The organism is Citrobacter sp. Cf116 (genome assembly GCF_030336505.1).
Taxonomy (GTDB): domain Bacteria; phylum Pseudomonadota; class Gammaproteobacteria; order Enterobacterales; family Enterobacteriaceae; genus Citrobacter; species Citrobacter freundii.
The window spans coordinates 57672-115342 of record NZ_JAOWEQ010000033.1; the positions used below are offsets into that span (position 1 = coordinate 57672).

57 protein-coding genes (2 of these 57 cut by a window edge) are annotated in these 57671 nt (G+C 52.3%); 31 read left to right on the forward strand and 26 right to left on the reverse strand.

All coding sequences use genetic code 11. The features are described 5' to 3' along the window. The 3 genes from sbp to fieF form a co-directional block, all read right to left on the reverse strand. Positions 1-709, reverse strand: the 5' portion of a protein-coding gene (sbp, locus tag OGV74_RS05260) for a sulfate/thiosulfate ABC transporter substrate-binding protein Sbp (protein WP_003028779.1). It extends 281 nt beyond the left edge of the window; only the first 709 of its 990 coding nucleotides appear in the window; it begins with the start codon at positions 707-709; its stop codon lies beyond the left edge, outside the window. Between the two features lie 203 nt (positions 710-912). Then, the gene (gene pfkA, locus OGV74_RS05265) at positions 913-1875 is read right to left on the reverse strand and encodes a 6-phosphofructokinase (protein ID WP_003028778.1); all 963 of its coding nucleotides are present in this window, start codon (positions 1873-1875) and stop codon (positions 913-915) included. A 183-nt stretch (positions 1876-2058) separates the two neighbouring features. Continuing rightward, the gene (gene fieF, locus OGV74_RS05270) at positions 2059-2961 is read right to left on the reverse strand and encodes a CDF family cation-efflux transporter FieF (RefSeq protein WP_003028775.1); all 903 of its coding nucleotides are present in this window, start codon (positions 2959-2961) and stop codon (positions 2059-2061) included. Between the two features lie 327 nt (positions 2962-3288). Here fieF and OGV74_RS05275 point away from each other — a divergent pair, with 327 nt between their 5' ends. Beyond that, positions 3289-3852, forward strand: coding sequence for a type IV secretion protein Rhs (locus tag OGV74_RS05275; protein WP_086504734.1), 564 nt, complete (start codon positions 3289-3291; stop codon positions 3850-3852). Then, positions 3849-4208 carry a putative T6SS immunity periplasmic lipoprotein gene (locus OGV74_RS05280; RefSeq protein ID WP_032950704.1) on the forward strand — a complete coding sequence of 120 codons (360 nt, stop codon included), beginning with the start codon at positions 3849-3851 and terminating at the stop codon, positions 4206-4208. The genes OGV74_RS05275 and OGV74_RS05280 overlap by 4 nt, the downstream gene beginning before the upstream one ends. Positions 4209-4414: 206 nt before the next feature. On the opposite strand, the gene cpxP is transcribed toward OGV74_RS05280, so the two are convergent. Beyond that, complete coding sequence (gene cpxP / locus OGV74_RS05285; RefSeq protein ID WP_008787022.1) at positions 4415-4915, reverse strand: cell-envelope stress modulator CpxP; 501 nt, start codon at positions 4913-4915, stop codon at positions 4415-4417. 150 nt (positions 4916-5065) lie between these two features. On the opposite strand from cpxP, the gene cpxR reads away from it, so the two are divergent. Together cpxR and cpxA are read left to right on the forward strand one after the other, a co-directional pair. Continuing rightward, a complete protein-coding gene (gene cpxR, locus OGV74_RS05290) occupies positions 5066-5764 on the forward strand; it encodes an envelope stress response regulator transcription factor CpxR (protein ID WP_003028763.1) in 699 nt (232 codons plus the stop codon). Further along, on the forward strand, positions 5761-7134 hold the full coding sequence (gene cpxA / locus OGV74_RS05295) for an envelope stress sensor histidine kinase CpxA (protein ID WP_003840485.1): 1374 nt from the start codon (positions 5761-5763) through the stop codon (positions 7132-7134). Before cpxR ends, cpxA begins: the two co-directional genes overlap by 4 nt. A gap of 41 nt (positions 7135-7175) precedes the next feature. Here the strand turns inward: cpxA and OGV74_RS05300 are convergent, their stop codons facing one another. The 4 genes from OGV74_RS05300 to yiiM form a co-directional block, all read right to left on the reverse strand. Continuing rightward, entirely contained in the window at positions 7176-8426 is a 1251-nt protein-coding gene (locus OGV74_RS05300; protein WP_086504980.1) for an MFS transporter, read from the reverse strand. Between the two features lie 117 nt (positions 8427-8543). Next, entirely contained in the window at positions 8544-9500 is a 957-nt protein-coding gene (locus OGV74_RS05305) for a sugar phosphate isomerase/epimerase family protein (RefSeq protein WP_286520448.1), read from the reverse strand. 8 nt (positions 9501-9508) lie between these two features. Then, complete coding sequence (locus OGV74_RS05310) at positions 9509-10213, reverse strand: GntR family transcriptional regulator (RefSeq protein WP_057063175.1); 705 nt, start codon at positions 10211-10213, stop codon at positions 9509-9511. 228 nt (positions 10214-10441) lie between these two features. Beyond that, positions 10442-11116 carry a 6-hydroxyaminopurine reductase gene (yiiM, locus tag OGV74_RS05315; protein WP_046671344.1) on the reverse strand — a complete coding sequence of 225 codons (675 nt, stop codon included), beginning with the start codon at positions 11114-11116 and terminating at the stop codon, positions 10442-10444. 152 nt (positions 11117-11268) lie between these two features. Between yiiM and OGV74_RS05320 the strand changes: the two genes are divergently transcribed. Further along, entirely contained in the window at positions 11269-12165 is an 897-nt protein-coding gene (locus OGV74_RS05320; protein WP_071697859.1) for a dihydrodipicolinate synthase family protein, read from the forward strand. 41 nt (positions 12166-12206) lie between these two features. Here the strand turns inward: OGV74_RS05320 and kdgT are convergent, their stop codons facing one another. After that, positions 12207-13190: a 2-keto-3-deoxygluconate transporter gene (gene kdgT, locus OGV74_RS05325; RefSeq protein ID WP_003028743.1), complete on the reverse strand. Its 984-nt coding sequence runs from the start codon at positions 13188-13190 to the stop codon at positions 12207-12209. A gap of 233 nt (positions 13191-13423) precedes the next feature. Further along, positions 13424-14044, reverse strand: coding sequence for a superoxide dismutase [Mn] (gene sodA, locus OGV74_RS05330; RefSeq protein WP_003840480.1), 621 nt, complete (start codon positions 14042-14044; stop codon positions 13424-13426). A gap of 255 nt (positions 14045-14299) precedes the next feature. On the opposite strand from sodA, the gene OGV74_RS05335 reads away from it, so the two are divergent. After that, the gene (locus OGV74_RS05335) at positions 14300-15721 is read left to right on the forward strand and encodes an L-fucose/L-arabinose isomerase family protein (protein ID WP_086504732.1); all 1422 of its coding nucleotides are present in this window, start codon (positions 14300-14302) and stop codon (positions 15719-15721) included. Positions 15722-15922: 201 nt separating this feature from the next. Beyond that, positions 15923-16957: an L-rhamnose/proton symporter RhaT gene (gene rhaT / locus OGV74_RS05340; protein ID WP_286520452.1), complete on the forward strand. Its 1035-nt coding sequence runs from the start codon at positions 15923-15925 to the stop codon at positions 16955-16957. Here rhaT and rhaR read toward each other — a convergent pair. Both rhaR and rhaS read right to left on the reverse strand, forming a co-directional pair. Then, complete coding sequence (rhaR, locus tag OGV74_RS05345; RefSeq protein ID WP_086504731.1) at positions 16954-17802, reverse strand: HTH-type transcriptional activator RhaR; 849 nt, start codon at positions 17800-17802, stop codon at positions 16954-16956. The genes rhaT and rhaR overlap by 4 nt on opposite strands. Before the next feature lie 131 nt (positions 17803-17933). Next, entirely contained in the window at positions 17934-18782 is an 849-nt protein-coding gene (gene rhaS / locus OGV74_RS05350; protein ID WP_003840473.1) for an HTH-type transcriptional activator RhaS, read from the reverse strand. 303 nt (positions 18783-19085) lie between these two features. Between rhaS and rhaB the strand changes: the two genes are divergently transcribed. The 5 genes from rhaB (at position 19086) to rhaM (ending at position 24250) form a co-directional block, all read left to right on the forward strand. Then, positions 19086-20555 carry a rhamnulokinase gene (rhaB, locus tag OGV74_RS05355; protein ID WP_086504730.1) on the forward strand — a complete coding sequence of 490 codons (1470 nt, stop codon included), beginning with the start codon at positions 19086-19088 and terminating at the stop codon, positions 20553-20555. Further along, complete coding sequence (gene rhaA / locus OGV74_RS05360) at positions 20552-21811, forward strand: L-rhamnose isomerase (RefSeq protein ID WP_003028731.1); 1260 nt, start codon at positions 20552-20554, stop codon at positions 21809-21811. Before rhaB ends, rhaA begins: the two co-directional genes overlap by 4 nt. Before the next feature lie 143 nt (positions 21812-21954). After that, complete coding sequence (rhaD, locus tag OGV74_RS05365) at positions 21955-22779, forward strand: rhamnulose-1-phosphate aldolase (protein WP_046671346.1); 825 nt, start codon at positions 21955-21957, stop codon at positions 22777-22779. A gap of 11 nt (positions 22780-22790) precedes the next feature. Beyond that, complete coding sequence (fucO, locus tag OGV74_RS05370; RefSeq protein ID WP_032950685.1) at positions 22791-23939, forward strand: lactaldehyde reductase; 1149 nt, start codon at positions 22791-22793, stop codon at positions 23937-23939. Then, positions 23936-24250 carry an L-rhamnose mutarotase gene (gene rhaM / locus OGV74_RS05375; protein WP_061548031.1) on the forward strand — a complete coding sequence of 105 codons (315 nt, stop codon included), beginning with the start codon at positions 23936-23938 and terminating at the stop codon, positions 24248-24250. The genes fucO and rhaM overlap by 4 nt, the downstream gene beginning before the upstream one ends. 57 nt (positions 24251-24307) lie before the next feature. On the opposite strand, the gene OGV74_RS05380 is transcribed toward rhaM, so the two are convergent. Beyond that, on the reverse strand, positions 24308-24856 hold the full coding sequence (locus tag OGV74_RS05380; protein WP_003028726.1) for a helix-turn-helix domain-containing protein: 549 nt from the start codon (positions 24854-24856) through the stop codon (positions 24308-24310). A gap of 101 nt (positions 24857-24957) precedes the next feature. On the opposite strand from OGV74_RS05380, the gene OGV74_RS05385 reads away from it, so the two are divergent. Beyond that, positions 24958-25617: an AzlC family ABC transporter permease gene (locus OGV74_RS05385; protein WP_048220089.1), complete on the forward strand. Its 660-nt coding sequence runs from the start codon at positions 24958-24960 to the stop codon at positions 25615-25617. After that, positions 25617-25940 carry an AzlD domain-containing protein gene (locus OGV74_RS05390; RefSeq protein WP_003028717.1) on the forward strand — a complete coding sequence of 108 codons (324 nt, stop codon included), beginning with the start codon at positions 25617-25619 and terminating at the stop codon, positions 25938-25940. The genes OGV74_RS05385 and OGV74_RS05390 overlap by 1 nt, the downstream gene beginning before the upstream one ends. A 42-nt stretch (positions 25941-25982) precedes the next feature. On the opposite strand, the gene OGV74_RS05395 is transcribed toward OGV74_RS05390, so the two are convergent. Continuing rightward, the gene (locus OGV74_RS05395; RefSeq protein WP_003825262.1) at positions 25983-26195 is read right to left on the reverse strand and encodes a YdgH/BhsA/McbA family protein; all 213 of its coding nucleotides are present in this window, start codon (positions 26193-26195) and stop codon (positions 25983-25985) included. 128 nt (positions 26196-26323) lie between these two features. Further along, positions 26324-27160: a formate dehydrogenase accessory sulfurtransferase FdhD gene (gene fdhD, locus OGV74_RS05400; protein WP_003028711.1), complete on the reverse strand. Its 837-nt coding sequence runs from the start codon at positions 27158-27160 to the stop codon at positions 26324-26326. A 192-nt stretch (positions 27161-27352) separates the two neighbouring features. Between fdhD and fdnG the strand changes: the two genes are divergently transcribed. From fdnG to fdhE, 4 genes are read left to right on the forward strand one after another with little or no spacing between them, the layout of a single operon-like run. After that, positions 27353-30403: a formate dehydrogenase-N subunit alpha gene (gene fdnG / locus OGV74_RS05405; protein WP_086504729.1), complete on the forward strand. Its 3051-nt coding sequence runs from the start codon at positions 27353-27355 to the stop codon at positions 30401-30403. A gap of 12 nt (positions 30404-30415) precedes the next feature. After that, on the forward strand, positions 30416-31318 hold the full coding sequence (gene fdoH, locus OGV74_RS05410; RefSeq protein ID WP_003028691.1) for a formate dehydrogenase O subunit beta: 903 nt from the start codon (positions 30416-30418) through the stop codon (positions 31316-31318). Beyond that, positions 31315-31950, forward strand: coding sequence for a formate dehydrogenase cytochrome b556 subunit (fdoI, locus tag OGV74_RS05415; protein WP_003028686.1), 636 nt, complete (start codon positions 31315-31317; stop codon positions 31948-31950). The genes fdoH and fdoI overlap by 4 nt, the downstream gene beginning before the upstream one ends. After that, positions 31947-32876 (forward strand): formate dehydrogenase accessory protein FdhE, encoded by a 930-nt coding sequence (fdhE, locus tag OGV74_RS05420; RefSeq protein ID WP_086504728.1) that lies wholly within the window; start codon positions 31947-31949, stop codon positions 32874-32876. The genes fdoI and fdhE overlap by 4 nt, the downstream gene beginning before the upstream one ends. A 36-nt stretch (positions 32877-32912) precedes the next feature. Here fdhE and OGV74_RS05425 read toward each other — a convergent pair whose 3' ends face one another. Then, complete coding sequence (locus OGV74_RS05425; protein WP_003028682.1) at positions 32913-33287, reverse strand: type II toxin-antitoxin system VapC family toxin; 375 nt, start codon at positions 33285-33287, stop codon at positions 32913-32915. Then, positions 33287-33529: a ribbon-helix-helix domain-containing protein gene (locus tag OGV74_RS05430; protein WP_043018956.1), complete on the reverse strand. Its 243-nt coding sequence runs from the start codon at positions 33527-33529 to the stop codon at positions 33287-33289. The genes OGV74_RS05425 and OGV74_RS05430 overlap by 1 nt, the downstream gene beginning before the upstream one ends. A gap of 205 nt (positions 33530-33734) precedes the next feature. Here OGV74_RS05430 and OGV74_RS05435 point away from each other — a divergent pair, with 205 nt between their 5' ends. After that, entirely contained in the window at positions 33735-34643 is a 909-nt protein-coding gene (locus OGV74_RS05435; RefSeq protein ID WP_171859177.1) for an alpha/beta hydrolase, read from the forward strand. A gap of 150 nt (positions 34644-34793) precedes the next feature. Here OGV74_RS05435 and fabY read toward each other — a convergent pair whose 3' ends face one another. The 6 genes from fabY to OGV74_RS05465 form a co-directional block, all read right to left on the reverse strand. Then, positions 34794-35735 (reverse strand): fatty acid biosynthesis protein FabY, encoded by a 942-nt coding sequence (fabY, locus tag OGV74_RS05440; protein WP_003825286.1) that lies wholly within the window; start codon positions 35733-35735, stop codon positions 34794-34796. 44 nt (positions 35736-35779) lie between these two features. Beyond that, the gene (dtd, locus tag OGV74_RS05445) at positions 35780-36217 is read right to left on the reverse strand and encodes a D-aminoacyl-tRNA deacylase (protein WP_003028671.1); all 438 of its coding nucleotides are present in this window, start codon (positions 36215-36217) and stop codon (positions 35780-35782) included. After that, positions 36214-37086, reverse strand: a complete 873-nt coding sequence (locus OGV74_RS05450; protein WP_003028669.1) for a virulence factor BrkB family protein — start codon at positions 37084-37086, stop codon at positions 36214-36216. Before OGV74_RS05450 ends, dtd begins: the two co-directional genes overlap by 4 nt. Next, the gene (yihX, locus tag OGV74_RS05455; protein ID WP_003028663.1) at positions 37080-37679 is read right to left on the reverse strand and encodes a glucose-1-phosphatase; all 600 of its coding nucleotides are present in this window, start codon (positions 37677-37679) and stop codon (positions 37080-37082) included. The genes OGV74_RS05450 and yihX overlap by 7 nt, the downstream gene beginning before the upstream one ends. Before the next feature lie 105 nt (positions 37680-37784). After that, on the reverse strand, positions 37785-38588 hold the full coding sequence (locus OGV74_RS05460) for a DeoR/GlpR family DNA-binding transcription regulator (protein WP_003028661.1): 804 nt from the start codon (positions 38586-38588) through the stop codon (positions 37785-37787). Positions 38589-38621: 33 nt separating this feature from the next. Continuing rightward, positions 38622-39518 (reverse strand): sugar kinase, encoded by an 897-nt coding sequence (locus OGV74_RS05465; RefSeq protein WP_003028660.1) that lies wholly within the window; start codon positions 39516-39518, stop codon positions 38622-38624. A 166-nt stretch (positions 39519-39684) separates the two neighbouring features. Here OGV74_RS05465 and yihU point away from each other — a divergent pair, with 166 nt between their 5' ends. The 8 genes from yihU (at position 39685) to ompL (ending at position 49324) form a co-directional block, all read left to right on the forward strand. Further along, positions 39685-40581, forward strand: coding sequence for a sulfolactaldehyde 3-reductase (yihU, locus tag OGV74_RS05470; RefSeq protein WP_008323155.1), 897 nt, complete (start codon positions 39685-39687; stop codon positions 40579-40581). A 10-nt stretch (positions 40582-40591) separates the two neighbouring features. Beyond that, on the forward strand, positions 40592-41467 hold the full coding sequence (yihT, locus tag OGV74_RS05475) for a sulfofructosephosphate aldolase (protein ID WP_086504724.1): 876 nt from the start codon (positions 40592-40594) through the stop codon (positions 41465-41467). 14 nt (positions 41468-41481) lie between these two features. Further along, positions 41482-42723: a sulfoquinovose isomerase gene (gene yihS / locus OGV74_RS05480; protein WP_048220080.1), complete on the forward strand. Its 1242-nt coding sequence runs from the start codon at positions 41482-41484 to the stop codon at positions 42721-42723. Between the two features lie 18 nt (positions 42724-42741). Beyond that, on the forward strand, positions 42742-43584 hold the full coding sequence (locus tag OGV74_RS05485; protein ID WP_086504723.1) for an aldose-1-epimerase: 843 nt from the start codon (positions 42742-42744) through the stop codon (positions 43582-43584). Positions 43585-43632: 48 nt separating this feature from the next. Beyond that, positions 43633-45669 carry an alpha-glucosidase gene (locus tag OGV74_RS05490; protein WP_086504722.1) on the forward strand — a complete coding sequence of 679 codons (2037 nt, stop codon included), beginning with the start codon at positions 43633-43635 and terminating at the stop codon, positions 45667-45669. A 45-nt stretch (positions 45670-45714) separates the two neighbouring features. Further along, on the forward strand, positions 45715-47097 hold the full coding sequence (locus OGV74_RS05495; protein ID WP_003028647.1) for an MFS transporter: 1383 nt from the start codon (positions 45715-45717) through the stop codon (positions 47095-47097). A gap of 46 nt (positions 47098-47143) precedes the next feature. Continuing rightward, positions 47144-48565, forward strand: a complete 1422-nt coding sequence (locus OGV74_RS05500) for an MFS transporter (protein ID WP_086504721.1) — start codon at positions 47144-47146, stop codon at positions 48563-48565. A gap of 66 nt (positions 48566-48631) precedes the next feature. Further along, a complete protein-coding gene (ompL, locus tag OGV74_RS05505; RefSeq protein ID WP_057064278.1) occupies positions 48632-49324 on the forward strand; it encodes a porin OmpL in 693 nt (230 codons plus the stop codon). Positions 49325-49394: 70 nt separating this feature from the next. Here ompL and typA read toward each other — a convergent pair whose 3' ends face one another. Continuing rightward, the gene (gene typA / locus OGV74_RS05510; RefSeq protein WP_003028641.1) at positions 49395-51218 is read right to left on the reverse strand and encodes a ribosome-dependent GTPase TypA; all 1824 of its coding nucleotides are present in this window, start codon (positions 51216-51218) and stop codon (positions 49395-49397) included. Positions 51219-51598: 380 nt separating this feature from the next. Here typA and glnA point away from each other — a divergent pair, with 380 nt between their 5' ends. From glnA to OGV74_RS05530, 4 genes are all read left to right on the forward strand, one after another. Next, complete coding sequence (gene glnA, locus OGV74_RS05515; RefSeq protein ID WP_003028638.1) at positions 51599-53008, forward strand: glutamate--ammonia ligase; 1410 nt, start codon at positions 51599-51601, stop codon at positions 53006-53008. 281 nt (positions 53009-53289) lie between these two features. Continuing rightward, positions 53290-54339 carry a nitrogen regulation protein NR(II) gene (gene glnL / locus OGV74_RS05520; RefSeq protein ID WP_003028636.1) on the forward strand — a complete coding sequence of 350 codons (1050 nt, stop codon included), beginning with the start codon at positions 53290-53292 and terminating at the stop codon, positions 54337-54339. Between the two features lie 10 nt (positions 54340-54349). Then, positions 54350-55759: a nitrogen regulation protein NR(I) gene (gene glnG, locus OGV74_RS05525; RefSeq protein ID WP_003028633.1), complete on the forward strand. Its 1410-nt coding sequence runs from the start codon at positions 54350-54352 to the stop codon at positions 55757-55759. A gap of 111 nt (positions 55760-55870) precedes the next feature. After that, positions 55871-55981, forward strand: coding sequence for a YshB family small membrane protein (locus OGV74_RS05530; protein ID WP_003028631.1), 111 nt, complete (start codon positions 55871-55873; stop codon positions 55979-55981). A 38-nt stretch (positions 55982-56019) separates the two neighbouring features. Here OGV74_RS05530 and hemN read toward each other — a convergent pair whose 3' ends face one another. Both hemN and yihI read right to left on the reverse strand, forming a co-directional pair. Then, positions 56020-57393 carry an oxygen-independent coproporphyrinogen III oxidase gene (hemN, locus tag OGV74_RS05535; RefSeq protein ID WP_057064277.1) on the reverse strand — a complete coding sequence of 458 codons (1374 nt, stop codon included), beginning with the start codon at positions 57391-57393 and terminating at the stop codon, positions 56020-56022. Positions 57394-57581: 188 nt separating this feature from the next. Then, on the reverse strand, positions 57582-57671 hold the 3' end of the coding sequence (gene yihI / locus OGV74_RS05540) for a Der GTPase-activating protein YihI (protein WP_191229400.1). It continues 420 nt past the right edge of the window; 90 of the gene's 510 nt are visible here — the last part of the coding sequence; its start codon lies beyond the right edge, outside the window; it ends in the stop codon at positions 57582-57584.

Genomic DNA, 57671 nt, shown 5'->3' on the forward strand with positions numbered 1-57671 from the left:
GAATAGATTCACTCGGCGTCACTATCTCGAATTTGTCTTTACCCAGCTCGTTCGTTGCCAGCAGCGCTTCGTTTTCCCAGGCGATCAGCACATCACCGATACCACGCTCAACGAAGGTATTGGTTGAACCACGCGCACCGGAATCCAGCACTTCAACGTTTTTAAACAGAGCCTTGACGAAGTCCTGCGCTTTGGCCTGATCGTTGTTGTTGTGGTGCAGGGCATAGCCCCATGCCGCCAGATAGTTCCAGCGTGCGCCGCCTGAGCTTTTCGGGTTTGGTGTAATCACTGACACGCCCGGTTTGATCAAATCGTTCCAGTCATGAATTTGTTTGGGGTTGCCTTTGCGGACCAGGAACACGATGGTGGAGGTGTAAGGCGCAGAGTTATCCGGCAAGCGCTTAATCCAGTTTTTATCAATTCGACCACGTTCAGCAATGGCATCCACGTCGTACGCCAGTGCCAACGTCACGACATCGGCTTCAATACCGTTGATGACAGAGGTCGCCTGTTTACCAGAGCCGCCGTGTGACTGGCGGATCACGACGTTATCGCCCGTTTCCTGCTTCCAGTGCGCGCTGAAGGCTTTATTGTACTGCTCGTACAGTTCACGTGTTGGATCGTACGATACGTTAAGTAACTGAATATCCTTTGCCAGAACGCTGGTCGATGCCAGCAATAATGTTAACCCTACGCCCCATTTGTTCATCGCCCAGCTCTCTTATGTGATGTTGTGATGAGCAAAGCGTGCCAGAAAGGCATCCAAACATTAAAGAATAAAAAAAGATTTGCTATAACTTCGGGGAATAAATGAGGCAGGTTGTGCCGGATGACGGCTTACGCCTTATCCGGCCTACAAGAGTACACGCTGTAGGCCCGGTAAGCGAAGCGCCACCGGGCAACAAAAAACAATCAGTACAGTTTTTTCGCGCAGTCCAGCCAGTCACCTTTGAACGGACGCTTCATGTTCTCGATAGCATCGATGATATCGTGGTGAACCAGTTGCTCGTTCTGAATACCGACACAGCGACCGCCATGACCTGCCAGCAGCAGTTCAATAGCATATGCGCCCATACGGGATGCCAGGATACGATCGTAAGGAACCGGGGAACCACCACGCTGAATGTGACCTAGTACGGTCGAACGCGTTTCGCGGCCCGTTTCCTTCTCGATGTAATGCGCCAGTTCGTCAACGTCACACATGTGTTCAGTGATCGCTACAATTGCGTGTTTTTTACCTTTCGCGATGCCCGCTTTGATTTCAGCAACCAAATCGTCGCGACTGAATTCCACTTCCGGAACCACTACGAACTCACAACCACCGGCAATTGCAGCCGCCAGGGTCAGATCGCCACAGTAGCGGCCCATCACTTCAACGATGGAAATACGCTGGTGAGAAGAAGAGGTATCACGCAGACGGTCAATCGCTTCTACTACAGTACCCAGAGCGGTGAAGTAACCGATGGTGTAGTCGGTACCCTTGATATCGTTGTCGATAGTGCCCGGCAGACCGATGCATGGGAAGCCCATTTCAGTCAGGCGTTTCGCACCCATGTAAGAACCGTCACCGCCGATAACAACCAGCGCATCAATGCCACGCTTTTTCAGGTTTTCGATAGCCACCGCACGCACGTTTTCGTCGCGGAATTCCGGGAAGCGAGCTGAACCGAGGAAAGTACCGCCACGGTTGATCATGTCGGATACGCTGTAGCGGTCAAGCTGGACCATACGGTCTTCATACAAACCCAGGTAGCCATCATGGATCCCCATGACTTCCAGCCCTTCCGTCAACGCTGCACGTACAACACCACGGATTGCTGCGTTCATGCCCGGCGCATCACCGCCGCTTGTCAACACACCGATTTTCTTAATCATGACTACCTCTGAACTTTGGAATGCAAAATGAAATCTGCTGCCGGAAGTCGATTCCGCATATCGAAACGATCCAACGAATATGCAGATAGTATAACAATCACTTCCTGCTGAATTGATTCAGGTCAGGCCAAATGGTGGTAATTTATACACAAAATGCTGGCCCGGTTCACTTTTTACAACGAATTATGAAAGCTCAAACACCTTGCCTTCCTTGGGTACGACTGAACAGGGATCCTGATGAATGATGACATCTGATCCCGGGAAACGCCGTAAAATTGCCTGCTCAACCTGTTCAGCCACTAAATGCGCCTGAACGAGCGGCAGATTATCTTCCATTTCCAAATGAATCTGAATAAAGCGGGTCGGCCCTGACTGCCGCGTGCGAAGATCGTGAGCGCCGCTGACCCCAGGCCATGACGTCACGATATCAATAATTTCCTGACGTTCCTCATCGGGTAAAGCGCGATCCAGCAAAGATTGCACTGCCTCATACCCCATGCGTAGTGCGCTATATAAAATATAGATGCCAATCCCGAGCGCAAACAAGGCATCCGCACGATGCCAGCCGTACCATGCCAGCCCGAGCGCAATGAGAATCGCACCGTTCATCATAACATCAGACTGATAATGAAGCATATCTGCCCGAACGGCCTGACTTTGCGTACGCTTCACTACCCAGCGCTGAAACGAGACCAGAATGATTGTACACACTAACGCAATGATGGTGACAACCACCCCAACGCCGGGATCTTTCATCGGCGTCGGTTGGATGAGATGCTGAATCCCGGTCAGGAATAAAAACAGCGCCGAACCGGAAATAAACATGCTTTGCGCCAGCGCCGCCAGTGATTCCGCTTTTCCGTGTCCGAACGTATGTTCATCATCGGCCGGTTGCAGCGAATAGCGCACCACCAACAGGTTGGTTAACGACGCCGCGATGTCCACCAGAGAATCCACCAGTGCAGCCAGAATACTGACCGATCCGGTGTACCACCACGCGAAAATTTTGATCAAAAGTAACAGCGATGCCATCACGGTCGCCGCGATTGCCGCCCGGCTCACCAGCCGCCCATAGGTATGATTCATAAACACTCCAGCCAGAATATGCCGCTAGTATAACGGATGAAGTAAAACAGTCAGGCAATAACCGAGTGACAAATTTTGGCCCCCCCTCACATCATGTGAGGGAAGACAGGGATGGAATGTTGTAGCAATACATAGCAACACTTAAATTAAAAATTTATTCTAATAAAAAATCTACATTACGGCCTATCTTACAGCCGGATCAGCATGACCATACGTCAGCTGAATACGTTTTATTCTGAGTTTTTAAGACCTCTCTATAACTCTTCCAATGCTGATTTACTTTAGGTGTACGATAAACACTCAATCAACATATCTTGAGGGATTAAGATGACGTATTACCCTAATTCTATTGACTGGAAACCGATCCAAGAAGGAGGGCTGCGTAGGTTAAGGCTTGGCGAGATAAATCTTGCAAACTCGCTCTTTGGCTTCAGCATTCTTTACCATCAAGTTTGGGTTCATCTGGAAAGTTATCTTCCTTTTGATAGTCAAAACCCCGGCCAGGCGATGACGCCCAACGGCGAAATGTGGTTTAGAAAAATAAAATACGAAGATGATTTCTCGATGCCAACAAAACAGCAAACTCCAAATGCTCAGCATCATTTTTTACATGAAATGATGCATGTTTGGCAGCACCAATATGGAATGTGGGTACGAACACGCGGGGCGTTCTCATGGGCAGCTGATTATACATACAGTCTAAATGAAAAAAACTTACTTGATTACGGGCTGGAGCAGCAAGCATCATTAGTCAGCGATTACTGGTTGTTAAAGCATTATGGGTTTGATGGACATAGCGATCTGTATGTTTACCGTGATTATGACCCAGAAGAACCTGAGCTGGAGTTAATACAGAAATATGAAAAGGTATTAGGGGATTTTCCGATATGAAGAAGTCGATCTTTTTTCTTCCTATACTTTTATTTCTGGCCGGATGCCCAGGGAAAGGTAGAGAGGGTGCAGAGTCCGGCGAACGACGGGCGATCTACGTAGATGGCAGTCGCGTTTGCTTTACCATAGATAAAAATGATGTATTAACCCGCTATATTCTATCAACTAATGGTAGAGAATATAAAAAATTATTAGTCGGCGATTTTAAGTATCTCACCTACCCAAGTACCTGCTTTACGGTAAATTTAGAAAAAGGGTTAGTGTATGGCGCAAGCTATACCTTAAATGGAAAAAACCACTACTACACCTTTATCATTACCAATGATGGTACTGTGTTGGATTTAGGAAAAAGCTAAGCATTATTATCAGATTACACGGCTCTACATAAAGGCAGTCAGTTACATTGAGGTCAATCACGCATAACAAAAGCGTTTATAAGCTCCAAATATCTTCTGTAAGTAGCTGCTTATCTTTGGTAATCCGATTTAATTTGGGCAAAAAAAACCCCCACATCATGTGGGGGAAGACAGGGATGGTGTCTATGGCAAGGAAAACAGGGTTACTACTGGGAACGTGAGTTGCTACTACTCAATAAATTCAACGATGAGCTTTTTTTCCAGTGCGCTACGTCGCGCAGTTGCTCCATTCGTTGTTCATGTTTCTCATTTAAAACCGCTTGCTGCTCGGGCGTTAACAGGCGATACATCTGGTTGCGGATCCTGGCTATTTCAACCTGGCGGGCAACCTGTTCTTGCGCCATTCTTTCTGCCTGAGCGCGCACTGCGCTTTCATCAAATTTCTCTGCGGTGACAAGGCGATGCATTGTCTCCATTTCGCTAACATTAACAGGAGGCTGTTCGTGTCTTGCCTGCTGCATTAAATCTCGCATCTGTTGACGTTGATGTTCGGTTAAACTGATACCGTCAAACATGTGGCTCTGAACGCTGCGTTGCGATGAGCCTTCACCCAGGTGCCAGTGATCGCCTGTGACGACTTCAGCTGCATGGCTAAATGTACTGAGTGCCAGCGTTGAGGCCATGACGGCAGCGGTAACTTTGCCCATCACTTGCTCCCAAAATCTTTTCTGTCGCGATTCAACGAGAGACAGTTTACGATTCGGGCTGCAAACATGCGTCAGGGGGTGTAAAACAACGTAAAGTCATAGATTAGCGACGCCTGATGACGTAATTTCTGCCTCGGAGGTACGTAAACAATGAATAAAATCCTGTTAGTTGATGATGACCGAGAGCTGACTTCCCTGTTAAAGGAGTTGCTCGAAATGGAAGGTTTCGATGTGCTGGTTGCCTATGATGGGGAACAGGCGCTTGAGCTTCTGGATGACAGCATCGATTTACTTTTGCTCGACGTCATGATGCCGAAGAAAAACGGCATTGATACGCTGAAAGCACTTCGTCAGACACACCAGACACCCGTAATCATGCTGACCGCTCGCGGCAGCGAATTGGATCGCGTACTTGGCCTTGAGCTGGGCGCGGACGACTATTTACCCAAACCGTTTAACGACCGTGAACTGGTCGCGCGCATCCGCGCTATTCTGCGTCGCTCACACTGGAGCGAACAGCAGCAGAACAGCGATAACGGCTCGCCGACTCTGGAAGTAGATGCGTTAAGCCTTAATCCTGGTCGCCAGGAAGCCAGCTTTGACGGGCAAATCCTGGAGCTCACCGGCACCGAATTCACCCTGCTTTATTTGCTGGCACAGCATCTCGGTCAGGTGGTTTCGCGTGAGCACCTGAGCCAGGAAGTGCTGGGTAAACGCCTGACGCCTTTCGATCGCGCTATCGATATGCATATCTCGAACCTGCGTCGTAAGCTGCCAGAGCGTAAAGACGGACACCCATGGTTTAAAACCCTGCGTGGTCGCGGCTACCTGATGGTTTCCGCTTCATGATAGGGAGCTTAACCGCGCGCATCTTTGCCATCTTCTGGTTGACGCTGGCACTGGTGTTGATGTTGGTACTGATGTTACCCAAGCTCGACTCACGCCAGATGACCGAGCTACTGGACAGCGAGCAGCGCCAGGGGTTAATGATTGAGCAACACGTTGAAGCTGAACTGGCGAACGATCCACCTAACGATTTGATGTGGTGGCGTCGCTTGTTTCGGGCGATAGACAAGTGGGCGCCGCCAGGACAGCGGTTATTACTTGTTACGACGGAAGGACGCGTGATCGGCGCAGAACGCAATGAAATGCAGATCATTCGTAACTTTATTGGTCAGGCCGATAACGCCGACCATCCGCAAAAGAAAAAATACGGTCGCGTTGAGATGGTCGGGCCTTTCTCCGTCAGAGACGGTGAAGATAACTACCAGCTGTATCTCATTCGACCAGCCAGCAGCTCACAATCTGACTTTATCAACCTGCTGTTTGACCGACCGCTGTTGTTGCTGATCGTCACCATGTTAGTCAGCTCTCCGCTATTGCTCTGGCTTGCCTGGAGTCTGGCGAAACCAGCGCGTAAGTTGAAAAACGCGGCGGATGAAGTGGCCCAGGGCAACCTGCGTCAACATCCGGAGCTGGAAGCCGGTCCGCAGGAGTTTCTGGCGGCAGGTGCCAGCTTTAACCAGATGGTGACGGCGCTGGAACGGATGATGACCACGCAGCAACGTCTGCTGTCGGACATCTCTCACGAGCTGAGAACACCGCTAACGCGTCTGCAACTGGGCACCGCTCTGCTGCGCCGTCGTAGCGGTGAGAGCAAAGAGCTGGAGCGCATTGAAACAGAAGCACACCGACTGGACAGCATGATCAACGACCTGCTGGTGATGTCACGTAATCAGCAGAAAAACGCGCTGGTCAGTGAAACGGTGAAAGCTAATCAGCTGTGGGGCGAAGTGCTGGATAACGCCGCCTTTGAAGCTGAGCAGATGGGTAAATCGCTCACGGTGAATTTCCCGCCGGGTCCATGGCCGCTGTACGGTAACCCAAATGCGTTGGAAAGTGCGCTGGAAAACATTGTGCGCAATGCCCTGCGCTATTCACATACGAAGATTGAAGTTGGCTTCGCGGTGGATATCGACGGGATTACCATCACCGTGGACGACGATGGCCCAGGCGTAAGCCCTGAAGACAGAGAACAGATTTTCCGTCCGTTCTATCGTACCGATGAGGCGCGCGATCGCGAGTCTGGCGGAACAGGTCTGGGTCTGGCGATTGTTGAAACCGCAATCCAGCAGCATCGTGGCTGGGTGAAGGCCGAAGACAGCCCGTTGGGTGGTTTACGGCTGGTAATTTGGTTACCGCTGTATAAGCGTTCTTAACAGGCTTCCCCGGTAATTGTATTGCCGGGGAAGCTCTCACCTTATGCCGCTGCCGTTGTAGCCACTAACTTTTGCTTTTTAATCCGCTTAACCAGAATGGTCGAGCAGATAAAGCCCATTAAGCTGAACGCAATCATCACGCTAAAGACATAGTTGTAGCCAGTGATGCCGCTATTGGTATCCAGCAAATAGCCGTACAAGGTGTACGCAAACATCGCTGGCATATAACCGATGATGCAACCAAATGCCATTGCCGAGCCCGCATACTCACGTGGGGTACCGATCTCATCCATCGGCGCGAAGAAAATGGCGCGCTGTGAGAAGATAATCGCTCCGAACCCTAATGTCGCTGCCATACCGATATACACGTTCATGGTTTGATGCGGTAACTGCATGAACACAAGCATCGCAACAGCAGAGATCAGGAACGTCCACTTCAGATACACTGTCGGTGATTTAGCAACTTTATCTGCCAACATTCCACCAATCGGCCCACCTACCATTTTTAACGCATACTGGTTGATGATGCCGTACGCACCAACGAGTGCTACCGGCAGCATGTAGATATCTTTTAAGAACGGGATGAAGTAAGTCAGTCCACAGTACGCGGCGTAAACGAAGAAAATACCTAAAGAAGCCAGCCAAACGTTAGGGCAGGATAAAACATGTTTGATACCCTTTAACACTTCCATGTTGGCACTGGTTTTCTCGCCACCTTTAACTTCGTCATTATCGACAATAAAGTAGGTCACAATACCAGCCGCAATGGTGATGAGCGTATAAAACAGCAGCCCCGCCTGCATACCCGCTTTCCCCTCACCAAACTGGACGAAGACAAACAGGGCACCAGAAGCGACAATGACGTCTACCACACCGCGTCCAGCCTCCAAAAAACCAAACATGCGCCCTTGTTCTTCTTTCGTTCCCAGCAGACGTACGGCTTTCAGCAATACCGGCCAATAAACCACATCGGCAAAGAAAGCCATCGCGGCAAAGCAAATGAGATAGCCGGTAAATGACGGTAGCGTTGCCAGATATAAGCCACATAACCCAACACCAATCAGACCTAACGGTAATAATATTTTCTTGGAGTAACGATCTGCGATATAGAGAGAAAGAAAAAGCCCGGTTGTCTGAACAATCGTATAAACCGTAAAACTCAAGCCAATTTGCGTATTGGTTAAACCCCAGTCATTCTGCATTGGCACATAGAAAACATCTTTCATACTTGAAAGCTTGAATATCGTGCCACCGCCTAAAATTAAAAAGCAAAGCCTTGCCCATTTATTCATGAACATAATTAAACCCTCATTGCTTGTTGAGAGAAATATTTAATTAAAATATTTAATCAATAAAACAGATAGACTATTTGCATAGTCATCCTTACATTTAATAATATTTAAAGAAATTTATTGATTAGTTATAAATTTATCACATAAATCGCGAATGTATTTTATTTGCGCAAGAGCATGATCTTTTTCCTGCGCCAGTCGCGCATCAATCATATTACTGTCAGGCAGCGGCGTATAACTTGCATCGCGCCATGGGATCCATGGATTATCACCCTCATCGTCGAAGCGAAATGCAGGGGCATAATATTCAACTTCTTCTTCCAGACCAAAAGCATGTACTTGCGGTTTATCTTCACCTAAAAGTAATAATACCTTGAGCATCTCTTCCATGGGTAAATCGCCGTGTCCTGAACGACAAGCCTCATGCCCCCAGCCTTTACCTTCTTTAATAATTTTGGCGTCTTTGATATGTACCTGAGTGATTAATGGAGACATAACCTCTAACGCAGAAAGCGGCTGTTCATTAGCATTAATCATGTTGCCAAAATCAAACAGAATAGAGAGATTTTTCATCCCGCTATTGTTAACCAGCGTCACCAGCTCATGGCCTTGCAGATCTTCATGCTGTTCGATAGTAAAGCTTAGTCCGCAATCGTCATACTGAGACAGCCACGCAATATCATTGGCAATCTTCGCCATAACATCGTTCAGATGTCCTTCATAACGCGGGTAGAAACGCACTGAAGTTGCACCAGTAGCAACAGCAATACGGATTGCATCCGTCAATGTCGCCTTATCCGATGCGCTCGTTTCGATATGCACATCCAGATTATATTTTTTGGCCTTCTCTTTAAAATCGTGTAGCTGCTGATCGTTTAGTTTCTGCAGTGATTGGGACTCACCATCCTCAACATGTATTTTTACACCCTTCAATTTTTGCTGATACGCAATATCCAGAAGATCCCCCGGCAGGACTCTCTCGTAGCGCATATTCAGATGAAAAGCATAAGCATGTAGGTACAGCGGTATATTTCTCGCGCGTTCGGCAAGAAGTTCTTTGTTATATTTTTCCATTATTTTTCTCATTCATCACGAATAACAAGTTCCACTGATTCAAGTCGCCAGTATTCGAAATCAACCTGAACCACTTTTTTATCTTGGGTAGCCCGATGTTTTTCTACTAAAATTCCATACGTATTAGGCGCAACTCCCAGCTCTTTGCAGGCCACTTCTGGCATATTGACCGGTTTAAAAATCATTTCTTTGATATTTAAAACATGGCCAAATGCATCTTCCCAGACGCTAGCAAAAGACTGATTGCCCAATTTATTAATGAATCCTGGCGCAACATCGGCATCAATATAGGATTCATGGTAAAACACTTTATGTGAATCAAGACCGCACCAGCCAGTAACTAAATAGCGATCGCCGGAGGAGAGAAAAACATCATCAACATGATGCGGGGCTGTTTCAATGGTTTCTTTGGTTAAATAATCCCAAAAAGGTTCACGTCCCTGAGCACAGGCTTCAGCATTGAAGCTGGAAAGTGATTTAGGGTTATAAATAAATCGCTTCGACGAAATAAACCAACCACTGCGGTTCTTGCGGAAAATACGCGCATCGATCTCGAGCTCAATCAAAACCTGACGTAAGGTCATACGCTTTGCATCCAGAAGCTCACATAACTCCCTCTCCGAAGGCAATTTGGACCCCGCTGGTAAATTCTTCTCGTTTAACCAGCTTTCAAAGCGCTCTCTGAGCACATCAACATTGTTTTTCTTTTTCATTTCGCTCATCTGGTTTAAACCAATTTGAAGCTAAGATATTTGAGTGCAGGAAATACTCAAGTTTTTTTTCAACGCAGAGTTTCTTTTTGTGGACCAGGTATCAAGAATGGCTTTGAAGCAAACCGTGACCGGCAGGTTTTTGCCCGGTTTTGTATGCAGGGAAATGAACCGCGGGGGAGAGGTAAATCAGGTGTCGCCACCTGATTTAATTGCAGAGACTGAGGTGGGCTATTTCCCCCACAAACGGCGGGAATTGTCTTCGATCTTGCCGCTTAAACGACGCTTTTGCATCGTTCTGGTCCAACTTTTTGATAACCCTGCAGCCGACAGTAAACGGTGATATTGCGAATCATCAAACGGCATATGCCAGGCGATAGCAATTGCCTCCCGCACGCTGACGTCGCTCACGCGTGACGCCAGGATCAACGGCGCATCTGCAGATACCAGCCCTGCCGCGATGACGCTGCACAGCCAGCCCGTCTTACCTGCATCCTGCATCTGGCAGGCCATATCGCTGATGCCAAAATGGAAATTCAACTTAAAGCACGGCGAGCGCGGCTGCGTGACCTGAATCAACGCCTCTCCCCACTGGAAAATGTCACCAATATACACATTCTCTTCAGTCAGCCCCTCAGTAGAGAGGTTCTCACCAAACGCGGGCGCGACAAATAGCTCCGCCTGCTCCGGAAACGCTTGTCTCCAGTGCTGATAGTGTTCACGCGGATAGTGACACAGCGCGCGATCCGGCCCGCCATGAATTTTCGCTTCCGCCTGTTCATCTCCTGTCAGCCCCAGTTCGGTCAGCATCAGCTCACCGTCAATCTGGACTTTAGCAATCGCGCTGGGACGGCTTCCCGTGTAGTCCCGAACTTTGCCCGTAAAAACATCGACCGGATATCGCATCTGTTCCCTCTCCCGATAAATTTCCCCCATTACACCACATTTATTTTACCCCAGTCGCTCAAAATGAGAGCACGGTTCACATGAAACTTAGGGACACATGCTATCAATGTAAGCTGGTTTTGAAACATCATTTCAAATAAGGAGTCGACAACGTGACTGGTCAATCGCAATTTGCTGGCGTCTGGTGTCCTTCCATTACGCCAATGGACAATGACGGTAAGATCGATCTCAACGGTCTAAGCCATCATCTCAAACGCCTTACCGAGGCCAAAATCGACGTGATTTTGCTGATGGGCAGCATCGGAGAATTTGCTTCCTTTACGCTCGAAGAAAGGCTGTTGCTGATCCGCGAGGCCCGCGCCATGAGCTCGCTGAAGATGGTCGCCAACGTCTCATCCACCTGCCAGAATGATGTATTGTTGATGGCGCAGGAAGCGTATCGCTCAGGTTACGATGCCGTGATGATCCTGCCGCCCTACTACTACGGACAAACGGCGAAACAGCTGCTGAGCTACTTCCGTCAGTTGGGGCAGAAACTCAGCGGCAAATGGTTTGCCTATAACTTCCCGGCACGCACCGGCTGCGATTTAACCCCCGAGCTGGTTGCCTCCCTCGCCGCTGAATTCCCGAATTTCGCTGGTATCAAAGACACCGTCGACTGCCAGTCTCATACTCGCAGTATGATTCAGACCACCCGCGCCGTGCGGGAGGATTTTGCCGTGCTGTCCGGCTACGACGAATACTATATTCCCAACCTGTTGGCAGGTGGCGCAGGGATTATTTCAGGGTTGAACAACGTCATGCCGGAACTGTTTGTCAGCGCGCGGGAAGCGTTTAAACAGGGCGACCTGGCAGCGCTTCGCGATATTCAGGACCAGATTGGCACCTACATGTCCATCTATGCCATCGGCGAAGATTTTGTCACCACCATCAAAACCGTGGTATCGCGTAAGTTTGGCTATTGCTCCGGCGTGTCACGTAATGCCGGTGGAGAGTTGAACGAGAGTGAGTGTAGAACAATCGATGAGGTGTTTGTCGTCAAAGGGTAAATAATTAAGCCGGATGGTGCAGACCATCCGGCTTAAGAGACTTACTTCACGGTGCCACGAAGATCAATTTCTGCCGCCCTTGCTTTGGCCCTTTTCGACCAGATAGACGTGATAATCGGCACCAGAATGGAGGTCACAATCACCGACGTGGCGACCAGGGAAGTTGCTGCCGGTGCCATCGGTTTAAATGCCGGAACCATTTCAGCAATCAGCACAGGCGTAGCAACCGCTGCCCCCGCAGAACTGGAAGCCGCAATCCCCGCCGTACCATCGCCACCACCAATCAGTTTATCGGCGATAATCAATGGAATACCAGTGATGATAATCACTGCCACGCCCAGCAAAATACCCAGCACGCCGGTCTGAGCAATCACGCTCAAATCAATAGTGTTACCTAATGCGAAGGCAAAGAACGGGATCAGTGTCTGCACCGCTTTGCTGAAGAACTCCCGCAGTTCAGGGTCCAGATTCCCCAGCGCAAAGCCAATCAGGAACGGCAATACTGCGCCAACAAATACGTGCGGTTCAAACGACGCGATCCCGGCAGTTCCCAGAATCACCATGGTCATCAGCGGGCCAGACTCCAGCGACATCAGGACAAACGCCCCAGCCTCTTCTTTGGTGCCGTACTGCTGCATAATCGAGGCATACAACCCGCCGTTGGTCATATCCATGGCGGCCACCAGCGCCAGCGTAGACAACCCAGCGAAGAATCCGACCTCTACGCCATGTTCCGGCAGAATGCGTGAGGCAATCGCTGCAACCACCCACGCCACCAGAATCTTGGTTATGACTAACGTACCTGATTTACGCAGCACGGTGCCGGTGGCGCTTAGCTTGATCGACGCCCCCATGCAAAAGAACCAGACCGCCAGGATAGGTACCGTACCGGTGATCATACCGTTGGTAAAGGAGCCGAAGTATTTCCCGGCGCCGGGGGAAAAGGTGTGACACAACGCGCCCAGGAAAAGCGGCACCAGCATCATACCGCCTGGGATTTTCTCTATCGTACGTTTGATCTGCATTTCCATCACCTGTAGACATAAAAATGGGGCAATTTTTATGGGCGATTGCATCTTGCTTTGAGATGCGCCCGTCTTGATGAAAAGAAGATAGACATTCATAGAGACTATAAAAGTGATCCCACTCGCATAATAAAACCTTGTTTCAATTTAAGTGGATCATTGTTTTTATATTGAGTTTGATCACAAAAAAACCCCACAAGCATCGCTTGCAGGGCTTCGTTAAAGCATAGAACTTATTTTTTTGCTGCGAAACGCGCGGCAGCTTCGTCCCAGTTCACGACGTTCCAGAACTCTTTGATGTAGTCCGGGCGACGGTTCTGGAATTTCAGGTAGTAAGCGTGTTCCCAAACATCCAGGCCCACGATTGGGAAACCGGAAGCGCCAGAGATAGCTTCACCCATCAGCGGGGAATCCTGGTTGGCGGTGGAAACAACAGCCAGTTTGTCACCTTTCAGCACCAGCCACGCCCAGCCGGAGCCAAAGCGGGTTGCCGCTGCTTTTTCAAATTCAGCTTTGAAGTTGTCAACGGAGCCGAAGTCACGTTCGATAGCCGCTTTCAGGTCACCCTGCAGCGTAGTACCGGTTTTCAGGCCTTTCCAGAACAGGCTGTGGTTAGCGTGACCGCCCGCGTTGTTACGCAGTACGGTTTTCTTGTCTGCTGGCAGTTGATCCAGTTTGGTGATCAGCTCTTCAGCGGACAGGCTGGCGAATTCTGGCAGGCTTTCCAGCGCAGCGTTCGCGTTGTTTACGTAAGCCTGGTGGTGTTTGGTATGGTGGATTTCCATCGTCTGCTTATCGAAGTGCGGTTCAAGGGCATCATAAGCGTACGGCAGGGATGGCAGTGTATAACTCATAATCATCTCCAGTATTGTCGGGCGGCCTGTGTTAACGCCGCGTAAGCAGTTGGGTCATTATAGTTAATTAAATGATATTGAAAATGATTATCAATGCCGTACTTTTTACAGGGCTATTATGCGGTATAAGTGTGAGCATCACTGGGAAAATCAGGTGAATTTTGCCAACCTGTGTAGAAAACAGGCAGCGACATGAAGGACATGGGAGATAAAGCACGACATAGTCTGAGAATTATCTCACAAGGAAATATTGCTATGTCTGTCAACATTGCCCTTTTTGGTATCGGCCTCGACACATACTGGCCCCAGTTTACAGGCCTGGAGTCACGTCTTCAGGGCTACCTGCAAACAATTGATGAGCGTCTGACGGCACAACAAGCCACCGTGATTAATGGCGGCCTGATTGATAACGTCGATAAAGCCGATGCCCTTATCAAGCGGTTGCAACAGCAGTCAGTCGATGCGGTCTGCCTTTACATCAGCACCTACGCGCTCAGCTCAACGGTGCTCCCCCTTGTGCAGAGCATCAATAAACCGGTCATTATTCTGGCCCTACAGCCAGAGCCAGGACTGCCCTATTCAACTATCCGTCAAATTCCCGATCGGGGCGGGCGTACTGGAGAGTGGCTGGCGCACTGTCAGGCCTGCAGCGCCCCCGAACTGGCAAATGTGTTTAACCGTGCGAATATCCGCTTTCAATTGATCGTTGGCGCACTACAGGGTGATAAGTACGTCTGGCAACAAACTGCGCAGTGGCTACAAGCCCTTAACACGCGACAAATGCTGGCAAATTGTCAGGTCGGCGTCCTCGGACACTATTATGACGGCATGGTGGACGTTTACAGCAATATGACGAACTTGTCCGCCAAAATGGGCGTTCGCTTTAAGCCGCTGGAGATGTGTGAGTTGGCGGAATATCGCGAGCAGGTCAGCGAGACAGACCTCCATGCTAAACAACAGGAAATGCACCGTGTACTTCAGTTGGATGCAGCATGCGAGCCTGCAGAGCTTGACCGCGCGCTCACCACTGCCTGTGCCATGGATAAACTAATTGCCCGGAATAAGCTCGGCGCACTCGCCTATTACTATGAGGGTCGTAACGGTAACGCTTACGAGAACATCATCACCTCAATCATTCTCGGCAATACGCTGCTTACCCACCGTGGTATTCCCGTAGCGGGGGAATATGAAATCAAAAATGTGCTGGCGATGAAAATTCAGCAACTTTTAGGGGCTGGAGGTTCATTCTCAGAACCCTATGGTATTGAATTTATCGATGATGTTGTTTTGTGGGGACATGACGGTCCGGCGCATCCTCTGATGGCGGATGGTCCGGTGAGTCTGGTGCCGCTGCCGGTTTATCATGGTAAACCCGGCAAAGGTGTGTCCATCCAGATGACCGTGAAGTCTGGCCCGGTAACCTTTCTTTCGGTAATTGAAGATGCCGAAAACGGGGTGCGTTTACAGTATGCCGAAGGTGAAGCTGTGGCAGGTGAAGTTCTGGATATCGGCAACACCAACAGCCGCTATCGCTTCCCGTTATCGGCTCGCGAATTCACCACGCAATGGTGCATGGGCGGCCCAGCCCATCATTGCAGTATTGGCCTGGGGTATCATGGTGAGGTACTGGAAAAACTCGCCTGGTTACTGGGTATTCAGGCAGTAAGAATCTGCTAATCCTCAATATTTCCGCCCTTCACAAAAAGAGGGGCGGAGCTGCATTTGTGATCAACATCCCTTTCATCCCCTGAATTTTGCCAGCATTACTCATCACGCGGCAGCATGCTGAAGGTTAATTTATTGCTCACTCTTTAGACTTTTGAATATCAAAACGGGTGATTTTCATCCTGCCAAATCGATAATTCAAAAGGAAACAGAATGGGTAACGCAATTACGATGGGGATAATATGGCATCTTATCGGTGCCGCTAGTGCCGCTTGTTTCTATGCCCCCTTTAAAAAGGTACAACACTGGTCCTGGGAAACCATGTGGTCCATCGGTGGCTTTGTATCATGGCTAATCCTTCCCTGGCTCGTCAGCGCGATCCTGCTGCCGGACTTCTGGACCTATTACAGTTCATTTAGCGCGTCCACACTGCTGCCGGTATTTTTGTTCGGTGCCATGTGGGGGATTGGTAACATCAACTATGGTCTGACCATGCGTTACCTCGGTATGTCGATGGGGATCGGGATCGCTATCGGCATTACGCTGATTGTTGGCACCTTAATGACGCCAATCATTGCCGGTAAATTTGACGTGCTCATCGGCACGCCTGGTGGGCGAATGACCCTGCTCGGCGTGCTGGTCGCCCTGATCGGCGTGGCGATTGTCACCCGTGCCGGACAGTTAAAAGAGCGCAAAATGGGCATCAAAGCCGAAGAGTTCAATCTGAAAAAAGGTCTGATACTGGCGGTGATGTGCGGCTTTTTCTCCGCGGGGATGTCCTTTGCTATGGATGCGGCTAAACCCATGCACGAAGCCGCTGCAGCACTCGGTATCGATCCGCTGTATGTCGCCCTGCCAAGCTACGTCGTCATCATGGGCGGCGGTGCGGTAATCAATCTGGGATACTGCTTCATTCGTCTGGCAAAAATGAAAAATCTGTCAGTAAAAGCCGACTTCTCGTTAGCCAAACCGCTGATTATCAGCAACATCCTGTTCTCGGCGCTTGCTGGTCTGATGTGGTATCTCCAGTTCTTCTTTTACGCCTGGGGCCATGCCAAAATTCCAGCGCAATATGACTATATGAGCTGGATGCTGCACATGAGCTTCTACGTCCTGTGCGGTGGTATCGTGGGCCTGATCATGAAAGAGTGGAGCAATGCAGGACGACGTCCGGTCAATGTGCTAAGCCTTGGCTGCGTGGTGATCATTGTCGCGGCAAACATTGTGGGTCTGGGAATGGCCAGCTAATCATGTTGGGTGCTGAGATGACGCCACTGGCTTGGCGTCATCCCGGTTTCGCGCGTGAACACCACCGAAAAGTAGTTACTGTCCTCAAAGCCGCAGCGCATAGAAATCTCACTAATCATCAACCGACTATGTTTGAGCAGATACTGCGCATGGCAAACCCGCACCTGGCGGAGATACTGGTTGATGGTCATGCCGGTCTGGCTGCGAAACTGCTGGCGCAAAACGCGCTCGCTGCACCGTTCGCGCTCGCAAAACTTATTCAGTTCGAACGCATGCTCATGGCTACCGGCTAACGCGGTAATGAGTTTATCCAACAGCGTTTCACTCGACGTTGCCGGGAGCGTATCCGTGGCATAACGATGGCGTTTAAGGAGCGTCACCAGTTGCCCGAATAGCAGTTCCGCCATGTTAAAAGCCTGCGCATCGCGCTGATTACTTTCATGCTCAAGCTGGCTTATCACCTGCCGGGCCTGCGTCATGCCAACGCTGCCGAGTCGCCAGTGCGCCTGCCGCGGCACACCGTTAAATCCGGGGATCGCCCCTTGCCAGTCAACATTCAGCGTCAACCGCTCCGGGCAGTAGATGATATTTTGCAAAACAAGGTCGTTTACGGAAGTGTAGGAATGTTTGTCTTCGGCGCGAATGTAAAACAGATCGCCACGGGTTATTCGGTACGGACGATCGTTAAGGACATGCAGACCATTGCCGCGCCAGACCAGGACCAGCTCGCAAAATTCATGGGTATGCTCAGCAAAGACATCCTGCGGATAACGATCGGCTACGGCGACAGCCTGCTGCTCATGCGCAAAAAAGTCTGATTTCAGAAGGACCAGATGGTTCGCCATCACAATATTCCCTGCCTGGTGGCGGCTACGTGTCACGTAATCTGTAGGCCGGATAAGGCGTAGCCGCCATCCGGCGTTAAGGGACATGATTATCTGAGATTCGGCGATAAAAAACGTTGATAGCTTTCGCGTTACTGGAGGCTGCTTGCCACAACGAGATCGCGCCCCTGACGAATATCGCGTGGCGACCACTTGAACTCACGGCGAAAAAGCGTCGAAAAGTGGTTACTGTCGCCGAATCCGCAGAGATAAGCGATGTCTGTCACGCTATCATCACTGTGACGAAGCAGATGCCGAGCCTTGATCAGCCGCAAGCGGTTAAGGTAGCGCTGCGGCGTCAATCCGGTTTGCTGTTTGAGCTGGCGATGCAGAGTACGCAAAGAGAGGGAAAACTTCTCGGCCAGCGCCTCCCAACATACCTCGTCGGCAAAGTTATCTTCCAGCCACGCCATCAGGAGGTTAAGCCGCGCGTCGTTATCGGTCGCTGCTTCCATCAGGCTGCTTTTACGCAGCAGCACCAGCAGCTGCATAAACAGGATCTCGCGATTTGCCGCCGTTGGTGTATCCATCCCCTCACCGAGCGCTTCCATCTGCCCCACCAGTTGTCGAACCTGCTGCAACACACCCTGATTCACCCGCCAGTGCGAAGGATACTGCCCATTCTGTTCCTGAGGTAAAAGCTGATTCAGCCCAGCCAGAAATTGAAACGCATCCGGGGAGCGATACAACACATTGGTCAGGCACAGATTGTCAGTATGTTCATATAAATGCCGGTCATGATCGCGAACGAAACACACCGTACCGCCGCTGATGGTGTAAGGCTGTCCGTTGAACACATGGATCCCCGTTCCATGTTCGACCACCACAATTTCATGAAAATCATGATGATGTTCTGGAAACGCAGGTTGAGGAAGCCGCGGTTCAATAGCCACTGGCGCTTTACCTGTCGGAAAAAAATCCACGCAATGCAATATCGTCATGATGACATCCTTCCCGATCAAATGAACATGGCTGAATAGTAATTAAGGGTTATCACCCTCACCTTAAATTTTTGACGCCAAAGTGCGTAAACACGGTCAATTCTTCAAGAAATGGCGGGAAAGATCGGGAATTGCGGAAGACGTCACATCCGCTAAAACCGACCCTATTAATAGAAATTGTGAACAGCATCACGTTCACCTTTGCCATGTTGCCAGCCGCTAATTGTGGCTGTCACTGTCAAGAAGGTACGCGTTATCTGGGGTTCTTAGACTGAGTGCAATAAAACTCAGAAGGACCTCGCTATGACTTTTCGCCATTGTGTCGCAGTCGATCTCGGCGCATCCAGTGGGCGCGTAATGCTGGCGCGTTACGACAGTGAACACCGCACCCTGACGCTGCGTGAAATCCACCGCTTCGTGAACTGCCTGCAAAAAACAGACGGTTTTGACACCTGGGACATCGACAGCCTGGAAAACGATATTCGTCTTGGCCTGAAAAAAGTCTGCGATGAAGGCATTCGGATAGACAGCATCGGCATTGATACCTGGGGCGTGGATTACGTTCTGATCGATAACTTCGGTCAACGTGTCGGTCTGCCGGTCTCTTACCGTGATAGCCGCACGACCGGCATTATGGCGCAAGCGATGGCGCAACCGGGTAAAGGTGAAATTTACCGCCGTAGCGGCATTCAGTTTCTGCCCTTTAACACCCTGTATCAGTTGCGTGCGCTGGTTGAACAACAGCCAGAACTGCTCCCGCAGGTGGCCCATGCCCTACTGATCCCCGACTACTTCAGCTTTCGCCTGACCGGCAAAATGAACTGGGAATACACCAATGCCACCACCACCCAGTTAGTCAATATCAATACCGACGACTGGGATGACACTCTGCTGGCGTGGACCGGAGCAGACAAAGCCTGGTTTGGTCGTCCGACACATCCGGGGAACGTAATTGGTCACTGGATTTGCCCGCAGAAAAATCAAATTCCGGTCGTAGCCGTCGCCAGTCACGACACGGCCAGCGCGGTCATAGCTTCTCCGCTGGCCGACAAAAACAGCGCCTATCTCTCTTCCGGGACCTGGTCGCTGATGGGCTTTGAGAGCAGAACGCCGTATACCAACGATGCGGCACTGGCGGCGAATATCACCAACGAAGGCGGCGCGGAAGGGCGCTACCGTGTCCTGAAAAATATTATGGGGCTGTGGCTGCTCCAGCGCGTATTAAAAGAGCGCCAGATTTCCGATCTGCCAACGCTTATCAGCCAAACGCAAGCGCTGCCGGCCTGTCAATTCCTGATAAACCCGAACGACGATCGCTTTATCAACCCCGACGATATGAGTGCAGAAATTCAGGCAGCATGCCGTGAATCAGGCCAACCCGTACCCCTGCAAAACGCCGAACTGGCGCGCTGTATCTTCGACAGCCTGGCGTTGCTGTACGCCGACATCCTGCAAGAGCTGGCACAACTGCGTGGTGCAGCATTTAGCCAACTGCACATTGTCGGTGGCGGCTGCCAGAACACCTTACTGAACCAGTTGTGTGCAGATGCCTGCGGTATTCGCGTGGTATCCGGGCCAATTGAGGCCTCCACGCTCGGCAATATTGGCATCCAGCTGATGACGCTGGACGAGCTGAACAACGTTGATGATTTCCGTCAGGTGGTGCGCGCCAACTACGAACTGACCACCTTCATTCCCAATCCTGAAAGTGAAATTGCCCGCTACCAGGCGCAGTTTCAATCACTACGACAGACAAAGGAGCTTTGCGCATGACCACTCAACTTGAACAAGCCTGGGAACTGGCAAAACTGCGTTTCGCCGCGGTAGGCATTGATGTCGAGGCGGCCTTACGCCAGCTCGATCGTCTGCCGGTCTCCATGCACTGCTGGCAGGGCGATGATGTCGCCGGTTTCGAAAATCCGGAAGGCTCGCTCACTGGCGGTATTCAGGCTACCGGTAACTATCCGGGTAAAGCGCGTAACGCCACCGAACTGCGGGCCGATCTGGAGCAGGCGCTGAGCCTGATTCCGGGTCCAAAACGTCTGAATTTGCACGCGATCTATCTGGAATCTGATACGCCGGTTGCCCGCGACCAAATCAAACCTGAGCACTTTAAAAACTGGGTGGAGTGGGCGAAAGCGAACCAGTTAGGACTGGATTTCAACCCATCCTGCTTCTCACACCCGCTGAGCGCCGACGGTTTCACGCTGGCCCACGCCGATGACACCATTCGCCAGTTCTGGATCGATCACTGCAAAGCCAGCCGTCGCGTCTCGGCGTATTTTGGCGAGCAGTTGGGTACGCCATCAGTGATGAACATCTGGATCCCGGATGGCATGAAAGATATCACCGTTGATCGTTTAGCGCCGCGCCAGCGTCTGCTGGATGCGCTGGACGAAGTGATCAGCGAGAAACTAGACCCGGCGCACCATATCGATGCCGTCGAAAGCAAGCTGTTTGGCATCGGTGCGGAAAGCTACACCGTGGGCTCTAACGAGTTCTACATGGGTTACGCCACCAGTCGCCAGACGGCGCTGTGTCTGGATGCGGGTCACTTCCATCCGACTGAAGTGATTTCCGACAAAATCTCCGCCGCCATGCTGTACGTGCCGCGCCTGCTGCTGCATGTCAGCCGTCCGGTGCGTTGGGACAGCGATCACGTGGTGCTGCTGGATGATGAAACGCAGGCGATTGCCAGCGAGATCGTGCGCCACAACCTGTTTGACCGCGTACACATCGGCCTCGACTTCTTCGACGCCTCCATTAACCGCATCGCCGCGTGGGTGATCGGTACCCGCAATATGAAAAAAGCCCTGCTGCGCGCGCTGTTAGAACCGACCGAGCAACTGCGCCAGCTCGAAGCCAGCGGCGACTACACCGCACGCCTGGCTCTGCTGGAAGAGCAAAAATCGCTGCCGTGGCAGGCCGTCTGGGAGATGTATTGCCAGCGTCACGACACGCCAGCGGGCAGCCAGTGGCTGGACAGCGTGCGCACTTATGAAAAAGAGATTTTGAGCAAACGTAGCTAACCGTGACGCCAGGCTTGTAGGCCGGATAAGACGCCCCGCGTCGCCATCCGGCAATGAATGAAACACGATTGCCGGATGGTGCTTCGCTTATCCGGCCTGCGTAAGACCCGATAACGTTCGGGCACTAAACAGGAACACCGAACATGCAAAACATTACTACTTCCTGGTTCGTCCAGGGGATGATAAAAGCCACTTCTGATGCGTGGCTGAAAGGCTGGGACGAGCGTAACGGCGGTAACCTGACGCTGCGTCTTGATGAAGCAGATATCGCGCCATTTAGCGCCGATTTCCACGAAAAACCACGCTATATCGCGCTGAGTCAGCCGATGCCGCTGCTGGCGAATACGCCGTTTATCGTCACCGGTTCGGGGAAATTTTTCCGCAACGTCCAGCTCGATCCAGCAGCCAATTTGGGCGTGGTGAAAATCGACAGCGACGGTGCGGGCTACCACATTCTCTGGGGCCTGACTCACGAGGCTGTACCGACCTCTGAACTGCCGGCTCACTTCCTCTCTCACTGCGAACGCATTAAAGCGACGAACGGTAAAGACCGCGTGATCATGCACTGCCATGCCACCAACCTGATCGCTCTGACCTACGTGCTGGAAAACAACACCGCGCTGATTACCCGCAAGCTGTGGGAAGGCAGCACCGAGTGCCTGGTGGTGTTCCCGGATGGCGTTGGCATTCTGCCGTGGATGGTGCCAGGTACAGATGAAATTGGTCAGGCGACCGCCGAGGAAATGCAGAAACACTCGCTGGTACTGTGGCCATTCCACGGCGTGTTCGGCAGTGGACCCACCCTCGACGAAGCGTTCGGTTTGATCGATACCGCAGAGAAATCTGCAGAAGTTTTAGTCAAAATCTATTCGATGGGCGGTATGAAGCAGACCATTACGCGTGAAGAGCTGATCGCACTTGGCAAACGCTTCGGCGTGACGCCGCTGGCCAGCGCACTGGCATTGTAAGGAGAATAATGATGAGCTTTATGTTGGCACTGCCAAAAATTAGCCTGCATGGCGCCGGCGCGATTGCCGATATGGTGAACCTCGTGGCGAATAAGCAATGGGGTAAAGCGCTGATCGTCACCGATGGTCAACTGGTAAAACTGGGCCTGCTGGATAGCCTGTTTGCCGCGCTGGATGAACATCAGATGTCTTACCACCTGTTTGATGAAGTGTTTCCAAACCCGACGGAAGAGCTGGTGCAGAAAGGTTTCGCGGCGTATCAGGACGCAGAATGTCACTACATTATTGCCTTCGGTGGCGGTAGCCCGATCGATACCGCTAAAGCGGTGAAGATCCTGACCGCCAACCCCGGCCCTTCTACCGCTTACTCCGGCGTAGGCAAAGTGAAAAATGCAGGTGTACCGCTGGTCGCCATCAATACCACCGCCGGAACGGCAGCAGAGATGACCAGCAACGCGGTCATTATCGACTCTGCCCGTAAGGTCAAAGAGGTGATCATCGACCCGAATATCATCCCGGATATCGCCGTGGATGACGCCAGCGTCATGCTGGACATTCCGGCATCCGTCACCGCCGCAACCGGTATGGACGCCTTAACCCACGCGGTGGAAGCCTATGTTTCCGTTGGTGCGCATCCGCTCACCGACGCTAACGCGCTGGAAGCGATTCGCCTGATCAACCTGTGGCTACCAAAAGCGGTCGACGACGGTCATAACCTCGAAGCTCGTGAGCAAATGGCGTTTGGTCAGTATCTGGCGGGGATGGCATTTAATAGCGCTGGCCTGGGTCTGGTACATGCGTTGGCACATCAGCCGGGCGCAACCCATAATCTGCCACACGGCGTCTGCAACGCCATCCTGCTGCCGGTAATCGAAAACTTTAACCGCCCGAACGCCGTGGCGCGCTTTGCCCGCGTGGCGCAGGCGATGGGCGTCGATATCCGTGACATGAGCGATGAAGCGGCAAGTATGGAGGCCATCAACGCGATTCGTGCACTCAGCAAGCGTGTCGGTATTCCTGCGGGCTTTAGTTCACTTGGCGTGACGAAAGAGGATATTGAGGGCTGGCTGGATAAAGCGTTGGCCGATCCGTGTGCGCCGTGCAACCCGCGCACCGCCAGCCGCGACGAGGTCCGCGAGCTGTATCTGGAGGCGTTATGATTCGCAAGGCCTTTATAATGAAGGTGAATGCCGACGCGCACGTTGAGTACCAGCGTCGTCATAACCCCATCTGGCCAGAACTGGAAACAGTGCTGAAAGAACACGGCGCCCATCACTACGCGATTTATCTCGACGAGGAGCGCAATCTGCTGTTCGCCACCGTTGAGATTGAGTCCGAAGAACGCTGGAATGCCGTTGCCAGCACCGACGTTTGCCAACGTTGGTGGAAGCATATGCGTGACGTAATGCCAGCAAACCCAGACAACAGTCCGGTCAGCGCAGAGCTAAAAGAAGTGTTTTATTTGCAGTAGTCTTGTAGGCCGGATAAGGCGCTAACGCGCCGCATCCGGCACAACGCAACATAACAGTTAGTTCTGCTCAGAAACCAGAATCGCCTGGGTGTCAGGCTCCAGCGCTTTAAAGATATGCGCCTGGTCAGCGGGGTAACAAATATAGTCGCCCTCGCCTAACTCCTCCGGTGCTTCCGTCAATCCCACCATCGCCTTACCCTGCGTCACGATGATGTGTTCAACCGATCCCGGCGGATGCGGCTGTGAAATCCGATCCGCGCCCGGCTGCGTCAGCAGCAGATAGATATCCCGCCGTGCCCCCGGTGGGCAGGCGGCCAGTAAAATGGCCTGATAGTGGGCCTGCTCAGCCACGACTTTTGTTCCTTCGCCACGGCGAATCACCTGCGTTTTTTGTTCCTGTGGTTCCAGCAGGCGCGCAAAGGGAATATCCAACGCCACACACAGCGACCAGAGCGTTTCCAGGCTAGGATTGCCATTGCCCGCTTCCAATTGCGAGAGTGTCGATTTTGCAATCCCTGCGCGACGGGCAATCTCTGCCAGTGACAAACCGGTGCGCTGACGTTCACGCACCAGGCTTTTCGCGATCATACTGATGGGCTGGGTCATTCACGACTCCATGTTCTTTATATCGAACGAATCGTTCGACTTGTAATATTGACTGGTCGCGTTCATTATAATGGAAATTCGTTCGATATGGCTAAAATGGTATGCAACATTATTTTTCCAGTCTCAAAAGCGACACAATAAAAGCAATATTTTTAGTCTGTCTGGCCGTCGGCGTAGTCGGCATGTCATACGGCTCGCTGGCAATGGCCTACGGCTTCCCGCTGTGGGTACCGTTTGTGCTCTCTATTACCGTGCTGGCGGGTGCATCCGAGTTTATGTTTATCGGCATCGTCGCCAGCGGCGGTAACCCACTGGCGGCTGCGGCTGCCGGTTTACTGGTCAACGCCCGACACGTCCCGTTTGGCGTCACGGTGCGCGATCTTGTGGGCTCCCGGGCTGCGAGTTTCCTCGGTTGTCATATCATGAACGACGAAAGCGTAGTATTCGGCCTGTCGCAAAAAACGCCCGAACAACGTAAAGCAGCCTATTGGCTGTGCGGTCTGGGCGTCGCGATTTTCTGGCCTGTTGGCACACTGATCGGCGCGGGCGTCGGCAAACTGCTCCCCGCCCCAGAAACCATCGGTCTGGATGCCGTCTTCCCTGCTATTTTATTGGCCTTAGTGGTCCCGGCCTTTAAAAACCGCACCACGCTGATTCGCGCCTGTAGCGGTGCCGGGTTGTCGCTTGCCGCCATCCCCTTTGCGCCGGTCGGTTTACCGGTTTTGCTCTCACTGTTTGGCTTACTGACGAGGAAAAAATAATGGGCAACATGACGCTGTTTATCATCGGTATCGCCATCTTATCTCTGGGAACCTATTTAATGCGTTTAGGCGGAGCGAAGCTTGGGGGTCGTTTAGCGTTCTCGGAACGCTCGCAGGCGCTGCTTTCCGACGCCGCAACGGTATTACTGTTCTCCGTTGCGCTGGCGACCACCTTTTACGAAGGCGAACACTTTGCCGGTATGGCGCGGGTTCTTGGGGTTGGCTTCGCGGTATTTCTCGCCTGGCGCAAGCTGCCGCTAATTGTGGTGATCGTTGCCGCCGCGGTGGTGACCGCATTGCTGAGAATAGCGGGCATAAACTAAAAAAGCGCCTCAAGGGCGCTCTTTCGACAGTACTGAGGTATCTTATTTCAGCAGTTCAGCAGTCATGTGCACGCGGTTGCCGGTGTAAGCCTGAGTGATTTTATAATCGCTGGCGCCTGCACGTTCAGCTTGGGCGGCAATTTTTGCTTCAGCACTTTCCAGCGTAGAACCGGTTGCGGTAACTGTCTGAGCAGCGAAAGAACCGAAAGAAGTAGCCAGAGCGATAACTGCGACAAAAGTTTTGATGCTTTTCATGATATAAACCCTTTAACTTAGTTGTTTGAGTAAGGCACCTTGCCTTGATGTGATAAATAATAGCCCTCACATCGCACAACTAAAAGCGGAAGGATTTGCCAGTCTTATTCAAAATAATTGAATGCTTGTTATTCAGCTATCAGACGCTCAGGGTGTGTATAAATCGTCGCCCTGCCCGGTTTGCAAAAGCCCACCAGCGTCAGGTTGCAGCGCTCGGCAACTTCTACCGCCAGCGTTGTCGCCGCAGAAACAGCAAACAGGATCTCCACGCCGCACATCGCCGACTTCTGCACCATCTCGTAGCTGGCGCGGCTGGAGACTAATACTGCACCCTGTTGCCAGGTTTCGCCTTCGATTGCGCGTCGCCCCAGCAGTTTATCCAGCGCAACATGACGCCCAACATCTTCATGCCCGCCCGCCAGATGACCTGACGGCTGTACCCAGGCAGCCGCGTGCGTGCAGCCTGTCAGTTGCCCCACGGGTTGAAAATCATTGAGATGTCGTAAAGCGTGATCGAGATTCACCAGATCGAATGTCTGGGTAAACGGCAGCGGCTGGACTGGCTTGCCAATGTCATTGAGCTGCTCCACGCCACAAACGCCGCAACCGGTGCGACCGGCCAGCGCGCGACGACGCTCCTTCAGCCCCATAAATCGACGACTGGACAGCTCAACCTGCACTTCTAATCCGTTACAGGAAGGAACCACTTCCATTGCGTAGATATCCTGTGGGCGCTCAATAATGCCTTCAGAAAGTGAAAAGCCCATCGCAAAGTGCTCAAGATCTTTCGGTGACGCCATCATTACCACGTGCGAAATCCCGTTGTAAACCAGCGCAACCGGTACTTCTTCAGCGACGACATCCGGCTGAGGATGTTGCAAATCCTCGCGTTTCCAGAGGGTCAACTGGCGCGATCCTGTCAAAGTCGTCACATTTTTGATGTTTTCTCGAATAATCTTATTCACTTTCTTTTAACCATATTGGAACACGCATACCAACATTGTGGTATTCTTTACAAATCCCTCCTGGACGGAGGGAAATTCACCCAATTCTGGACCTTTGCGGTCCCGTCCGCAAAGAAAAATAACAACCACTTCCCTCACGCTCTAGTAACGGAAAAGTGAGGGAACGTGACAATGTCGAAAAAGGAGCAAACCATGCAGGTCAGCAGAAGGCAGTTCTTTAAGATCTGCGCTGGCGGTATGGCAGGCACCACGGCAGCGGCACTGGGTTTTGCACCCGGCGTAGCGCTCGCGGAAACACGGCAATATAAACTGCTGCGTACCCGCGAAACCCGTAACACCTGCACTTACTGTTCCGTTGGCTGTGGACTGTTAATGTACAGTCTCGGTGACGGAGCAAAAAACGCCAAAGCATCCATCTTCCATATCGAAGGGGACCCGGATCACCCGGTTAACCGTGGCGCGCTGTGCCCGAAAGGGGCAGGACTTGTGGACTTCATCCACTCCGAAAGTCGCCTGAAATTCCCGGAATACCGCGCACCAGGCTCTGATAAGTGGCAACAGATAAGCTGGGATGAGGCATTTGACCGCATCGCTAAGCTGATGAAAGAAGACCGCGACGCAAACTACGTTGCACAAAACGCCGAAGGCGTAACCGTTAACCGCTGGCTTTCCACCGGGATGCTGTGTGCTTCCGCTTCCAGTAACGAAACCGGCTATTTAACGCAAAAATTCTCCCGCGCGCTCGGTATGCTCGCGGTCGATAACCAGGCACGCGTCTGACACGGACCAACGGTAGCAAGTCTTGCTCCAACATTTGGTCGCGGTGCGATGACCAACCACTGGGTCGACATTAAAAACGCCAACCTCGTTGTAGTGATGGGCGGTAACGCCGCTGAAGCTCACCCGGTCGGATTCCGCTGGGCGATGGAAGCTAAAATTCACAACGGCGCGAAGCTGATTGTGATCGATCCGCGCTTTACGCGAACCGCAGCGGTGGCTGATTTCTATGCGCCGATTCGTTCCGGTACTGACATTGCTTTCCTGTCAGGCGTCTTGCTGTACCTGCTGAACAACGAAAAATTCAACCGCGAATACACTGAGGCCTATACCAACGCCAGCCTGATCGTGCGTGAGGATTACGGTTTCGAAGATGGCCTGTTCACTGGCTACGACGCGGACAAACGCAAGTATGACAAAACCAGCTGGAACTACGAGCTGGATGAAAAAGGCTTCGCCAAACGCGATGTCACCCTGCAACACCCGCGCTGCGTGTGGAACCTGCTGAAACAGCACGTCTCCCGCTACACGCCGGACGTTGTAGAAAATATCTGCGGTACGCCAAAGGCTGACTTCCTGAAGGTCTGTGAGTACATCGCAGAAACCAGTGCCAAAGATAAAACCGCGTCGTTCCTGTACGCCCTTGGCTGGACACAACACTCCGTAGGTGCGCAGAACATCCGTACCATGGCGATGATCCAGTTGCTGCTTGGCAACATGGGGATGGCCGGCGGCGGTGTTAACGCCCTGCGCGGTCACTCCAACATTCAGGGTCTGACCGACTTAGGCCTGCTGTCACAAAGCCTGCCGGGCTATATGACGCTGCCGAGCGAAAAACAGACTGACCTGCAAACCTACCTTGCCGCCAACACGCCAAAACCGTTGCTGGAAGGTCAGGTGAACTACTGGGGCAACTACCCGAAATTCTTCGTCTCAATGATGAAAGCCTTCTTTGGCGATAAAGCGACAGCGGAAAACAGCTGGGGCTTCGACTTGCTGCCGAAGTGGGATAAAGGGTACGACGTGCTGCAGTACTTCGAGATGATGAACCAGGGCAAAGTGAATGGCTATATCTGCCAGGGCTTTAACCCGGTCGCGTCATTCCCGAATAAAAACAAGGTCGTGGCTTCACTGTCCAAACTGAAATTCCTGGTCACCATCGACCCGCTCAACACCGAGACCTCCACCTTCTGGCAGAACCACGGTGAGTCGAACGATGTGGACCCGTCGAAAATCCAGACCGAAGTATTCCGTCTGCCATCCACCTGCTTCGCCGAAGAGAACGGTTCTATCGTTAACTCCGGTCGCTGGTTGCAGTGGCACTGGAAAGGCGCGGACGCCCCGGGGATTGCCGTTACCGATGGTGAAATCCTCGCCGGTATCTTCCTGCGCATGCGCAAGATGTATGCCGAGCAGGGTGGCGCGAACCCGGAACAGGTGCTGAGCATGACCTGGAACTACTCCACACCACACGAACCGGCTTCGGAAGAAGTGGCGATGGAGAGCAACGGTAAAGCGCTGGCCGACATTACCGACCCGGCAACAGGTGCAATCATCGTCAAGAAAGGCCAACAGCTTAGCTCGTTCGCCCAACTGCGTGACGACGGCACCACTTCCAGTGGCTGTTGGATTTTTGCCGGTAGCTGGACGCCGGAAGGCAACCAGATGGCACGTCGCGATAACGCCGACCCATCAGGCCTTGGCAACACGCTGGGCTGGGCATGGGCGTGGCCGCTCAACCGACGCATTCTGTATAACCGCGCTTCCGCTGATCCGCAGGGGAATCCGTGGGATCCAAAACGTCAGATCCTGAAATGGGATGGGGCGAAATGGAGCGGGATGGATATTCCGGACTACAGCGCCGCCGCACCTGGCAGCAACGTTGGTCCGTTCATCATGCAGCCGGAAGGGATGGGACGCCTGTTTGCTATCGATAAGATGGCGGAAGGTCCGTTCCCGGAACACTACGAGCCGTTTGAAACGCCGCTGGGGACTAACCCGCTGCACCCGAACGTTATCTCTAACCCTGCCGCGCGCATCTTTAAAGGTGACGCGGAAGCACTGGGTAAAGCAGATAAATTCCCGTACGTCGGTACGACCTATCGTCTGACCGAGCACTTCCACTACTGGACCAAGCATGCGCTGCTCAATGCCATCGCACAGCCGGAACAGTTTGTGGAAATTGGCGAGAAGCTGGCGAATAAGCTCGGTATCTCTCATGGCGATACCGTCAAAGTCTCCTCTAACCGCGGCTACATTAAAGCCAAAGCAGTGGTGACTAAACGTATTCGCACGCTGAAGGCCAACGGTCAGGATATCGACACCATCGGTATTCCGATTCACTGGGGCTACGAAGGTGTGGCGAAAAAAGGCTTTATCGCTAACACGTTAACGCCATTCGTCGGTGATGCGAACACGCAGACGCCGGAATTTAAGTCCTTCCTCGTGAACGTGGAAAAGGTGTAACGGAGACGACCTATGGCTTATCAATCGCAAGACATCATTCGTCGTTCCGCCACTAACGGTTTCACCCCCGCGCCTCAGGCGCGGGACCATCAGGAAGAGGTGGCGAAGCTTATCGACGTCACCACCTGTATCGGCTGTAAAGCGTGTCAGGTGGCGTGTTCAGAATGGAACGACATCCGTGATGAAGTGGGCAACAACGTTGGGGTGTACGACAACCCAGCTGATTTGACCGCTAAATCCTGGACGGTGATGCGTTTCTCAGAAGTGGAACAAAACGACAAACTGGAGTGGCTTATCCGCAAGGATGGCTGTATGCACTGCGCCGATCCGGGCTGCCTGAAGGCGTGTCCGGCTGAAGGCGCAATCATTCAGTATGCCAACGGTATCGTCGACTTCCAGTCCGAGCAGTGTATCGGCTGTGGCTACTGTATCGCAGGCTGTCCGTTCGACGTGCCGCGCCTCAACCCGGAAGACAATCGCGTCTACAAATGTACGCTGTGCGTTGACCGTGTCGTGGTCGGGCAAGAACCGGCCTGCGTGAAAACCTGCCCAACCGGCGCGATTCATTTCGGTACTAAAGAGTCGATGAAAACGCTGGCAGGCGAGCGTGTGGCGGAGCTGAAAACGCGTGGTTACGAAAACGCGGGTCTGTACGATCCGGCAGGCGTTGGCGGTACGCACGTCATGTACGTATTGCACCATGCTGACAAGCCGAATCTGTATCACGGCCTGCCGGAGAACCCGGAAATCAGCGCCACCGTGAAATTCTGGAAAGGCATCTGGAAACCTCTCGCAGCCGTCGGCTTTGCAGCGACATTTGCGGCCAGTATCTTCCACTACGTCGGTGTAGGCCCGAACCGCGCGGAAGAGGAAGAAGACAACCTGCATGAAGAAAAAGACGAGGTGCGCAAATGAAACGACGTGACACCATCGTGCGCTACACGGCGCCGGAACGCATCAACCACTGGATCACTGCCTTCTGCTTCATTCTGGCGGCAGTGAGCGGGATGGGCTTTCTCTTCCCGTCTTTTAACTGGCTGATGCACATCATGGGCACTCCGCAACTGGCGCGAATTGTGCACCCGTTTGTCGGCGTGATCATGTTTGCCTCGTTTATCATCATGTTTTTCCGTTACTGGCACCACAATCTAATCAATCGGGATGATATCTTTTGGGCGAAGAATATTCGTAAGATTGTCGTCAACGAGGAAGTAGGTGACACGGGACGTTATAACTTCGGCCAGAAATGCGTATTCTGGGCGGCGATTATCTTCCTGGTCCTGTTGCTGGTGAGCGGAGTGGTCATCTGGCGTCCGTATTTTGCACCTGCTTTCTCAATCCCGGTGATCCGATTCGCGTTAATGCTGCATTCATTTGCCGCAGTAGCGCTAATTGTGGTTATCATGGTGCACATTTACGCCGCCCTTTGGGTGAAAGGCACCATTACCGCGATGGTGGAAGGATGGGTTACCAGCTCATGGGCGAAGAAACATCACCCGCGCTGGTACCGTGAAGTCCGCCAGAAACAGGAAAAGTCATCTGAATGAGTATTCGCATAATCCCGCAAGATGAGCTGGAGAAGAGCGAGAAACGCACGGCGGATATGATTCCGCCGTTATTATTCCCCAGACTCAAAAATTTGTATAACCGCCGTGCTGAGCGCCTGCGCGAGTTGGCCGAGAACAACCCGCTGGGCGACTACCTGCGCTTTGCCGCGCTGATCGCCCACGCGCAGGAAGTGGTGCTGTACGACCATCCGCTGCAGATGGATCTGACCGCGCGCATCAAAGAAGCGAACGATCAGGGCAAACCGCCGCTGGATATCCACGTCCTGCCACGCGACAAGCACTGGCAAAAGCTGCTGCATTCGTTGATTGCTGAGCTGAAGCCAGAGATGAGCGGTCCCGCGTTAGCGGTGATCGAGAATCTGGAAAAAGCCTCAGAGCAAGAACTGGAGCTGATGGCCAGCGCGCTGTTTGCCTCTGATTTTGCCTCCGTCAGCAGCGACAAAGCACCGTTCATTTGGGCTGCCCTGTCGCTCTACTGGGCGCAGATGGCAAGCCTGATCCCCGGCAAAGCCCGTGCGGAATACGGTGAACAGCGTCAGTACTGCCCGGTGTGTGGTTCAATGCCGGTCTCCAGCATGGTGCAAATCGGTACCACCCAGGGTCTGCGTTATCTGCACTGCAACCTGTGCGAAACCGAGTGGCACGTGGTGCGCGTGAAGTGCAGCAACTGCGAGCAGAGCCGTGATTTGAACTACTGGTCACTGGATAACGAACAGGCGGCAATCAAAGCTGAAAGCTGCGGCGACTGCGGGACTTACCTGAAGATTCTCTATCAGGAAAAAGACCCGAAAGTCGAAGCCGTGGCCGACGATCTCGCCTCACTGATGCTGGACGCGCACATGGAGCAAGAGGGCTTTGCCCGCAGCTCCATCAACCCGTTCCTGTTCCCGGGTGAAGGGGAGTAAGTTCTTCGCACTACCGGGCGGCGTAAGTCGCCCGGGTTATAATGTATACGGTGTGACCACACCGGATAGGCCTGCAAAATCCTTAGTATTTCGCGTAACCAGCGTAAGACGATGAATCTGTGCTGTTGCCAAAATAATGGCATCCGGCAATTTCATCCCATATTCCTGTCTGATACTCACGCTTCGTTCAGCAATATCCTGTGAAACGCCGATCACGTTAAAAGCACCTAGCGCAACACGAGTACGGGCTTCCTGATGGTATTTTTTTGCACCCACCATCACCTCCATCCATGTAATGAGGCTGATTGCATTCTGCGGCGGCCATGTTTCTATCGCTAGTTTTGCTTCATTTCTCCCACTAAACAGATCGATGAGGATGTTGGTATCAAAAAGCGCGGATCCTTTGACCATTACCATTCCTCACGGAGTTTACGCTGGTATTCAACACCATCTTCCTCACAGCCTTGCCACAGCCCAAGAGCACGTGAAATTGTGGTTTCAGCCTGATCCTGCCTCTCAAGATACTGTTCAACGGCCTCCCGTAAAAGTTCTGCTCGCGGCAGGTTGCGCTGCACCTTGAGATCATCAAGACGTTTAATCACTTCATCTGATAAATCGAGTAAAATTCTGCCCATATCCATCCCAGCCATCATACTCATATATACCTCCAGTATATCATCAGCGATTAATTTCCACACAACATACACCTGAAAAAAGCAAGAAAATAGCCTCCACGCGAACGATTTTTACTTTTGCGAGCCGCTTTCCAGAATCATACCCATCCCTATTTTTCCCATTTTCATTCTTAGTAATCCAGGTTATAAAACTGTATATCTATACAGATAAGAGTATTTAAAAATGGCACTGGAAAGCGGGATTGCGCAGTTAGTTGAGGCATTTATCGCGGCGGGACGCCCTTCTTCCCGTGAGCAGAATATTGATGACCGGAGAGCGGCCTATATTGCCAGTACGACGCTGGCCGGAGAAACTGAAACCCGCGTACAGGCTGAAGATATTGAACTCGATGCCATGGCATTTCGCGTTATTTCGCCGCGGGGCAGCACGGGAAATCTCCCCTGCGTTATCTATTATCACGGTGGCTGCTTTGTCAGCGGTGGATTTGCCACACATGATAACCAGCTAAGGCAACTCGCCTGGTACAGCGGCTGTCGGATCATTGCGGTGCAGTATCGCCTCGCACCAGAGCATACCTTCCCGGCAGCACATAACGATGCTGAAACCGGGGCCAATATCATCTGGAAGTATGCCCAGAAACTGGGAGTAGACCGGGACAACATTACGCTTGCTGGCGACAGCGCAGGTGGACACCTGGCGCTGGTCACCGCACTACGCCTGAAAGCGGCCAGGCAATGGCAACCTGCACAGCTTATGCTGATCTACCCGATGCTGGACGCAACTGCCAGCTTTGCGAGCTATGACCATAATGGACGGGATTACATTATCACTCGCGATACACTGCTTTCGGGCTACGAAATGTATATGCCGAAAACCGATCCATTACATCCCGAAGTCAGCCCACTCTGGCGCAAAGACTTCAACGGTTTACCGCCCACGCACATCATTACTGCCGAATTCGACCCACTGCGAGATGAGGGTGAAGCCCTGTATCAACGGTTCCTGGAGCAAGGCGTGGAGTGCTCTTGCCAACGCTATCTCGGCGTCATCCACGGTTTTTTCCAGTTGGCAGGGGTGAGCCCGGCGGCACGAAATGTGATGCGAGATGTGGCCTGGCGGCTTGGCCAATAAGGATGTTCATGAGTTCTGAAATTAAGGAAGGTACCCGTCAATACAATTATCGACAGCATGCGATTTTTATCAAAATGCGGATTATGGCATTTTCATAATCCGCATTTTACATCAGCAAATGAACCCAACATTACATTTTAGCCAGAGGACCTACTCTTCCTCGTTACCGCCTTCTTCATATGCGCCAAACGGTTTCGCAGGTAGCACAATGTAAGTACCTTCAAACACGACGCCCGGAGTGTCATCGCCAAACACCCCGACCTGCATCTGAACGCGCGCCTTGCGACCTCTTGCCAGGCGGTCAAGGTCACCGCTCAACGACCCCAGATCGGCAATAGCAGTTGGTTTCCCGGTGATCGGCCTGCTGTATCGGATATGCGCGTCGGCCAGGATTATTGTCCCACCCAGATGACGCTCGCGCAGCATCAGCCAGATAAGTCCCCAGCCCGTTAGCGTAGCCAGTGAAAACAGGCTACCGGCAAACAGGGTATGGTGCGGATTCTGATTGCCTGTCTCGGGCATCGTGGTGATAAATTTCTGCCCAGTGTACTGCTGAATGCGTACGCCCATTTTCTCACTCAATGGAATATGTTCGTACCAGGCTTGTTGTAACTGTCCGCACCAGTCACCGCGATGGAGAATATCGTCCAGCGTCGCAATGGGCTTAATCATCAAAAAGTGGCGCACCGGCGTGGTTTGCGGCGTGGTGATTTCCCCCTGGCTCACAAAACCGAGCTTGGCGAAAAATTCGACCGCATCTTCACGGGCACTACAGGTTACGCGTTTGACCCCTTCCTGACGCGCCACAGACTCCAGAGTCATCGCCATCAGCGTGCCCAACCCTTTCTCTTGCACGGAAGGGTCTACGGCCATAAAGCGTATGGAAGCTTCATTATCCGCATTGATATACAGACGCCCTACCGCAACCAGATTCCCCTCTTCGTCCACCACCATCTGGTGATGCGCCATCGCGTCCCAGGCATCCCGTTCGGAGCCTTTTGGCTGGTGCAATGGTTTACGCAGCATCTCCCAGCGAAACTGGTAGTAACGCTCCAATTCTTCCTCTGTTTGCGGTACTCGAAGGTGATACATAGTCGTATTCTCTCTTGTTGTCCGCGGCCATACCGGTAGCTGGTTCATACTTGTAACCAGAACGTCACCGGGCCATCATTAACCAGTGAAACCTGCATATCCGCAGCGAATCGACCGGTTTGCGTATTCATTTCCTGTTGGCGGCAACGCTCAACAAAGTATTCATACAGCGCTTCTGCACGCTCGGGCGCTGCGCCTTTCGAAAACCCCGGGCGCATGCCACGCTCGGTATCTGCCGCCAGCGTAAACTGTGAAACCACCAGCACGCTGCCGCCTGACTGCTGCACGTTGAGGTTCATTTTACCTTCGGCATCGCTAAAGATTCGATAACCGAGTACACGCTCGCACAGGCGATTCGCTTTCTGTTCGTCATCATCCCTTTCGACACCTAACAGGACCAAAAGTCCTGGGCCAATTTCACCCGTCACCTCGCCCTCCACGGTGACGCTGGCACGGGTTACGCGCTGAATTAATGCAATCATGGTTGCTCTGCTTCTTCTTCTTTTGCGGCTTGTTTAAGTTTGCGGTATTCCCCGAGAGTGACAGTTATTTCCGCGCCTAGCAAGACGATACACCAGGTCCAGTATACCCAGACAAATAAAATGGGGATCACCGCCAGAACACCGTAAATGAGCTGATAAGACGGGAACATCGTGATATAGAGCGCAAATCCTTTCTTTCCGGCTTCGAACAACACAGCAGCCACAAAGGCACCAATAACCGCATCACGGTTGGGTACACGCGTAGTCGGTACAATGCTGTAAAGCAGCCAGAACGAGAGCCAGGAAAGCACCAGCGGGAAAATACGCAGGACGTTATCAATCACCGTGTTGAGATCGCTGGCCCAGCGCAATGACAACAGATAAGAGCTGATCGCCAGACTGGCCCCCGCCAACAGCGGCCCCAGCGTTAAAATCATCCAGTAGACGGCGAAAGAGTAAACTTTAGGGCGAGTACGCTTACTGCGCCAGATAGTATTCAACGCATTATCAATGGCATACATCAACAATAACGCTGTGACAATCAGCCCGCATGCCCCGACTGCCGTCATTTTGTTCGAGTTGGCGACAAACTGTTCGATATAACGTTGAATGACGTCTCCCGTCGCCGGGATAAAGTTTGCGAAAATAAAATGACGTAACTGGACACTGACGTCGGAAAACATCGGAAATGCGGCGAAAAGCGCAAATACGACGGCAATAAGCGGCACTAATGAGAGCAACGAAACGTAGGCAAGATTCCCTGCCAGCGTCGTCATATTGTCCTCATCAATCCGCTGCCATAATAGCTTCAGCCAGTCTCGTACAGGACGCGTATGATGCCTGGCTTGCTGCTGAACATTTTTTAGCATAACAACGTCGCGAAATAGTCAGGAATGGTCTTTTTATCGACGACCTGGATACTGGTGATCCCTAACCGGTTAGCCCCTTCAATATTATCGGCGTTATCGTCAAAAAAGACCGCATCGTGCGCAGAAAAACCTTCAGACTGCAGGACGTGCTGGTAAATCCGCGCTTCCGGTTTACGCATGCCCAGTTCCTGGGAAAGGTAAATATGGTCAGCAGCCTGACGGATCTCGGGATATTCATCCGGCCAAAACGTGGTGTGCAGGCGGTTGGTATTCGACAAGACGACCACCCGATGCCCCTGCTCACGCAGCTTTTGCATGATGTCGATGACCTCAGGGCGCAAGGCGACAAAAACGGCCTGCCAGCCGTGAGAGAACTGCTCGTAACTTAGCGGCAGCGCCATCTCATGACATAGCGCCTCGGCAAAGGCTTCATCCGTTATTTCACCTCGCTCGTGCTGGTGAAAAGCCTCCCCCATGGTGAAACTTTGCTTTAGCGAAGCCAACGGTACACGACTTAGATCGCTCCATGTGCCCAACACGCGGTTGAAGTCGATATCGACAATCACATTACCCAAATCAAAGATATAGAGCATGCCCTTCTCCTTTTTCGCCGTGGATGAATAACTGTAGCGGGAAAGGAGAAGTTTGACTATGCGAGAGTGATGGCTACGAACTTATCAAGCCATCATTAGAAGGAATTACACGGCCAGAGCATCATCCTGTGAAGGACTCACCTGCACAATTTCAACCTGCTGTGACTGGAGTAAATTGTGTAATGCCGGATCTGGGTATTCATCAGTAAACAACGCAGTCACCTGAGACACGTTACCAATTTCTACCGCGGCAGAAGCCGTATATTTCGTATGATCCGCTGCCAGCAGAATGTGTCTTGAATGGGACATCATCGTTTTCACTACGCTGGCTTCATTGACATCAAACTCCAGCAGCGCGCCATCACTTTCGATCGCACCAACGCTGGTAACCAGGTAGTCGGCCCGAAAATCAGCCACAAATGCTGAAGCAGAAGGGCCAATGATGCCGCTGTTGTGCGGGCGTAACGTTCCACCTGGTACCATAACTTCAAAACGTGGGTTGTTATACAGAATGTGCGCCACGCGTAGGCTGTTGGTAATAATGCGCAAATGATTATGGTTTAACAGCGCGCGGGCCACCTGCTCAACGGTGGTGCCAATGGTAATAAACACCGTTGATCCATCGGGAATGTAGTCAGCCACCGCTTCCGCGATGGCCTTCTTCTCTTCCGTCCAGGAAACTTCACGCTGCTCAAACGCCGTATTCACCACGCTGGAGGCTCTGCCCGCGCCACCATGATGACGCGTAATTAATCCCTGCTCGCTGAGTTTACGAATATCACGACGCACAGTTTGCGTGGACACGTCCAGCAGGCTCGCCAGCTCGTCGATATTCATATAACCGCGCTCGCTAATCAGCATCAACAGCTGATCGTGCCGCGGGTTACCGGTCAGTTCGGTAAGACTCATGAAATTTCCTCGAAAAACCATTGCCCTGGCATTTTATACAAAAAGTGACAGAAAAGATCGGGTTTGATCACAGTCAGGGATTCCGGCCCTTCCTCCCGGGCGAGTGCATTTTAACGCAGCAACCCCACTGGCAAACCTGACGGCCTCTTCTGGAGCATCGCCACCCGCCAGGCTGAATGCGAGCGCACCGTGGAAAACATCCCCAGCTCCCGTAGTATCCACAACATCGACTTTAAATCCAGATTGATGCTGCAACGTATTATTTTTTATCCAGTCACAGCCTTCGCTCCCTCGTGTCACATAGACATGACCATTTGTGAGCGTTTTTGCTTGTTTAAGTCCAGCTTCAGAATCATTTATCCCGGTTAAACGCGCCAGACCCGGTTCAGAGAACGCCGCATGATCGCTCAACGCCACCAGCTCGCTGATATCTTGTGGCGTGACGTCACCATCCAGTACCGTCATCACTCCCGCCCGACGCGCCAGCGTGAACGCCTGCCTGGCACCTTCGTGCCAGCGAACATCCGCCAACACCACATCCCACTGGGAAAAATCGATCTCATTCAGCCAGGCAGCATCCGGCAGTAAATCCGGGCTGGGATAGTTAACGATAATCCGTTCTCCTTGCGCATCAACCATAATTGCCGATTGCGAAGACTTTGCCCCCGCATAGCGCCGGGTGTAGCGGGTGTTTACCCCCAGGGATTCCAGCTCTGCCAGCAGGCTATTTCCGGTGTCGTCATCGCCCACACGGCCAATAAAGTCCACCTGCGCGCCCAGCTTCGCTGCAGCCACTGCGGCCGTTGCAGCAGGCCCGCCGCCCACTTCCGTATAACGCTTCGCCACATACTTACCTCCTTCGGTCGGTAAACCTTCCACGTAATAGATGCGATCCATCACGGCAATACCTACACAAGCAATACGAATCATGGTCATTCCTTAGGCGTTTCAAGATGGGATCATTTTAATTTCACAAAATGTTTAAAAAGTGACGGCTGTCAATTTTTTGACCATAAATTACAAATACGATCAAAAACAGACAAAAACAAACGACCTTAAATGACAAAAAATGACATCCACGTCTCAGGAGAACGTTATGGCAGTTATAGCATTTATCGGATTAGGTCAGATGGGTTCACCCATGGCGAGCAACTTGCTGAAGCAGGGTCATCAACTCAGCGTCTTTGACGTTAACCCGGATGCCGTTCAGCGCCTGGTGGAAAAAGGAGCCCAACCTGCCAGCAGCCCGGCTCAGGCAGTAAAAGGGGCAGAATTTGTCATCACAATGCTGCCAAACGGCGATCTGGTGCGCAGCGTACTGTTCGGCGAGCAGGGTATCTGTGAAAGCCTTTCCCCACAGGCATTAGTGATTGATATGTCGACTATTCACCCACTGCAAACCGACAAACTGATCGCCGATATGCGTGACAAAGGCTTCGACATGATGGATTGCCCGGTTGGACGTACCTCCGATCACGCTATCGCGGGAACGCTGTTGCTGTTGGCAGGTGGAACGGCACAGCAGGTAGAACGCGCCACACCGGTTCTGATGGCGATGGGTAATGAATTGATCAACGCAGGCGGTCCCGGCATGGGCATTCGCGTCAAGCTCATCAACAACTACATGAGCATCGCGTTAAACGCCTTGTCTGCTGAAGCCGCCGTGTTGTGCGAAGCGCTCGGCCTCTCCTTCGATGTGGCCTTGCAAGTCATGAGCGGCACTCCCGCCGGGAAAGGCCACTTCACTACCTCCTGGCCGAACAAAGTGCTGAAAGGCGATCTTTCCCCGGCCTTCATGATCGATTTAGCTCACAAGGATCTTGGCATCGCGCTGGACGTTGCCAACCAACTACATGTGCCGATGCCGCTCGGTGCCGCATCTCGCGAAGTCTATAACCAGGCACGCGCCGCTGGCCGTGGCCGGGAAGACTGGACGGCCATTCTTGAACAGGTTCGCGCATCCGCCGGGCTAAATAAACACACAGATAAGTAAGGACTGAACAATGACGAAGTACACCCTGAAAGATATCACCCGAGCTTCCGGCGGTTTTGCCATGCTGGCGGTCGATCAGCGCGAAGCCATGCGCTTAATGTTTGCCGCTGCGGGTGCAAAATCCCCGGTCAATGACAGCGTGCTGACCGATTTCAAAGTCAATGCTGCAAAGATTCTGTCCCCCTATGCCTCCGCCATTCTGGTCGATCAGCAGTTCTGCTACCGCCAGGTTGTAGAGCAAAACGCGGTCGCCAAAAGCTGCGCCATGATTGTGGCCGCTGATGAGTTTATTCCGGGTAACGGAATTCCGGTCGATAGCGTAGTGATTGATAAAAAAATCAACCCGCAGGCTGTGAAGCAAGATGGTGCTAAGGCTCTCAAACTGCTGGTGCTGTGGCGTAGCGATGAAGATGCCCAACAGCGTCTGGATATGGTGAAAGAATTCAATGAGTTATGCCATTCCAATGGGCTGCTAAGCATCATCGAGCCGGTTGTTCGCCCACCGCGTCGTGGCGATAAGTTCTGCCGTGAACAGGCCATCATCGATGCCGCGAAAGAGCTGGGCGACAGCGGTGCCAATCTCTACAAGGTCGAAATGCCGCTGTACGGCAAAGGAACCCAACAGGAATTGCTTAGCGCCTCTCAGCGCCTGAATGAAAACATCAACATGCCGTGGGTCATTCTCTCCTCTGGTGTGGATGAAAAACTGTTCCCACGCGCGGTCAGCGTAGCAATGACCGCAGGCGCATCCGGCTTCCTGGCCGGGCGTGCGGTCTGGTCATCCGTCGTGGGTCTGCCGGATACCGAACTGATGCTGCGTGATGTTTCCGCACCGAAGTTGCAGCGTCTGGGCGATATCGTCGACGAAATGATGGCCCGCCGCTAATAGAGGATCAAAGCATGAAATGGTTTAACACCCTAAGCCACAACCGCTGGCTGGAACAAGAAACCGATCGCATCTTTAACTTTGGTAAGAACGCGGCGGTGCCCACCGGGTTTGGTTGGTTAGGAAACAGTGGTCAGGTCAGAGCGGATATGGGAACACATCTGTGGATCACCGCCCGCATGCTGCACGTCTATTCCGTTGCCACCTCCATGGGTCGCCCAGGTGCATATCAACTCGTCGACCACGGCATTAAGGCGCTGAACGGCGCGCTACGCGACACACGCTACGGCGGTTGGTACGCCTGCGTCAATGACGAAGGAGTGATGGATGCCTCCAAGCAGGGTTATCAGCATTTCTTCGTCTTACTTGGCGCGGCAAGCGCGGTCACTACCGGTCATCCACAGGCCAGAAAATTGCTGGATGACGCCATCGAGGTGATTGAGAAGTACTTCTGGAGCGAAGACGAACAAATGTGCCTGGAGTCCTGGGACGAAGCCTTCAGCCAGACAGAAGATTATCGCGGCGGCAACGCTAACATGCACGCGGTCGAGGCTTTTCTGATCGTGTATGACGTGACTCATGACCGTAAATGGCTCGATCGCGCACTGCGTATCGCTTCGGTGATTATTCACGACGTGGCCCGTAGCGGGGAGTACCGCGTCAATGAACACTTCGATTCACAGTGGAATCCAATCCGCGATTACAACAAGGACAACCCAGCTCACCGTTTCCGCGCCTACGGTGGCACGCCGGGTCACTGGATCGAGTGGGGCCGCCTGATGCTGCATCTACATGCCGCGCTGGAAGCTCGCTTCGAAACGCCTCCTGCCTGGCTGCTGGAAGATGCAAAAGGACTTTTCCACGCCACTATCCGCGACGCCTGGGCACCAGACGGCGCAGACGGTTTTGTCTATTCGGTGGATTGGGACGGCAAACCGATCGTTCGCGAAAGAGTGCGCTGGCCGATAGTCGAAGCGATGGGTACCGCCTACGCCCTGTACACCCTCACAGGCGACAGCCAGTACGAAGCCTGGTACCAGAAATGGTGGGATTACTGCATCACCTACCTGATGGATTACGAGACCGGTTCATGGTGGCAGGAGCTGGACACCGATAACAAGGTGACCACCAAAGTCTGGGACGGCAAGCAGGATATTTATCACCTGCTGCACTGCCTGGTGATCCCACGTCTGCCACTGGCTCCGGGCCTTGCTCCGGCTGTTGCCGCCGGTCTGCTGGATATCAACGCTAAATAAGTAACAAGGTGGGCTGCCATGCATAGCGGTGGAAAAACCATTCATCTTCAGGCCGGACACTACCAGGCGAAAATCGTCACGGTTGGCGCTGGGCTAGCGGAATTGACGCACCGTGGGCGTCATATCGTTATTCCCCACAAACCGGAAGAAATGCCGCTGGCACACTTGGGGAAAGTGTTAATCCCCTGGCCAAACCGCGTTGTAGACGGCAGCTATCACTATAACGGCAAGGATTACCAGCTTGCCGTTAACGACTCGGTTTCACATACCGCCATTCATGGGTTACTGGCCTGGCGGGACTGGCAGATTAACCAGCAGTCGGCATCGGAAGTGTCGCTGACGATTTTTCTGCCGCCTTCTTATGGTTATCCCTTTGCGCTGGTTTCAGAGGTGATTTACCGGCTGGAAGCAACCCGTGGACTGCACGTTTTTATCCACACACAGAATGTGGGTGACGAAATCGCGCCGTATGGCGCGGGAGCACATCCCTATTTGACCTGCAATCTGCAACCAATTGATGACTGTGAATTAACACTCCCGGTGAGTGAAGAAACATGTGATGAACGATATTTCACCACGCCGCAACGCATTGCGCAGACCGCTATCGATCATACGTTCAGGACTATGCCACCTGACGCTGAGTGGGAAGTCAGGATGACCAGCCCATCGCAAAACATGTCCACTTTTTTACGCAGCCACCAGCCCTGGTTGCAAGTGTATACCGGCGAAAAATTAGCACGGCGCGGCCTGGCGGTTGAACCGATGAGCTGCCCGCCCGACGCCTATAACTCCGGAATAAGCCTGATTCATCTCGCGCCCGGAGAACAACATCAGATGCATTTTTTAATCGGCAGTGAATAACAGATTTCCGACAAATTACCGAATTACCCTATTTTTACGGAGACGACAATGAATTCGCTACAACAACGGTCAACCGCCATAGAACTCACATCATTACCTGATGGATTTGCTTTAACGTACCACCAGCGCCTGATTTTACGCCACAGCACAGAAACGCCCTGCCTGTGGGTCGGCGCTGGCGTTGCCGACATTGACATGTTTCGCGGCAACTTCAGCATTAAAGACAGGCTCAATGAGAAGATTGCTCTAACTGGCGCCACTGTAAGCGAGTCCCCAGACGGCTGGCGGGTGCATTTCAGCCGCGGTGATACCATCAACGCCACGCTGCATATTTCCACCGATGAACAGGGTCGCCTGAAGCTGGATCTGCACAACGGCGATCTCAACCATAACCGCATCTGGCTGCGTCTGGCCGCCAGGGCGGACGATCATATTTACGGCTGCGGCGAACAGTTCTCTTATTTCGACTTACGCGGTAAGCCGTTCCCGCTGTGGACCAGCGAACAGGGCGTGGGCCGAAACAAAAACAGCTATGTCACCTGGCAAGCCGACTGTAAAGAGAACGCCGGTGGCGACTACTACTGGACCTTCTTCCCACAGCCGACCTTCGTCAGCACGCAGAAGTACTACTGCCACGTTGATAACAGTTGCTATATGAATTTCGACTTCAGCGCGCCGGAGTATCACGAACTGGCGCTGTGGGAGGACAAAACCACCCTGCGCTTTGAGTGCGCTGATACCTACATCTCTCTGCTGGAAAAACTGACTGCGCTGTTAGGACGCCAGCCGGAGCTGCCGGACTGGATCTACGATGGCGTCACGCTCGGTATTCAGGGCGGTACTGAGGTTTGCCAGAGCAAACTGGACACCATGCGTAACGCAGGCGTGAAAGTAAATGGCATCTGGGCGCAGGACTGGTCCGGGATCCGCATGACCTCCTTTGGCAAGCGCGTGATGTGGAACTGGAAGTGGAACAGCAACAATTATCCGCAGTTGGATAGCCGTATTAAGCAGTGGAAAGAAGAAGGCGTGCAGTTCCTCTCCTACATCAACCCGTATGTTGCCAGCGATAAAGATCTCTGTGCCGAAGCGGCCAAACACGGTTACCTGGCGAAAGATGCATCCGGCGGCGATTACCTCGTAGAGTTTGGCGAGTTTTACGGCGGCGTGGTCGATCTGACCAACCCAGAAGCCTACGACTGGTTCAAAGAGGTCATCAAGAAAAACATGATCGAACTTGGCTGCGGCGGCTGGATGGCAGATTTTGGCGAATACCTGCCGACAGATACGTATCTGCACAACGGCGTCAGCGCCGAGATCATGCACAACGCCTGGCCCGCACTGTGGGCGAAATGTAACTACGAAGCGCTACAGGAGACCGGCAAACTCGGCGAGATCCTGTTCTTTATGCGTGCGGGTTACACCGGCAGCCAGAAATACTCCACCATGATGTGGGCGGGCGATCAGAACGTGGACTGGAGCCTTGACGACGGTCTGGCTTCCGTCGTTCCTGCGGCGCTGTCGCTGGCGATGACCGGCCACGGTCTGCACCACAGCGATATCGGCGGCTACACCACCCTGTTTGACATGAAACGCAGCAAAGAACTGCTGCTGCGCTGGTGTGACTTCAGCGCCTTCACGCCGATGATGCGTACCCACGAGGGTAACCGCCCAGGCGATAACTGGCAGTTTGATGGTGATGCTGAAACCATCGCCCACTTTGCACGAATGACCACCGTGTTTACCACCCTGAAACCGTATCTCAAACAGGCCGTCGCGCAAAACAGCGCTACCGGTCTGCCGGTGATGCGTCCGCTGTTCCTGCATTACGAAGACGATGCGCGTACCTATACCCTGAAATATCAGTATCTGCTGGGACAAGATCTTTTGGTCGCGCCAGTTCACGAGCAAGGCAAATCCGACTGGACCCTGTATCTGCCGGAAGATAGCTGGATAAATGTCTGGACCGGGGAAACCTATCAGGGCGGTGAAATTACCGTGGATGCGCCTATTGGCAAGCCTCCGGTGTTTTATCGCGCGAAGAGTGAATGGGCGTCACTGTTTGCCACTTTACGCAACATCTAATACGGCTCGCCCGTGGGGAGACTCACGGGCACATGGAGAATAATAATGAGTCAGACCTCTTCTAATCCGGCAACCCTACGCTTGCCGTTCAAAGAAAAACTCGCCTATGGGATGGGTGATTTAGGTTCCAATATCCTGCTGGACATAGGTACGCTCTATTTACTCAAGTTTTATACCGATGTTCTTGGTTTACCTGGAACTTATGGCGGTATCATTTTCCTTATCGCCAAGTTTTTTACCGCGTTTACCGATATGGGGACTGGGATTATGCTCGACTCGCGCCGCAAAATCGGCCCGAAAGGCAAATTCCGCCCGTTCGTTCTGTATGCCGCATTTCCAGTGACGCTGCTGGCGATTGCGAACTTTGTCGGTACACCATTTGAAGTCACCGGTAAAACGGTGATGGCAACGGTACTGTTTATGCTGTACGGACTGTTCTTCAGTATGATGAACTGCTCTTACGGTGCGATGGTCCCCGCGATCACCAAAAACCCGGACGAACGCGCCTCGCTGGCAGCCTGGCGACAGGGCGGAGCCACTCTTGGCCTGCTGCTGTGCACCGTCGGTTTTGTGCCAGTAATGAACCTGATCGAAGGCAACTCACAGTTGGGCTATATCTTCGCCGCCACCTTATTCTCTCTGTTCGGCTTGCTGTTTATGTGGCTGTGCTATGCCGGGGTTAAAGAACGCTACGTGGAAGTGAAACCCGTTGATGCCGCGCAAAAACCGGGATTGCTGCAATCCTTCCGCGCCATCGCAGGTAACCGCCCGCTGTTTATTCTGTGCGTTGCCAACCTTTGTACACTTGGCGCGTTTAACGTCAAGCTGGCGATTCAGGTCTATTACACCCAATACGTACTGAACGACCCGATCCTCCTTTCCTGGATGGGCTTTTTCAGCATGGGCTGTATCTTCATCGGTGTCTTCTTGATGCCGGGAATGGTCAGACGTTTCGGCAAGAAAAAGGTCTACATCGGCGGTTTGTTGATTTGGGTCGCGGGCGATCTGCTGAACTACTTCTTTGGCGGCGGTTCCGTCAGCTTTGTCGCTTTCTCGTGCCTGGCGTTCTTCGGCTCAGCATTCGTCAACAGCCTGAACTGGGCACTGGTTTCTGACACGGTGGAATATGGCGAATGGCGTACCGGCGTACGTTCGGAAGGAACGGTATACACCGGCTTCACCTTCTTTCGTAAAGTGTCACAAGCGCTGGCAGGGTTCTTCCCCGGCTGGATGCTGACGCAAATCGGCTATGTCCCCAACGTGGTGCAATCTGCCAGTACGGTCGAAGGATTGCGCCAGCTGATCTTTATTTATCCCTGCGCGTTGGCGGTGATCACCATTGTAGCTATGGGCTGTTTCTACAACCTTAACGAGAAGATGTATGTCCGCATCGTTGAAGAGATAGAAGCGCGTAAACAAACCGTTTGATAATAATAATGAATAGCGCTCTACGGGGCGCTATTGAGGAGCGATTATGTCTTTTCATGATCCGCTAACGCTAAAACTGAGCCTGCGTGAAAAATTCGCCTACGGAGTGGGTGACTTCGGCTCAAATTTGATGCTGTGTATCGGCACGCTGTATCTGCTTAAATTTTATACCGATGAACTAGGGATGCCGGCCTGGTACGGTGGGATTATCTTTTTGGTGGCGAAGTTCTTCACCGCCTTCACCGATATTCTGACCGGCGTGTTGCTGGACTCAAGGCGTAATATTGGCGCAAAGGGGAAATTCAGACCCTTTATTTTATATGCTTCATTTCCTGTCGCCGTCGTCGCCAGCGCGCAGTTTTTAGCGACAGGATTTACGCTAACAGTGAAAACGGGACTGGCAACGGTGTTGTTCATGCTGTTCGGCCTGTTCTATAGCCTGATGAACTGTTCCTACGGCGCGATGGTGCCTGCAATTACTAAAAATCCAGATGAACGCGCTCAGCTCGCCGCCTGGCGTCAGGGCGGCGCTACCGTAGGCCTGTTACTGTGTACCGTTGGCTTTATGCCAATTCAGGCTCTATTTGTCAGTTCGCCTTCGCTGGGTTATCTGATTGCCGCACTGCTCTTCTCTGTCTGCGGACTGTTCAGTATGTGGTGGTGCTTTAGCGGTGTGAAGGAACGCTATATCGAAATCGTACCGGATCACCATAAACCCAGTATTCTCAAATCGTTCTGCGCCATTTTCCGTAACCCTCCACTATTGGTGCTATGTGTTGCCAACTTGTGCACGCTGGCGGCATTCAACATTAAGCTGGCGATTCAGGTGTATTACACCCAGTACGTGCTGAACGATATACATCTGCTGTCGTGGATGGGTTTCTTCAGCATGGGATGCATTCTGGTTGGGGTACTGCTGGTTCCCACAGCTGTAAAACGCTTCGGTAAAAAACAGGTTTACCTCGGCGGTCTGGCGCTATGGGCAATCGGCGATGTGCTGAACTTTTTCTGGGGCAGCACGTCATTTTTATTCGTGATGTTTTCTTGCATGGCCTTCTTCGGAACCGCTTTTGTTAACAGCCTGAACTGGGCGCTGGTTCCGGATACGGTCGATTATGGCGAATGGAAGACGGGGATCCGTGCGGAAGGTTCGGTATATACGGGTTATACCTTTTCGCGCAAAATTTCCGCGGCGCTCGCAGGCTTCCTGCCTGGGATTATGCTGACACAAATCGGTTATATCCCCAACATAGCCCAGAGCGATGCTACCCTGCTCGGTTTGCGTCAACTCATTTTTCTCTGGCCTTGCGGACTTGCAATTATTGCAGCACTCACAATGGGCTTCTTTTATAAACTCAACGAAACACGTTTTGCTTTTATTATTGAGGAAATCAGCCAACGGAAGAAAAACAACATCCAACCGGACCCTATTACCAATAAAAAGAATACCTCTGCTGTAAACGTATAAAAATAATAGCCGCCTATTCCATCCAAATGGATGGCGGCCTCCCTACGCTTAAAAAATGGATTTATCATGAAAAAATTAACGACAATAATTTTCTTATCCTCTGTGGTATCAACCTCTGCTTTCGCTGGAGCCTATGTAGAAAACCGGGAAGCATATAACCTGGCGTCCGATCAAATAGAGGTCATGATGCGCGTCGGCTATAACTCTGATATGGGCGCAGGTATCATGCTCACCAACACCTACACGATGCAACGCAAGGATGAGCTAAAACACGGCTATAACGAAATAGAGGGCTGGTATCCGTTATTTAAACCGACAGATAAATTAACAATCCAACCTGGCGGGCTAATAAACGATAAAAGTATTGGTTCTGGCGGTGCTGTTTATCTGGATGTTAACTATAAATTTACGCCATGGTTTAATCTTACCGTGCGTAATCGATATAATCATAATAACTACAGTTCAACCGACCTGAACGGTGACCTGGATAATAATGATACCTATGAAATAGGTAACTACTGGAACTTTGCCATTACCGATAAATTTTCCTATACCTTTGAACCGCACTATTTTATGCGAGTCAATGACTTCAATAGCAGCAACGGAAAAGATCATCACTGGGAAATTACCAATACCTTTAAATATCGGATCAATGAACACTGGTTGCCCTACCTGGAATTACGCTGGTTAGATCGCAATGTTGAACCCTATCATCGCGAACAAAACCAGATTCGTATTGGGGCAAAGTATTTCTTCTGATACTGCTGATGATAAAAAAAGCCGCTGATAATCAGCGGCTTTTTTATGCTTACCTGAGAAAGAGCGTTAATTACTCTTCTTTCGCGCCACGCATTGCACGGCGACGATCGTTTTCAGTCAGGTGACGCTTACGAATACGGATAGAGGTTGGAGTAACTTCTACCAGTTCGTCGTCATCGATGAATTCCAGAGCCTGCTCCAGAGTCATCTTAACCGGCGGAACCAGAACCGTTGCTTCGTCAGTACCGGACGCACGCATGTTGGTCAGTTTCTTACCGGTCAGGCAGTTTACAGTCAGGTCGTTAGAGCGGCTGTGAATACCGATGATCTGGCCTTCGTAAACTTCAGCACCGTGACCCAGGAACAGCTTACCGCGGTCCTGCAGGCTGAACAGTGCGAACGCAACTGCTTTGCCCTGGCCGTTAGAGATCAGTACGCCGTTCTGACGCTGACCCACATCACCCGCACGAACATCGTCGTAGTGGCTGAAGGTGGAGTACAGCAGACCGGTACCGGAAGTCATGGTCATGAATTCTGAACGGAAACCGATCAGACCACGGCTTGGGATCACGTAGTCAAGACGTACGCGGCCTTTGCCATCTGGATTCATGTTTTTCAGGTCGCCTTTACGCTCACCCAGAGCCTGCATGACAGAACCCTGATGCTGCTCTTCGACGTCCAGCGTTACGTTTTCGAACGGCTCTTGTTTACGGCCATCGATTTCGCGGAAGATAACTTTCGGACGGGAAACCGCCATTTCGAAACCTTCACGACGCATGTTTTCAATCAGAACAGACAGGTGCAGCTCACCACGACCGGATACACGGAACGCATCCGCATCTTCGGTTTCTTCAACGCGCAGCGCAACGTTGTGCACCAGCTCTTTGTTCAGGCGGTCAAGGATCTGACGAGAGGTAACATATTTACCTTCTTTACCACAGAACGGAGAGGTGTTTACGCAGAAGAACATGGTTACGGTCGGTTCATCAACGGACAGAGCCGGCAGCGCTTCGACGTTCTGCGGATCGCAGATGGTGTCGGAGATGTTCAGTTCGCCCAGACCGGTAATCGCGATGATATCGCCGGCTTCGGCAATATCGCTCTCGATACGTTCCAGACCCAGATGAGTCAGAACTTTACCGACTTTACCGTTACGGGTTTTGCCTTCGCTATCAATGATAGTGATCTGCTGGTTCGGTTTAACTTTACCGCGTTTAATGCGGCCGATGCCGATTACGCCAACGTAGTTGTTGTAGTCCAGCTGAGAGATTTGCATCTGCAGCGGGCCATCAAGGTCTACGTTCGGAGCCGGTACACGATCAACGATGGTCTGATACAGCGGAGTCATGTCTTCAGCCATATCTTCGTGATCCAGACCTGCGATACCGTTCAGCGCGGAAGCGTAAACGATCGGGAAGTCCAGCTGTTCGTCGGTAGCGTCGAGGTTAACGAACAGGTCGAATACCTGATCAACAACCCAGTCAGGACGAGCGCCAGGACGGTCAACTTTGTTGATAACAACAATTGGCTTCAGGCCATGGGCAAAGGCTTTTTTGGTCACGAAGCGCGTCTGCGGCATCGGACCATCCATTGCATCCACCACCAGCAGCACGGAGTCGACCATGGACATTACACGTTCAACTTCACCACCGAAGTCGGCGTGCCCCGGGGTATCAACGATGTTGATGCGGTAGTCATTCCATTTGATAGCGGTGTTTTTAGCGAGGATGGTAATCCCACGCTCTTTCTCCAAATCGTTGGAGTCCATCACGCGCTCTTGGGTTTCAGCACGTGCATCGAACGTACCGGATTGTTGGAGCAGCTTGTCTACCAGGGTCGTTTTACCATGGTCTACGTGCGCGATGATGGCGATGTTACGCAAATTTTCGATCACAACTTTGCCTCAGGCATTTTAGAAATAGCGCGTTATTGTACACGGATTAATCGCAGTACAAAACAGGATCACAAACATCCTCCGCAAACAAGTATTGCAGAGTTTCTTTGTGATCACATTCACGGAGCGTTAAAAGGGGTAATCTGACATGCTTTGCACCAATATGGTGCTTAATGTTCACATTAAAGCACTATAATGGTGCAATACAACCTTCATGGTGCAGCCCCTTTGCACGATAGTGCGCATGATAACGCCTTTTAGGGGCAATTTAAAAGTTGGCACAGATTTCGCTTTATATTTTTTACGGCGACACGGCCAATTTTTTGCAGAATTGAAGACTTCGTTACCACGACGACCATGACCAATCCGGGAGAGTAAGTATGTCCGCTGAACACGTTTTGACGATGCTGAACGAACACGAAGTGAAGTTTGTTGATTTACGCTTCACTGATACCAAAGGTAAAGAACAGCACGTCACTATTCCTGCTCATCAGGTAAATGCCGAATTCTTTGAAGAAGGCAAAATGTTTGACGGCTCCTCAATCGGTGGCTGGAAAGGCATTAACGAATCAGACATGGTTCTGATGCCAGATGCGTCGACTGCACTCATCGACCCGTTCTATGAAGAGTCTACCCTGATCATCCGTTGCGATATCCTGGAACCCGGTACACTGCAGGGCTATGACCGCGACCCGCGCTCCATCGCAAAACGCGCTGAAGAGTATCTGCGTTCTACCGGCATCGCAGACACCGTTCTGTTCGGGCCAGAGCCAGAATTCTTCCTGTTTGACGACATCCGTTTCGGCGCGTCTATTTCCGGTTCCCATGTGGCAATCGATGACATCGAAGGCGCATGGAACTCCTCCACCAAATACGAAGGTGGTAACAAAGGTCACCGTCCTGGTGTGAAAGGCGGTTACTTCCCGGTTCCTCCGGTAGATTCTTCTCAGGACATCCGTTCTACCATGTGTCTGATCATGGAAGAAATGGGCCTGGTTGTTGAAGCGCATCACCACGAAGTGGCGACCGCTGGCCAGAACGAAATCGCGACCCGCTTTAACACCATGACCAAAAAAGCGGACGAAATTCAGATCTACAAATACGTTGTGCACAACGTTGCGCACCGTTTCGGTAAAACCGCGACCTTTATGCCAAAACCGATGTTCGGTGATAACGGCTCCGGTATGCACTGCCACATGTCCCTGTCCAAGAACGGTGTAAACCTGTTCTCTGGCGACAAATATGCGGGTCTGTCTGAGCAGGCGCTGTTCTACATCGGCGGCGTAATCAAACACGCTAAAGCGATCAACGCCCTGGCTAACCCGACCACCAACTCCTATAAGCGTCTGGTCCCAGGCTACGAAGCGCCGGTAATGCTGGCTTACTCTGCCCGTAACCGTTCTGCTTCTATCCGTATTCCGGTAGTTGCTTCTCCGAAAGCGCGTCGTATCGAAGTGCGTTTCCCGGACCCGGCTGCTAACCCGTACCTGTGCTTCGCAGCGCTGCTGATGGCTGGTCTTGACGGTATCAAGAACAAGATCCACCCGGGCGAAGCCATGGACAAAAACCTGTATGACCTGCCGCCGGAAGAAGCGAAAGAGATCCCACAGGTTGCTGGTTCTCTGGAAGAAGCACTGAAAGAACTGGATCTGGACCGTGAGTTCCTGACTGCAGGCGGCGTGTTCACCAATGAAGCGATCGATGCGTACATTACGCTGCGTCGCGAAGAAGATGATCGTGTGCGTATGACTCCGCACCCGGTAGAGTTTGAGCTGTACTACAGCGTTTAATCGTTTGAGTTGCCGTGGAACTTTTAGCCTGCTCAGGCAGGCTTGAGATCGATGGCGAATGATAGGACGCCTGATGGCGCAAGCTTATCAGGCCTACCGGTAACATCACCTTGTAGGCCTGATAAAGCAAAGCCGCCATCCGGCATCTGCGTTTGCCAGTCATCTGTAGCCCATCCCAGGATGGGCTTTTTTCTCCACTAACAACCTGCTTTCTCGCGCTTTTTTGATGTAAAAAGCTATAATGCACTAAATTGGTGCAACACTTTTCAGGAGACTGCTGAATGGCAACCGGCACGCTGCCCGATGCTGGGCAGATCCTCAATTCTTTAATCAACAGCATTTTGCTCGTCGACGATGAGCTGGCGGTACATTACGCCAATCCGGCGGCACAGCAGCTGCTCGCCCAAAGCTCCCGCAAACTGTTTGGTACACCGCTTCCCGATCTGTTGAGTTATTTCTCCTTAAACATCGGGCTGATGCGAGAGAGCCTGGAAGCAGGCCAGGGCTTTACGGATAACGAAGTGACGCTGGTGATAGACAGCCACTCACATATCCTCTCAGTGACCGCTCAGAGGCTGCCTGATGGCCTTATCCTGCTGGAGATGGCGCCAATGGATAACCAGCGACGTCTGAGTCAGGAGCAGCTCCAGCACGCTCAGCAGATTGCCGCCCGCGATCTGGTGCGCGGTTTGGCACATGAAATAAAAAACCCGCTGGGTGGATTGCGCGGTGCGGCGCAACTTCTCAGTAAAGCGCTTCCGGACCCGGCGCTGACCGAATATACCAAAGTCATTATTGAGCAGGCCGACCGCCTGCGTAATCTGGTCGACCGTCTGCTGGGACCACAACAGCCTGGCATGCATGTCACGGAAAGTATTCACAAGGTGGCGGAGCGCGTGGTGGCGCTGGTCTCAATGGAGCTCCCGGAAAACGTCACGCTGATTCGTGATTACGACCCGAGTCTGCCCGAATTACTGCACGACCCGGACCAGATCGAGCAGGTTCTGTTAAACATCGTGCGCAATGCTTTGCAGGCGCTGGGAGCGGAAGGCGGTGAGATCATTCTGCGTACCCGCACCGCGTTTCAGCTCACGCTGCACGGCGTACGTTATCGCCTGGCGGCACGGATTGATGTTGAGGACAACGGTCCGGGTATTCCCTCGCATTTGCAGGACACGCTGTTCTACCCAATGGTCAGCGGTCGCGAAGGCGGTACCGGGCTTGGATTATCCATCGCCCGCAATTTAATTGATCAACATTCCGGCAAAATTGAATTTACCAGTTGGCCGGGTCATACCGAGTTCTCGGTTTACCTGCCTATCAGGAAATAAGGTGACGTTTATGCAACGAGGAATAGTCTGGGTCGTTGATGACGATAGTTCCATCCGTTGGGTGCTTGAACGTGCGCTCGCAGGGGCAGGGCTAAGCTGTACCACATTTGAAAGTGGTAAAGAGGTGCTGGACGCGCTGGCCAGCAAAACGCCTGACGTACTGTTGTCGGATATTCGCATGCCGGGCATGGACGGTCTAACGCTGTTAAAACAGATTAAACAGCGGCATCCGATGCTTCCGGTCATCATAATGACCGCGCACTCCGATCTGGATGCTGCCGTCAGCGCCTATCAGCAAGGGGCGTTTGATTATCTGCCCAAACCTTTTGATATTGATGAAGCCGTGGCGCTGGTCGAACGTGCCATCAGCCATTATCAGGAACAGCAGCAGCCGCGCAATGTTCAGATCAACGGCCCAACAACTGACATCATCGGCGAAGCGCCGGCAATGCAGGACGTCTTTCGCATTATTGGCCGCCTGTCCCGATCGTCAATCAGCGTATTGATTAACGGGGAGTCCGGGACCGGTAAAGAGCTGGTCGCCCATGCGCTGCACCGTCATAGCCCGCGCGTCAAAGCGCCGTTTATCGCCCTGAACATGGCGGCAATCCCAAAAGATTTGATCGAATCTGAGCTGTTTGGTCACGAGAAAGGCGCGTTTACCGGGGCGAATACCATTCGTCAGGGGCGCTTTGAACAGGCTGACGGCGGTACGCTGTTCCTCGATGAAATTGGCGATATGCCGCTGGACGTGCAAACGCGTTTATTGCGCGTATTAGCCGATGGACAGTTTTACCGCGTTGGCGGCTATGCGCCCGTGAAGGTGGACGTACGTATTATCGCCGCCACGCACCAGAATCTGGAACTACGCGTACAGGAAGGCAAATTCCGCGAGGACTTATTCCATCGTCTGAACGTCATCCGCGTGCATTTGCCGCCGCTGCGTGAACGTCGGGAAGATATCCCACGTCTGGCGCGCCATTTCCTGCAGGAGGCCGCGCACGAACTGGGGGTTGAAGCCAAACAATTACACCCGGAGACCGAGGCGGCGCTGACCCGTCTGGCCTGGCCGGGTAACGTGCGTCAGCTTGAGAACACCTGCCGCTGGTTAACCGTCATGGCCGCCGGCCAGGAAGTACTAATTCAGGACTTACCAGCCGAGCTGTTTGAAACCACCGTGCCTGACGCACCGTCCCATATGCAGCCAGACAGCTGGGCAACCCTGTTGGCACAGTGGGCAGACCGGGCCTTGCGTTCCGGTCATCAAAACCTGCTTTCTGAGGCTCAACCGGAAATGGAGCGCACGCTGTTGACCACCGCGCTACGTCATACCCAGGGGCACAAACAGGAAGCCGCACGCCTGCTTGGCTGGGGCCGTAATACCTTGACGCGTAAGTTAAAAGAACTCGGAATGGAGTGACGATTCGTCACTGTGTAAAGATTGATAATTGAGCGCAAATTGCTGCTATTTTGCGCTTTACTGTTCCGATGAGTTAAGTATGATCGTGCCCGGCAAACGGGGGAAGTCATCATGCTGGAATCAATGATTAATCTGCTGTCGAGCGGTGCGGTCGAAAGCCATACGCCACAAACTGCGGTTGCCGCAGTGCTGTGCGCGGCACTGGTTGGGCTGTTCAGCTAAGCAGTTTGCCCGGTGGCGCGGCGCTACCGGGCAAAACGTTAAATCACCCGTGAGAACTGCTGCATGCGTGCTTTCTGCCGCAGATAGGCATCAAAGCACATGCAAATATTACGGATCAACAGGCGCCCCTTCGGCGTAACCTGAATCCCCTTCTCATCCACATCCACCAGCCCATCTTTCGCCAGTGGTGCCAGCAGTTTCAGGTCTTCGGCAAAATAGTCAGCGAAGTTCAGATCCCATTGCTGTTCCACAGCGGCATAGTCGAGGCGGAAGTTACAGATCAGGAGCTTAATAACATCACGACGAATGCAGTCATCGCGGGTCAGGGCAATTCCGCGCCACAGTGCATTCCCCTGCTCGTCTACCTGCTGATAATAGCGCTTCAGCTCTTTCTGGTTCTGTGCGTAGTTGTCACCAATCATACTAATGGCTGACACGCCCATTCCCAGCAGATCGGTATCACCCTGGGTGGTATAACCCTGGAAATTACGATGCAGCACACCCTTGCGTTGAGCAATCGCCAGCTCATCATCCGGCCGAGCAAAGTGATCCATACCAATGAACTGATAACCGGTTTCGGTCAGTGAAGAAATGGTTTCCTGCAGGATATCCAGCTTCTGCTGCGCGCTGGGCAGGTCGGCGTCTTTAATCTTGCGCTGAGCGGCAAACAGCGTCGGCAGGTGCGCGTAGTTGAAGACGCTCAATCGGTCTGGATTCAGCTCAGCAACGCGTTTCAGGGTAAAGGCGAAACTTTCCGGCGTCTGTTTTGGCAAACCATAAATCAGATCGATATTCGTTGAGGTAAAGCCAATCTCACGCGCATGATTCAGCAGCGCAAAGATAAACTCCTCATCCTGCTCACGGTTCACCAGGCGCTGAACTTCTTTATTGAAGTCCTGCACCCCCATGCTCAGGCGGTTAAAACCTTCAGCGCGTAAATGATCGAGCACATCCAGCTCAATTTCACGCGGATCCACTTCGATCGAGATTTCGGCGTCGTCGTTAAAGTTAAAGCTGCCACGCAGCAGCGACATCAAACGGCTGATTTGCGCTTTATTCAGATACGTTGGCGTGCCGCCGCCCCAGTGCAGCTGACTAACATGACGTCCGGCAAACAGCGGTGCGCGATGAATAATTTCTTGTTCTAAGACATCGAGGTATTGATCGGCTTTATGCTGCTGGCGAGTCACGACCTTGTTACAGCCGCAGAAATAACACAGCTTGTGGCAGAACGGGATGTGAACGTACAGCGAGAGAGGACGCTCAGGATAACGCGCTACGGCCTTTAGAAATGCATCAGTGCCGTAGTCTTCAGAAAACTCCAGCGCGGTCGGGTACGAGGTATATCGTGGCCCGGAATAGTTATATTTCTGGATCAGGGCCAGGTCCCAGTCTATTAACTGCTCTGACATGCTCACTCCTTCCGATGGCGTCTCTGGCGGGTACGGCGTACCGACTTAACCCCAGTACGGGTGATAAGTCGGTTGCGCAGCCACTTCTGTCGCCGCGACAACCGCTGTAGTTTAACGAATAACCACACCAGATAACATATAACCGGAAGGGTTATAAGCAGGACGGGAAGACCCACGGTGTAAAACCGTTAGTTGCCGCCTTTCAGCAGGCGCATCATGTCTTCCTGTTTTTCTTCTTCTTCCCCTTCTTCCTCGTCATCGTAAGAAAGACCCAGCTT

Excerpts from the sequence above, each read along its gene's own strand:
- rhaT (WP_286520452.1), top strand. The coding sequence starts at position 15,923 with ATGGGTAACGCAATTACGATGGGGATAATATGGCATCTTATCGGTGCC.
- fdoI (WP_003028686.1), top strand. The coding sequence starts at position 31,315 with ATGAAACGACGTGACACCATCGTGCGCTACACGGCGCCGGAACGCATC.
- fabY (WP_003825286.1), bottom strand. The coding sequence starts at position 35,735 with ATGTATCACCTTCGAGTACCGCAAACAGAGGAAGAATTGGAGCGTTAC.
- glnA (WP_003028638.1), top strand. The coding sequence starts at position 51,599 with ATGTCCGCTGAACACGTTTTGACGATGCTGAACGAACACGAAGTGAAG.
- OGV74_RS05425 (WP_003028682.1), bottom strand. The coding sequence starts at position 33,287 with ATGGTCAAAGGATCCGCGCTTTTTGATACCAACATCCTCATCGATCTG.
- fdhE (WP_086504728.1), top strand. The coding sequence starts at position 31,947 with ATGAGTATTCGCATAATCCCGCAAGATGAGCTGGAGAAGAGCGAGAAA.
- dtd (WP_003028671.1), bottom strand. The coding sequence starts at position 36,217 with ATGATTGCATTAATTCAGCGCGTAACCCGTGCCAGCGTCACCGTGGAG.
- cpxR (WP_003028763.1), top strand. The coding sequence starts at position 5,066 with ATGAATAAAATCCTGTTAGTTGATGATGACCGAGAGCTGACTTCCCTG.
- fieF (WP_003028775.1), bottom strand. The coding sequence starts at position 2,961 with ATGAATCATACCTATGGGCGGCTGGTGAGCCGGGCGGCAATCGCGGCG.
- rhaR (WP_086504731.1), bottom strand. The coding sequence starts at position 17,802 with ATGGCGAACCATCTGGTCCTTCTGAAATCAGACTTTTTTGCGCATGAG.
- glnL (WP_003028636.1), top strand. The coding sequence starts at position 53,290 with ATGGCAACCGGCACGCTGCCCGATGCTGGGCAGATCCTCAATTCTTTA.
- yiiM (WP_046671344.1), bottom strand. The coding sequence starts at position 11,116 with ATGCGATATCCGGTCGATGTTTTTACGGGCAAAGTTCGGGACTACACG.
- kdgT (WP_003028743.1), bottom strand. The coding sequence starts at position 13,190 with ATGCAGATCAAACGTACGATAGAGAAAATCCCAGGCGGTATGATGCTG.
- fdoH (WP_003028691.1), top strand. The coding sequence starts at position 30,416 with ATGGCTTATCAATCGCAAGACATCATTCGTCGTTCCGCCACTAACGGT.
- rhaD (WP_046671346.1), top strand. The coding sequence starts at position 21,955 with ATGCAAAACATTACTACTTCCTGGTTCGTCCAGGGGATGATAAAAGCC.
- OGV74_RS05450 (WP_003028669.1), bottom strand. The coding sequence starts at position 37,086 with ATGCTAAAAAATGTTCAGCAGCAAGCCAGGCATCATACGCGTCCTGTA.
- yihU (WP_008323155.1), top strand. The coding sequence starts at position 39,685 with ATGGCAGTTATAGCATTTATCGGATTAGGTCAGATGGGTTCACCCATG.
- glnG (WP_003028633.1), top strand. The coding sequence starts at position 54,350 with ATGCAACGAGGAATAGTCTGGGTCGTTGATGACGATAGTTCCATCCGT.
- ompL (WP_057064278.1), top strand. The coding sequence starts at position 48,632 with ATGAAAAAATTAACGACAATAATTTTCTTATCCTCTGTGGTATCAACC.
- yihX (WP_003028663.1), bottom strand. The coding sequence starts at position 37,679 with ATGCTCTATATCTTTGATTTGGGTAATGTGATTGTCGATATCGACTTC.
- OGV74_RS05465 (WP_003028660.1), bottom strand. The coding sequence starts at position 39,518 with ATGATTCGTATTGCTTGTGTAGGTATTGCCGTGATGGATCGCATCTAT.
- rhaM (WP_061548031.1), top strand. The coding sequence starts at position 23,936 with ATGATTCGCAAGGCCTTTATAATGAAGGTGAATGCCGACGCGCACGTT.
- OGV74_RS05300 (WP_086504980.1), bottom strand. The coding sequence starts at position 8,426 with ATGAATAAATGGGCAAGGCTTTGCTTTTTAATTTTAGGCGGTGGCACG.
- OGV74_RS05490 (WP_086504722.1), top strand. The coding sequence starts at position 43,633 with ATGAATTCGCTACAACAACGGTCAACCGCCATAGAACTCACATCATTA.
- OGV74_RS05275 (WP_086504734.1), top strand. The coding sequence starts at position 3,289 with ATGACGTATTACCCTAATTCTATTGACTGGAAACCGATCCAAGAAGGA.
- cpxA (WP_003840485.1), top strand. The coding sequence starts at position 5,761 with ATGATAGGGAGCTTAACCGCGCGCATCTTTGCCATCTTCTGGTTGACG.
- pfkA (WP_003028778.1), bottom strand. The coding sequence starts at position 1,875 with ATGATTAAGAAAATCGGTGTGTTGACAAGCGGCGGTGATGCGCCGGGC.
- OGV74_RS05380 (WP_003028726.1), bottom strand. The coding sequence starts at position 24,856 with ATGACCCAGCCCATCAGTATGATCGCGAAAAGCCTGGTGCGTGAACGT.
- sodA (WP_003840480.1), bottom strand. The coding sequence starts at position 14,044 with ATGAGTTATACACTGCCATCCCTGCCGTACGCTTATGATGCCCTTGAA.
- cpxP (WP_008787022.1), bottom strand. The coding sequence starts at position 4,915 with ATGGGCAAAGTTACCGCTGCCGTCATGGCCTCAACGCTGGCACTCAGT.
- OGV74_RS05335 (WP_086504732.1), top strand. The coding sequence starts at position 14,300 with ATGTCTGTCAACATTGCCCTTTTTGGTATCGGCCTCGACACATACTGG.
- OGV74_RS05310 (WP_057063175.1), bottom strand. The coding sequence starts at position 10,213 with ATGAAAAAGAAAAACAATGTTGATGTGCTCAGAGAGCGCTTTGAAAGC.
- OGV74_RS05390 (WP_003028717.1), top strand. The coding sequence starts at position 25,617 with ATGGGCAACATGACGCTGTTTATCATCGGTATCGCCATCTTATCTCTG.
- fucO (WP_032950685.1), top strand. The coding sequence starts at position 22,791 with ATGAGCTTTATGTTGGCACTGCCAAAAATTAGCCTGCATGGCGCCGGC.
- OGV74_RS05485 (WP_086504723.1), top strand. The coding sequence starts at position 42,742 with ATGCATAGCGGTGGAAAAACCATTCATCTTCAGGCCGGACACTACCAG.
- rhaA (WP_003028731.1), top strand. The coding sequence starts at position 20,552 with ATGACCACTCAACTTGAACAAGCCTGGGAACTGGCAAAACTGCGTTTC.
- OGV74_RS05430 (WP_043018956.1), bottom strand. The coding sequence starts at position 33,529 with ATGATGGCTGGGATGGATATGGGCAGAATTTTACTCGATTTATCAGAT.
- yihT (WP_086504724.1), top strand. The coding sequence starts at position 40,592 with ATGACGAAGTACACCCTGAAAGATATCACCCGAGCTTCCGGCGGTTTT.
- hemN (WP_057064277.1), bottom strand. The coding sequence starts at position 57,393 with ATGTCAGAGCAGTTAATAGACTGGGACCTGGCCCTGATCCAGAAATAT.
- OGV74_RS05280 (WP_032950704.1), top strand. The coding sequence starts at position 3,849 with ATGAAGAAGTCGATCTTTTTTCTTCCTATACTTTTATTTCTGGCCGGA.
- rhaS (WP_003840473.1), bottom strand. The coding sequence starts at position 18,782 with ATGACGATATTGCATTGCGTGGATTTTTTTCCGACAGGTAAAGCGCCA.
- OGV74_RS05395 (WP_003825262.1), bottom strand. The coding sequence starts at position 26,195 with ATGAAAAGCATCAAAACTTTTGTCGCAGTTATCGCTCTGGCTACTTCT.
- OGV74_RS05500 (WP_086504721.1), top strand. The coding sequence starts at position 47,144 with ATGTCTTTTCATGATCCGCTAACGCTAAAACTGAGCCTGCGTGAAAAA.
- OGV74_RS05460 (WP_003028661.1), bottom strand. The coding sequence starts at position 38,588 with ATGAGTCTTACCGAACTGACCGGTAACCCGCGGCACGATCAGCTGTTG.
- OGV74_RS05530 (WP_003028631.1), top strand. The coding sequence starts at position 55,871 with ATGCTGGAATCAATGATTAATCTGCTGTCGAGCGGTGCGGTCGAAAGC.
- OGV74_RS05305 (WP_286520448.1), bottom strand. The coding sequence starts at position 9,500 with ATGGAAAAATATAACAAAGAACTTCTTGCCGAACGCGCGAGAAATATA.
- rhaB (WP_086504730.1), top strand. The coding sequence starts at position 19,086 with ATGACTTTTCGCCATTGTGTCGCAGTCGATCTCGGCGCATCCAGTGGG.
- yihS (WP_048220080.1), top strand. The coding sequence starts at position 41,482 with ATGAAATGGTTTAACACCCTAAGCCACAACCGCTGGCTGGAACAAGAA.
- OGV74_RS05385 (WP_048220089.1), top strand. The coding sequence starts at position 24,958 with ATGCAACATTATTTTTCCAGTCTCAAAAGCGACACAATAAAAGCAATA.
- OGV74_RS05495 (WP_003028647.1), top strand. The coding sequence starts at position 45,715 with ATGAGTCAGACCTCTTCTAATCCGGCAACCCTACGCTTGCCGTTCAAA.
- OGV74_RS05435 (WP_171859177.1), top strand. The coding sequence starts at position 33,735 with ATGGCACTGGAAAGCGGGATTGCGCAGTTAGTTGAGGCATTTATCGCG.